We start from the raw sequence: 57,404 nt of genomic DNA, 5'->3' as shown, positions 1-57,404 counted from the left end.
CGCCAGGCGGGGCTCATTCTCTTCGCCACCACACTGATTCTGATTTTGCCCAACCTGACCAAGATCATTGGTTGAGCGGGCCGATCACACCTAGACATTGCAGCCTTTGGCAGCACCGCCCGGGAAACCGCGTAGAGCGTTCCCGTGACCGGGGCTGTCTTTTTTGCGTACGGTTTCGTCGTCGATGTCCGGTATCCTGAGCCCAGACCGCCACTGCCACATGGGACTCGCCTTGAAACACATTATCGTCCTGCTGATGCTGATCCTGGCCTACCCCGCCAGCGCCGCCTCGTTGACCATCGAGCTGGATCACAGCCGCACAACCTGGCAAACCGCCGAGTTGCTCAAGCACCCGGCAGCGCAAACCGTGCAGATCGTTGATGACGTTTCCTACAAGCGCAACATGACCTATCGCGCAGTACCGCTGGCCGTACTCTTGCCGGGCGTGTTGGCGCAGAACCATGTGCAGGCGGTAGCGCTCGATGGTTTCGCCGCCGAACTGGCTGCCGCGCCGCTGCTTTCGCAAAGCGGCGCCCAGGCGTGGTTGGCGGTGGAGGATCCGGCCCAGCCATGGCCCCCGCTGGCCAAGGGCAAGCCCAGCGCCGGGCCGTTTTACCTGGTGTGGACCCAACCCCAGGCGAGCGGGATCAGCCCGGAACAATGGCCCTTCCAGATCTCGACGATCAAACAGTTGAAAACCGTTGCCGAACGCTTCCCGGCGCTGCTGCCGGACCCTGCGCTGGCGGTGGACGATCCGGTCAACCAGGGGTTCGCCCTGTTCCAGAAGAACTGCCTGGCCTGCCATCGCCTAAACGGCGCAGGTGACGCGCAGGTAGGCCCGGACCTGAATCTGCCCTACAGCCCCACCGAATATTTCGGCGGCGACTTTCTCAAGCGTTACATCCGTGATCCCCAGAGCCTGAGGCATTGGCCGCAAGCCAAGATGCCGGCGTTTACCGCCAGCGTGTTGCCAGAGGCCGACCTGGAGTTGCTGGTGGGCTATTTGAAGCATATGGCCACTCGCAAAACCGACACCCCCTTGTAGGAGTCGGCTTGCGGACTCCTACAAGGGGGCGTGCTTCTAGGGATTACGCGCCAGATGCTCCGACGGCAATACGCGCTTGGCGCTCAGATAGGCATTCTGCCAGTAGGCCTTGGACAAGGTATCAAGCTTCACCGTACCGCCGGTTTGCGGTGCATGGACGAAACGCCCTTCACCCACATAGATGCCGGCATGGCTGACCTGCGAGCCGCCGCCCGTGGCGAAGAACAGCAAGTCGCCGGTCTGCAGCGCATCTTCACGCACGTCCTGGGCCCGCATCACGATCAACTCGCGAGTGGTGCGCGGCAGGGAAATACCAGCGGCATCGCGGTAGACAAAACCAATCAGGCCACTGCAATCAAACCCCGAATCCGGCGTATTGCCGCCCCAGCGATAAGGCGTGCCGACCAGGCCCAGGGCACGAAACAGCACATCTTCAGCCGCTGGCGAAAAGTTCTGGGTGGCGTAGTTGAAGACCGGCTTGGGCTTGACGGCCACAGGCGCAGGCGGAGGACGGCTGGCGCAGGCACTGAGCAGTGCGGCGCAAACAAGAAGAGTTAGGCGGGCCGAGGTCGACATGGGCAGAACAATCCTGATCTGGATGCGGCTTTCGCTGCCGAACACTGAAAACTAGACCGCGCCAGCAAGCTTGCGCGGTCAGGTTCGCAACAATATCTCAGGATTCTAGCGGTTACGCGTCAAACTTCAAGTATCACTTTAACTTTACTTGCGAGCGGTAACGGTAGTCGGGGCCATCGCCAATGCACGCTTGGCTTCGATGAAGGTTTTGCTCCAGTAGCTGTCGCCCAGCTTATCGACCCGCACCCCACCGCTGCGGCGGCTGCTGGAGTGGATGAACTGGTCATCGCCCAGGTAGATACCGGCGTGGCTGACACGACCACGGCCATTGGTACTGAAGAAAAGCAGATCGCCAGGCTTGAGGTTGTTCCGTGCGACCAACGGTGCATCCACGTTGATCATTTCGCGGGTGGAGCGCGGCAGGTTCATGCCGGCCTCTTCACGAAACAGATAGCCGATAAAGCCACTGCAGTCGAAACCGGCTTCAGAGGTACCGCCGAAACGGTAACGGGTACCGATCAGGGACATGCCGCGTTCGAGAATGCTATCGGCCAGCAGCGGCAACTGGTAAGGCTTGCTATCGGCGAACTGGGCCAGTTCTTTTTCGGTCGCCATCTCTTCTTCATAAACAGAAGAAGACTGTGCTGCGACGAATTTGGCTTGATGCTGTTGTTGCGGCTTTTGCTGCTCGACCACCTGCTGGGGGTGGGTGGCGCAACCAAACAACAGGGTAACGAGTGCGAGAGGCACGAGGGGTGCGAAGCGATTTAGCATGGGCACGACCGTGGCTGATATGTAAAGAAGTCGAGACTATGCCTTCTATGACATCGATTTGCAAATTCAATCGTGATCTATGTGACTTCTTGTTTGACCTATGTCATCTAAGCCCTTACACCCCATTTAAACCCTTTTGCGTGGCCATAGCGGCTCAAGCGCAGGTTTTCTGGCGCCTGGAATTTGCCAGGAGCACCGGTTTCAAAGGGCTGGCTACCAGCCGAGGGTTTCTTTGAGAAAGGGGATAGTGAGCTTGCGCTGGGCCTGCAAGGAGGCCTGGTCGAGCTGCTCGAGCAAGTCGAACAGCGCGCTCATGCTGCGGGTGCCGCGGGTGAGGATGAAATGCCCGACTTCATCGGTCAGGTGCAAGCCACGGCGCGAGGCACGCAGTTGCAGGGCCCGCAGCTTGTCTTCGTCGGACAGCGGGCGCATCTGGAAGATCAGCGCCAGGGTCAGGCGCGACTTGAGGTCTGCCAGCTTGACCGGCAATTCCCGCGGCGAAGTGGACGCGGCAATCAACAGGCGCCGGCCACTGTCGCGCAGGCGGTTGAACAGATGGAACAGTGCTTCTTCCCAGTCTGCCCGGCCGGCGACCGCCTGCAGGTCGTCCAGGCACACCAGTTCGTATTGCTCAAGGTTGTCGAGGATGCCGATGCCACGGTCCAGCAGCTCGGCCAACGGCAGGTACACCGCCGGCTCACCCAACTGCTCAAAACGCAGGCAGGCGGCCTGCAACAGGTGGGTCCGCCCCACGCCGTCCTTGCCCCAGAGGTAGATCAGGCTTTCCGTCCACCCGGCGTCGGCTTCGCAGAGCCGCTCGACATAGCCGAGTGCAGCGGCATTGGCGCCTGGGTAGTAATTGATGAAGGTAGCGTCGTCACGCAGACGCACACCTAGGGGCAGCTGAATCGGTTTCATGCTGACTGAACGGTTCCAATCGAACCGTTAGTGGCCTCTGTGAAAAGTTTGCAAAGTTTATACCCGTGACGCCGGGCGCACAATGCAACAGACCACAAGCAAAATCAAAGGTTTGCGTTAACTCATTGGATTTTTTGGAGATTGTTTGACGCGATGGCTAAATGCCAAGCCCTAGAGGCAACAAACCCGGCCTTGAGCCGGGTTTGTGATCAGCCTTACAACTGAGGGTCATCGGCGCCCGTATAGACGTCCGAATCCTTGTACACATCATGCACATGGCGCACCAGCACCATGATCACCGCCGCCACCGGCAGCGCCAGGAGGATGCCGGTAAAGCCAAACAGCTCGCCGCCCGCCAGGATCGCAAAGATCACGGCCACCGGATGCAGGCCAATGCGGTCGCCCACCAGCAACGGCGTCAGCACCATGCCTTCCAGGGCCTGGCCGACCATGAACACCGCGACAATCCCCAGCATCGGGTACAAGTCGCCGCCAAACTGGAACAGGCCGGCCACCAGCGCCGCGCCAATCCCGATGACAAAGCCCATGTACGGCACAATCGCCGCCAGGCCGGCGATCATGCCGATCAACAGGCCCAGTTCCAGGCCAATCGCCATTAGCCCGCCAGCGTAGATAATCCCCAGCGCGACCATCACCAACAACTGCCCGCGAACAAACGCACCCAGTACCTCATGGCACTCCCCGGCCAGGGACACGATGCGCTCCTCGCTATCACGGGGCAGCAGGCTGCGGATCTTGGCCATCATGATGTCCCAGTCACGCAGCAGGTAGAACGCCACCACCGGGATCAACACCAGGTTGGTCAGCCAACCGATCAGCGCCAGGCTGGAGGCCGTGGCTTGGCTGAGGATCACCCCGACGATATCGGTGGTCTGGCCCATATGCTCGCTGATCGCGGCCTTGACCTTGTCGAACTTCCAGAAGCCATCGGCCAGGCCGAGCTTGGACTGCGCCCACGGCATGGCCGTGTGTTGCAGCCAGTCGAGCATTTGCGGCGCCAATTCGTACAGGCGGATCATCTGCTTGGCCAGCATCGGCACCAGCACCAACAGCAGCGCCATGACGATCAGGGTAAACAGCGCAAATACCGCCACCACGCCCCAGGTGCGCGACAGGCCGAGTTTTTCCAGGCGATCGACCACCGGGTCGAACAGATAAGCCAGCAGCAAGGCGACCAGGAACGGCGTCAGGATCGAATGCAGCAAGAACACAAAGACGCACAGCAGGACAATCCCGCCAAGCCACACCCAACGACGCGTATCCGCCATAAACCACTCCATCTGTCAGTTGCTTCTATATAAGGAAGAACATTTACCAACGAAAACGCAGCTGCGGCTCGGGCTCGGCTTGCGGCACGGGTGCCGGTGAAGCGCCTTCGACCACTGGCGCCGGCACAGGTTGTGGCGCGAGCGCCTCGCCGGGCGGCACTTCCTGCAGCTTGGCCAGGCTCAACTGGCTGCGCAGTTGCTCGCTGCTGCCATTGACCCGATAGACGATCCGGTCGCCATCCACTCGCTGCAACTGCGCACCAAAGGGCTCCAGCAGGTGACCGAGGGCGGCGTAGCGTTCCAGGGTCATGCCCTGCACTTGCAGCAACTGCTCGCTCGACACCCCGGCTTTTACCGCAAACCGTGGGGCAAGCCGCTCACTGACCGCCAGCAAGACGGCATCGGCCAAGGCCGCAGTGTCGGCGCCCTGTACGGTGCCCTGCTCGGCTTTGTCACCCAGCCACAGGCGCCACTTGGCTTGCCATTGGCCCGCGTCTTCACGGGCATGCACCGCCAGCAGCGCATCGGCGCCATAACGCTCGGAGGCCGAACGCAGGGGCGCGGGATCTGCGCTCTCAAGATTAGGCGCGGTGGCAACGATCTGTTCATCGAGGTCACCCAGCGGCAGGCGCAACGGCAAGCCCCGATGCTGGGCCGCACGGCGCAGCGGCTCGGCAGCGGCCTGGCCATCACCCACCAGGCTGCTGCCTTCGGTGGAATCGCTGAGCCACCAGCCAAGGATCGATGGCCGATTGTTACCCCACAGCGCCAGGCCGGCATCGCGCAGGGCCCGGTCGGTGCTGACCGGATCGAAATCCACTTGCAGGCTTTCCGGCGGACCGGCGTCGTAGCCGTACTGGCTGATGATCTGTTGCGGATCCTTGCGAATTGCCGCCAGGCCAGGGCCCTGGGCGGCCTTGGTGTCGCCGGTGAGGCGGATCACCAGGGTTTCCAGGGCGCGCTGGGTAGCTTGTGCGCGCTCCTCGGGCGCCTGGCTGCTGACCGGCTCCAGCACTTGATAAAGACCATTAACGGTTTCGGCATGACTGGCCAGGCTGACCAACGACAAACAGCCCACAAAAAAATATCTACTCAGACCCATGAAAAAAGATTCCCGAACGACAAAAAAGCGGCTGGAACAGGCCGCGTGAAGAAGGTTAAGCAAGGCTGTGACCACAGCGACCGGCAAAACATTCACAAGGCCCCGGTAAGTTTTCGTACTGTCATAACGATAGCGGGTTAAAGGCTATACCTTAATACAGGCGATCGCGGCGCCGATTAAGGTTTTTTTAGCACCATATGCCCCTGCCCGTCGGCCCGAGGATGGCCGCTGCCCCTCAAGCCTGATAAAATCGCGCGCCTTCGCAGACCGTCAACGGCTGGGCGTCCTGAAGTGTTCGACTTCCGTACCCCCACCGCATCGGTCGTTACCCCTGAATCCCCCCCTAAAGGCCTGGATCATGAGCAAGCAACCCTCCCTGAGCTACAAGGACGCCGGTGTAGACATCGACGCCGGTGAAGCATTGGTCGAACGCATCAAGAGCGTCGCCAAGCGCACTGCGCGCCCCGAAGTCATGGGTGGCCTGGGCGGTTTCGGCGCCCTCTGCGAGATCCCGGCCGGCTACAAGCAGCCTGTGCTGGTCTCCGGCACCGACGGCGTGGGCACCAAGCTGCGCCTGGCGCTGAACCTGAACAAGCACGACACCATCGGCATCGACCTGGTCGCCATGTGCGTCAACGACCTGGTGGTATGCGGTGCCGAGCCGCTGTTCTTCCTCGACTACTACGCCACCGGCAAACTGAACGTGGAAACCGCTGCACAAGTGGTCACCGGTATCGGCGCTGGCTGCGAACTGTCGGGTTGCTCCCTGGTCGGCGGCGAAACCGCTGAAATGCCGGGCATGTACGAAGGCGAAGACTACGACCTGGCCGGCTTCTGCGTCGGCGTCGTGGAAAAAGCCGAGATCATCGACGGCTCCAAGGTGGCTGCCGGTGACGCCCTGCTGGCCCTGCCATCGTCCGGCCCGCACTCCAACGGCTACTCGCTGATCCGCAAGATCATCGAAGTGTCCGGCGCCGACATCGAGAACACCCAGCTCGACGGCAAGCCTTTGACCGACCTGCTGATGGCCCCGACCCGCATCTACGTCAAGCCGTTGCTCAAGCTGATCAAGGACACTGGCGCAGTCAAGGCCATGGCCCACATCACCGGTGGCGGCCTGCTGGACAACATCCCGCGCGTGCTGCCAAAAGGCGCCCAGGCCATCGTCGACGTGGCCAGTTGGCAGCGCCCGGCGGTCTTCGACTGGCTGCAAGAGAAAGGCAACGTCAACGAAACCGAAATGCACCGCGTGCTGAACTGCGGCGTGGGCATGGTCATCTGCGTGGCGCAAGAGCACGTGGAAAGCGCGCTGAACGTACTGCGTGAAGCCGGCGAGCAGCCATGGGTGATCGGCCAGATCGCCACCGCTGCCGAAGGCGCTGCCCAGGTTGAACTGAAGAACCTCAAGGCTCACTGATGCCAGCAACCTGTGATGTCGTGGTGCTGCTTTCCGGCACTGGCAGTAACTTGCAGGCCCTGATCGACAGCACGCGCGCCGGCGACAGCCCGGTGCGCATCGCTGCGGTGATTTCCAACCGCAGCGACGCCTACGGCCTGCAACGCGCCCAGGACGCGGGTATCGATACCCGCTCCCTGGATCACAAGGCGTTCGAAGGTCGCGAGGCCTTCGATGCAGCCTTGATCGAACTGATCGACGCCTTCAACCCCAAACTCGTGGTGCTCGCCGGCTTCATGCGCATTCTCAGCGCTGATTTCGTGCGCCATTACCAGGGGCGCCTGCTGAATATCCACCCTTCCCTGCTGCCCAAATACAAAGGGTTACACACTCACCAGCGGGCCCTTGAGGCCGGCGATACAGAGCACGGCTGCAGCGTGCACTTTGTCACCGAGGAACTCGATGGCGGGCCACTGGTCGTACAGGCAGTAGTTCCGGTAGAGTCTGCGGACTCAGCGCAGAGCCTTGCGCAACGGGTTCACACCCAGGAACACAGGATTTACCCGCTGGCGGTTCGCTGGTTTGCCGAAGGACGCTTGGTTCTCGGTGAACAGGGTGCATTGTTGGACGGCCAGTTACTTGCGGCCAGCGGCCACTTGATTCGTACCTAGGAGATTTTATGCGTCGCGCCCTGCTCTTCGCTTTTGCTCTGCTTGCCCTGCCTACCGTGCACGCGGCAGATCTTCAGCCTTTCTCCGCCAGCTATACCGCCGACTGGAAGCAGTTGCCCATGAGCGGTACTGCGGAACGCAGCCTGGAAAAAACCGCCGACGGTACCTGGAAGCTCAGCTTCAAGGCCTCGATGATGATCGCCAGCCTGACCGAAACAAGTACCTTGACCCTGGACAAGGATACTTTGCTGCCACAGTCCTACCACTTTGAACGGGGTGGGCTGGGTAAAGCCAAGAAAGCCGACCTGGACTTCGACTGGACCGCCAAGATGGTCACCGGTACCGATCGCGGCGATGCAGTGAAGATCCCGCTGAACCGTGGCATGGTCGACAAATCCACTTACCAGTTGGCCCTGCAGCATGACGTGGCCGCCGGCAAGAAAACCATGAGCTACCAGGTGGTGGATGATGGTGAAGTCGACACCTATGACTTCCGCGTGCTGGGTGCCGAGAAAGTCGACACCAAGGCCGGCAAGATCGACGCCATCAAGGTTGAACGCGTACGCGACCCGACGCAAAGCAAGCGCACCACCGTGATGTGGTTTGCCAAGGATTGGGACTACCTGCTGGTTCGCCTGCAGCAAGTCGAAACCGACGGCAAGGAATACAACATCATGCTGTTGGACGGCACGGTCAATGGCAAGGCTGTGAAAGGCATCTGATCGTTGATGGGTTGAAAGAGCCTCGCTAAATGCGGGGCTTTTTTTCGCCTGGAGTTTGTGGTGAAGCGACTGGCGCTATCTATCGCAGGCAAGCCAGCTCCCACAGGTGAGCGCATTCCAAGCTGGCTTGCCTGCGATAGCGGTGGGATGCCCGGCACACGGCCAAAGCCTCACTCAAACATGAAACTTTTGTCATAAAACCCCGCCCCCTGCGACGCAATGTCGCGGTTTACGTGGCCTGGAGCATTGTTGCGTTTGCTGCAATGAATTGTTGCGCGCAAAGTCAGTTTACTTAGCAAGCTAACAAAATATATAACAAAGGCCTGCGACGCCTTGCCGCAGATCAACCAGAGACTGGAGCAAGCAGATGACAGTAAAAGTAACGGAACGCGACGATGCCCATATGTCCCACGAGGCCCTGGCCCACGGAATTCATATCTGGGATGTACATCAACAAGACCTGCTGGTCGGTATGTTTCACAACGAGTGCGACGCCCATAACTATAAAAACGAGCTCGAAACCCTCGAAATGAGACGCCAGGCATCTAGCTCCTGAGTAACTGAAATCCCATAGCCACCCGGCCCACGCAGCCGCAGTGCCTATAAACACAAACCCCGCCTTTTGAGCGGGGTTTGTTGTTTTAACGCCTTACCACATCAGATCGTCAGGGATCTGGTAGGCGGCATACGGATCATCTTCATCCGGCACCTGGGCCTCGGTGAGGATGTTCATCTGCACGATACGCTCAGGGGCGCGCTCCTGGATTTTCAGCGCGGCCTCCCGCGGGATCACTTCGTAGCCGCCGCCGTGATGGACAATCGCCAACGAGCCGTTGCTCAGCTTGTTGCGCATCAAGGTGTTGACCGACAGGCGCTTGACCTTCTTGTCGTCCACGAAATTGTAGTAGTCCTCGGTGGTCAACTTGGGCAGGCGCGAGGTCTCGATCAATTGCTTGACCTGCGCGGCACGGGCCTTGGCCTCGACCTTTTCCTGCTGCTGGCGGTTGAGCTCCTGGTCGCGCTTGACCTTCTCGGCCTGCGCTTCCAGGGCCAGGCGCTGCTGGGTGTCATCGGCCTGGGCCTGGCCTTTGTGAACCAGGCGCTGCTGCTTCTGCTTGTCTTTGCCGACCTGCTTGGCCTGCTTCTGATTGACCAGGCCTGCTTTGAGCAACTGGTCGCGAAGGGAAATGCTCATGGTGCTTACTCACTTAGGCAACTGCTCAACCGCAGTTGGACACATTCTTTTCCTGGCGTTTGGCTTCGCCCCATAGGGCGTCCAACTCTTCGAGGGTGCAATCTTCCATGGGACGGTGGGTGTCGCGCAATGCCTGTTCGATAAATCGGAATCGCCTTTCGAATTTGGCATTGGCACCGCGCAGGGCGGTTTCCGGGTCCACCTTGAGGTGCCGCGCCAGGTTGACCGCCGCAAACAGCAGGTCACCGACTTCATCGGCAATCGCTGCCGGGTCGTTGTCGGCCATGGCTTGGAGCACTTCATCGAGCTCTTCACGTACGTTATCCACCACCGGCAACGCCGCCGGCCAGTCGAAGCCGACCTGGCTGGCGCGCTTTTGCAATTTGGCCGCGCGAGACAGGGATGGCAAGGCGGTAGGCACATCATCGAGCAGGGACAGTTGCTGCGGGGCGTCGGATTTTTCTGCGCGCTCCTCGGCCTTGATTTGCTCCCAGCGCGCCTTGACCTGCTCTTCGTTTAACTGAGGAATATCCAGCGGCGCATACAGGTCACCGGTGGGGAACACATGGGGATGGCGGCGAATCAGCTTGCGGGTGATGCTGTCGATCACGCCGGCAAACTCGAAGCGCCCTTCTTCCCGGGCCAACTGGCTGTAATACACCACCTGGAACAACAGGTCGCCCAGCTCGCCTTGCAGATGATCAAAATCCCCGCGCTCGATGGCGTCGGCGACTTCGTAGGCTTCTTCCAGGGTGTGGGGCACGATGCTGGCGTAGGTTTGCTTGATGTCCCACGGGCAACCGTATTGCGGGTCGCGCAGGCGGTTCATCAGGTGTAGCAGGTCTTCAAGTGAATACATCGTTCTCTATCCGATCAAGTGGGAAAACCACCGAGCAAATGTGGGAGCCGGGCTTGCCCGCGATGCAGGCACCTCGGTATCGGGTAGACCGAGGCGCCTGCATCGCAGGCAAGCCAGCTCCTACACAAGCCCGCTCCCACATTTCAGGCCGCACTCATCCAGCGACTCATGGCGTGCGGTTACGCCGGGTCTCGATGATGTTCGGCAACTGGGAAATACGCCCCAGCAGCCGCCCCAACGCGTCCAGCCCCGGAATCTCGATGGTCAGGGACATCAACGCAGTGTTGTCCTCCTTGTTCGAGCGGGTGTTGACCGCCAGTACGTTGATCCGCTCGTTGAGCAGCACTTGCGAGACGTCACGCAGCAACCCCGAACGGTCGTAGGCGCGGATGATGATGTCCACCGGGTAGGTGAGCACCGGCACCGGGCCCCAGCTGACCTGGATAATCCGCTCCGGCTCGCGCCCGCCCAGTTGCAACACCGAGGCACAATCCTGGCGGTGAATGCTCACCCCACGGCCCTGGGTGATGTAGCCGACGATCGCGTCGCCCGGCAACGGCTGGCAGCAGCCGGCCATCTGGGTCATCAGGTTGCCCACGCCCTGGATCTGGATATCGCCGCGCTTGCCCGGCTTGTAGCCCGTGGCCTTGCGCGGAATCAGCTCCAGTTGCTCGCTGCCGCGCTCCGGTTCCACCAACTGCTGGGCCAGGTTGACCAGTTGCGCCAGGCGCAAGTCGCCGGCGCCGAGGGCGGCGAACATATCCTCGGCAATCTTCATGTTGGCTTTTTCGGCCAACTTGTCGAAATCCACCTGGGGCAGGCCCAGGCGTCCCAGTTCGCGTTCGAGCAGGGTCTTGCCGGCGGCGACGTTCTGGTCCCGCGCCTGCAGCTTGAACCAGTGGACAATCTTCGCCCGCGCCCGCGATGTGGTGATGTAGCCCAGGTTCGGGTTCAGCCAGTCGCGGCTCGGCGTGCCGTGCTTGCTGGTGATGATCTCGACCTGTTCCCCGGTCTGCAGGCTGTAGTTGAGCGGCACGATGCGCCCATTGATCTTGGCGCCACGGCAGTTGTGGCCGATCTCGGTGTGCACGCGATAGGCGAAGTCCAGCGGCGTCGCGCCCTTGGGCAGGTCGATGGCGTGGCCGTCGGGGGTGAAGATGTAGACCCGGTCAGGCTCGATATCCACCCGCAACTGCTCGGCCAGGCCGCCGATATCGCCCAGTTCCTCGTGCCACTCCAGCACTTGGCGCAGCCAGGAGATTTTCTCTTCGTACTGGTTGGAGCCCGCCTTGACGTCGGTGCCCTTGTAGCGCCAGTGCGCGCAAACCCCCAGCTCGGCTTCCTCGTGCATGGCGTGGGTGCGGATCTGCACTTCCAGCACCTTGCCCTCGGGGCCGATCACCGCGGTGTGCAGCGAGCGGTAGCCGTTTTCCTTGGGGTTGGCGATGTAGTCGTCGAATTCCTTGGGAATATGCCGCCACAGGGTGTGGACGATGCCCAGCGCGGTGTAGCAATCGCGCATTTCCGGTACCAGCACACGCACGGCGCGCACGTCGTAGATCTGGCTGAAGGCCAGGCCCTTGCGCTGCATTTTGCGCCAGATCGAATAGATGTGCTTGGCGCGACCGCTGATATCGGCCTCGACACCGGTGGCCTGCAACTCCGAGCGCAACTGGCCCATCACATCGCTGATAAAGCGCTCACGGTCCAGCCGCCGCTCATGCAGCAGGGTGGCGATCTGTTTGTATTGATCGGGTTCGAGGTAGCGGAAGGACAAGTCCTCCAGCTCCCACTTGATATGGCCGATCCCCAGGCGGTGGGCCAGGGGCGCATAGATGTCGAAGACCTCGCGGGCGACACGGTTGCGCTTTTCGTCATCGGCGGTTTTCACCGCACGGATCGCGCAGGTGCGTTCGGCCAGCTTGATCAGGGCGACGCGCACGTCGTCGACCATCGCCACCAGCATCTTGCGCAGGTTTTCCACCTGGCCCTGGGTGCCCAGCACCATCGACTGGCGCGGGCTGAGGCTGGCGCTGATCGCGGCCATGCGCAGCACGCCATCGATCAGCTTGGCCACCACCGCGCCGAAACGCTGGCTGACCAAGGGCAACGCGATATGCCCTTCGCGCACGCCGCGATAGAGCACCGCGGCGATCAGCGAATCCTGATCCAGCTTGAGGTCGGCGAGGATCTCGGCGATTTCAAGCCCGGTACGAAAACTGGAGGTTCCTTCGGCCCAAAGATTCTTGGCCGCATTGTCTTGCTGTTCAGCCTCGCGAGCGAACTCGCAGGCGGCTTTCAAGGCTTCACGGTCCAGTGCCGGATCGACACTGATGGCATGATCCAGCCATGCCTCGAGATTGATACTGCCGTCGGTGTTGATCGGCTGGTGTGCTCTCACCTGTACCATCTTGCTTACCTTCCCTACGACGCGCCTGTAGCGCGTCAAAATCGCTGACCCTTGTACCGCGAACTCCCTGGCAGGTCACAGGCCCTGGAGAACGCAGGCCAGTCGGACTAAGCGAGCATCCTAGCTCGCTTCAAATAACGCCATCGCCTCGACATGCGCGGTTTGCGGAAACATATCGAGGATCCCGGCACGTTTTAGCCGGTAGCCTTGCTTGACCAACTCGACAGTGTCCCGCGCCAGCGTGGCTGGATTGCAGGACACATACACCAGGCGATCAGCCCCCAGAGTGGCGAGCTTGCGCACAACCTCCAGGGCACCATCGCGGGGTGGGTCCAAGAGTACCGCACAAAAGCCTGCTTTGGCCCATTGCGCATCACTCAAAGGCTGGGACAAATCGGCCTGAAAAAACTGCACATTATGCAAATTATTGCTGCCGGCGTTGAGGGCTGCGCGGTCCACCATGGCCTGCACGCCCTCTACCGCCACCACTTCACGCACTTGGCGAGCCAGGGGCAAGGCAAAGTTGCCAAGGCCGCAGAACAGGTCCAGCACCCGTTCGTCGGAACGCGGGGCCAACCAATCCAGCGCCTGGGCCACCATCGCCTCGTTGACCCCGGCATTGACCTGCACAAAATCCCCCGGCCGGTACGCCAGCTCCAGGTCCCACTGCTCCAGACGATAGCCCAGGGCCGCCCCGGCCGCGAACGGCTGCGGCTCGCCCTCGCCATGCAGCCACAACTGGGCGTCATGGAACCCGCAGAATTCTTGCAGCACCAGCAGGTCTGCCTCCGACAGGGGCGCCATATGCCGCAGCAACACGGCAATCGACGAGCCACTGAACAGTTCCACATGCCCCAGGGCCTGAGGTTTGCTCAGGCGCCGCAACATGTTGGGCAGGCGCTGCATGATCGGTTGCAAGGCCTGTACCAGCACCGGGCAATCATCGATGGCGACGATGTCCTGGCTGGCCACGGCGCGAAAACCCACGTCCAGGCGCTTGGCCTTGGCATCCCAACGCACGGCGACCCGCGCCCGGCGGCGATAGCCGAACTCGGGGCCGCTCAACGGCGCTGCCCACTCCTGGGGCTCGACCCCGGCAACACGGGACAATTGCTCGGCGAGCATGCGCTGTTTCAGGGCAAGCTGTTCGGCATGGGGCAGGTGTTGCAGGCTGCAACCGCCACAACGGCCAGCATGCACGCACGGCGCCGGGCGGCGCAGTTCGCTGGCCTGGAACACCCGCTCGGTGCGGGCCTCGACCACTTTGCCATGGGCTCCGAGCACCCGCGCCTCGACCTCTTCGCCGGCCAGGGCGCCCACCACAAACCAGGTGCGACCTTCGAAAAACACGATCCCCCGGCCGTCATTGGCCAGGCGCTCGATGGTCAGGCGTTGTTTCTTGCCGACCGGGATTTGGGGCGCCCGGCTGCCGCCCGTGGGCTGGAAGCGCAGGCCTCGCTCTTGCTTGGCCATCAGTTGGGCGCGTCGAAAATGCCGGTCGACAGGTAACGGTCGCCTCGGTCACAGATGATCGCGACGATCACCGCGTTTTCCAGTTCTGCAGACAGGCGCAACATGCCGGCCACGGCGCCACCGGAGGACACGCCACAGAAGATGCCTTCTTCACGGGCGAGGCGACGGGTGGTGTCTTCGGCTTCGCGCTGGGCCATGTCGATGATGCGATCGACGCGGGCAGCGTTGTAGATCTTGGGCAGATACTCTTCGGGCCAACGACGGATCCCCGGGATCGCCGCGCCTTCCATCGGTTGCAGGCCAACGATCTGGATCGCCGGGTTCTGCTCCTTGAGGTAGCGCGAGTTGCCCATGATGGTGCCGGTGGTGCCCATGGAGCTGACGAAATGGGTGATGGTGCCCTGGGTCTGGCGCCAGATCTCCGGGCCGGTGCTGGTGTAGTGCGCCTCGGGGTTGTCACCGTTGGCGAACTGGTCCAACACCTGGCCACGGCCTTTGGCGGCCATGCGCTCGGCAAGATCGCGTGCGCCTTCCATGCCCTCTTCCGGGGTCACCAGTACCAGCTCGGCGCCATAGGCGGTCATTGCGGCCTTGCGCTCGGCGCTGCCGTTGTCGGGCATGATCAGGATCATTTTGTAGCCTTTGATCGCCGCGGCCATGGCCAGGGCGATCCCGGTATTACCGGAAGTGGCTTCGATCAGGGTGTCGCCGGGCTTGATCTGCCCGCGCTGCTCGGCACGGGCGATCATCGACAGCGCCGGGCGGTCCTTGACCGAGCCCGCCGGGTTATTCCCCTCGAGCTTGAGCAGCAAGGTATTGCTGGTGTTACCCGCCATGCGCTGCAAGCGGACCAAAGGTGTGTTGCCGACGCAATCGGCGATGGTTGGGTATTGCAGGGTCATGGCGTATTCGCAATCCAGACTGCGGGGGCGCCTATCATACCGGCAAACGCTGGCGGGCCATATCACGCAAAGTATGGTGCTTATAACTCAATGCGCTAACAGCGCCAAAAACGCCTGTCGGCGATGGCGACCTATTGATCGCCATCGTCGGCAAGCCGGCTGCTGCACAGTGTTTTGCGTTGCAAGGATCCGCTCAGACCGTATCCACCTTCAACGAATGGTCATTCAACATCCCGTTGATGATCGTCGCGGTATCCGCGCCACCCGCAATCAGCCCGCCCGCACCCGGTGTCACACCGTATTGGGTCGCCAGGTTGACCCCGGCCAGGTCGATGGTCTGGGTCGGCGTGGCACCGGCCACGGCGCTGATGTCGATGGTGGTCAACAACGTGGCCCCACTGCCCGTGACCTTGAAGTGCAGGTAGTCATCCAGGGACGCCGCCGTCGCATTCTCCCCTTGCAACAATTGCGAGAGGTCCAGCTTGTCGGTGCCCACGCCAAAGTCGGTGATGACATCGTGCCCGCTGTTGCCCGTCAGGTACTGGAACGTATCGGCACCAGGGCCACCGGTCAGGGTGTTGTTGCCCGGGCCGCCGATCAGGATGTCATCGCCACCCTCGCCCTTGAGGGTGTCATTGCCCAGCCCGCCGGAGATCAGGTTGTTGTTGCCGTTGCCAGTGAGGAAGTCATTGAAGTTGGAACCCACCAGGTTTTCCAGGGCCATCAATGTATCGGTCCCGGCCCCGCCGGTGATTTGCGCGCTCGCCAGGCCAAGGTTGACGGTCACGCCTGCCGTGGCGTGGGCATAGCTGACCGTATCGATGCCCGCCCCGCCATCGAGCAGGTCGTTGCCGATGCCACTGAACAGCAGGTCATTGCCATTGCCGCCGTGCATCTCGTTGTTGCCGTTACCAGCGCTCAGCACATCGTTGCCGTCGCCGCCATTGAGGATATTGTTGCCCGCTCCGGCCAGGATGATGTCATCGCCGCTGGTCCCGTTGAGGGTGGTGCCGGCCTGGTAGCTGATGTCCACGGCAGCGCTGTCACTGCCGCCGTGGTTATCGCTGACCGAGTAGTTACCGTGGTAGTCCGGCGTGTAGTCCTGGGCGCCGGAGTAGTTGATCTTCATGCTCAACTGGTAGTTTTCGGCGCTATTGACCCCGCTGCCTGTCGGGTTGGTGACGTTGGTGATATGGATCTGATAGGTGCTGTCCATCGCTGCAGCAGGCAAGGTCGTGCCATCGGGAATGACGGTCTCGGGGCCGCCATTGATCGAGTACGCCATGATGACGTTACCGCTCGCCAGGTTGTGATCCAGGTTGAGGGTTTCACCCGCCTTGAGGCTGACCGTAATGCGGTCTTCGGCATTACTGTTGCCGACCGCGCCGAGGTTACCGCTGACCACGAGTAAAGCGGTCATGGCCGCCGAGTCGCGGGCAAAGGAGGTACGCACATCCGCCAGGGTTGTGCTGCTGGGGTTGATGAACGATCGGCTCCCCGACCCGGTAAAGCTGACGCCCTTGGTGGCCACCCAGCCGGTTGGAAAACTGGTAGGAATAGCCGTCAGGTTGTCATGGTTGGCATCACTGTCATTGGCCAGCAGCAACTCGGCAGGCACCACGATATTGCCCGACAGGATATTGGTGATCACATGGTCGTCACCGGCCACCGGCGCCACGTTGGGGTTGACCTTGACCACCAGGCTGGAACTCGCCAGGTCGCCGTCGTTGTCGCTGACGATCACCCCAAAGGTTTCGGTGACCAGCGAGCCGGTCAGCTTGGGCGGTGTGTAGCGGAACTCGCCGTTGTCCATGTCCACTATCAGCGTGCCGCCCTGGTTGGTGGTGATGGTGACGCTGTTGCTGACGGTGTCGAACGTGCCATGCCCGCCCGGCAGGTTGGCGCTCATCGAGCCCCCCGCCGCGGGGTTGTAGGTGTAGGTGATGCCGTCCACCGTGAGGGATTTGACGAAGCCACCATCGGCACCGAACGAGCCGTCCGTCAGCAGGCTGCCGGTGACCGGCGCGCCCTGTACCGTACCGGCCAGCACCGCATCCAGGCCCGCCAGGTTGGCCACTACCACCGCGTTGGTGTTGGTGTGGGTGCTGCCGTCGTAGGCCACCGGGTCCAGGTAAATACTGTTGACCCCCGCCCCCAGGCCAATGGCATAGGCCTTGATGCCGTTGGCATCGAGGAAGGCGCGCCATACACCTTCTTCAGTGGCGTCGATCCCATCACCGTATTCCGGGTTGACCACGTTGCCGGGGTTGTTCGGGTTATTGGTGTTGGACGTGGTGGGGTTACCGTCCGAGAAGAAATACGCCACGTTCTGCGCACCTTCCAGCTTGCCGGCAGTGCCGTAGGCGGTCTGCGCGGTGCCGAGGGCCGAATCGTAGTTAGTGCCGTTGAACGCGGTGAGGCCGTTGACCAAGGACTTGGCCGTGGCGACGCTGACCCACTGGCTGCTCAATTGCTGGGAGCTGTCATTGAAGGTCACGATCTGCACCTTCACATCACCCATCTCGTCATAGCGGTTGAGCAACTCGACGATGGAGGCCTTGGCCAGGTCGAGCCGCGAACCACCGGCCCCGGACGGGTCGTTCATGCTGCCGGAAATATCGATGATCAGCAGCAGGTTGGAATCTACCTCCGTGGCCGTGACCTCACGTGCGCTGGACACCACTTTGGGCACGTCATCGACGATGCTCACCACGATGCTGCTGGTGGTGGAGTTGCCCAGTTGGTCGGTGGCCTTGTAGGTGAAAGTCTCGGTCAGCACATTCGGCCCATCGTTGCTGTTGGGCAAAGTCTTGGGAGCCGACGTCAGGGTGTAGGTGTAGGTGCCGTTGGGGTTGAGCAGGATCTGCCCATAGCTGCCCGTTGCGCTGCCCACCAGGCTGAAACTCAACGGGCCACTGCCACCCGTGGCCGACCCCACCAGGGTGCCGCTGGCGGTTTCGCTGGTGGCGGTCGGGTCGCTGCCGACCACGGTGCCGGGCGCCAGGTCCTGGCCGTCGAGGTTCAAGTCCAGGGCTTTCTCGTAGACCGTGACGTCGCCGTCGACTGTCGCCACCAGGCCGCTGTCGGCCACCGTAATGGTCAGGGTCGTGGTGCTCAAGTCACCGTCGCCATCGCGCACGGTATACACGAAGGTATCCACGGCTCCCGGCGGGCTCACCGAGTTGGGGTTGCTGTGGTACACGGCATTGCCGTTCGCATCCAGGGTCAGGTAACCGAAGTTGCCGTTGATATTCACGCCCAGGCCACCACTGGCCGGGGTGCCGGTATTGCTCCCCGCCCGCACCCCGACCACCGCGCCGGCCAACGTGGGGCTATCGGCGCCGCCGACGTCATTGCCCAGCACATTGGCGCTGACCACACCGCCTTCTGCCACCGAGCGCACGTCAGGGTTGGCGGTGGGCAGGTCGTCGATGATGTTGATATCGATCGTGCCCGTGGCCGTATTGGTGTCGTAATCGCTGGCCGTGACCGTGATGTGCTCGGGCAGGCTGTTGTCACCGCTGGCATTGGGGTGCATTTCATTGTCGAGCAGGGTGTAGCGGTAGCTGACCACCCCGGTGTTGGGGTCGTAGCCGACCACCGTAAAGTTGTTGCCCAGCAGGGTGCCTTCCGACAGCGGGAAGGTGGCTACGACGCCGTTGGTCACCACGTTCAGGCCGCCGACCGTGAGGTTCTTCAAACCGTCCAGGGCCGTCACGGTGAAGGTACCGGTCTGGGTCAGCAAGGGGGTGTTGGGGCTGGAACCATCGATCAGGTTTTTTTCAAAGACGGTCAACTCACCGCCGGTGAGGTCCAGACCGGTCAGCACCACCGGATCGTTGTTGTTATGCACCTGTAGCACCAGTTTGGCGGTGCTGGTATCGCCATCGCTGTCGTTCAACTGATAAGTGAAGGTCTCGGTGCCGTTCCCCCCACCGTGAAGGGCGACGAATTGTGGGTCGGTCTTGTCGAGGGTGTAGGTGTAGCTGCCATCGGCAAACAGTTGCAGGGTGCCGTAGGTGCCGACGATGGTGTTTGGCGTAACCGGGCCGGTGGCGATGCGGTCGGCGCCTTGTACGTCGTTACCGAGAACACTGCCGCTGAGGATGAGCTGGCTTTCGGAGGCGATACCCGCCGGATTGTCGTCGACGGCTTTTGGCACATCGTCGACCACATTCACGTCCAGGGAGCCATTGGCACTGCTGTTGTTGCTGTCGGTCGCAACCACCGCAAACGACTCACTGATGCTATTGATACCCGCGCCGGTTGGGTGGCTGTCAGTGCCGTTGAGGGTGTAGCTGTAGCTGATCACCCCAGTGCTGGCGTTGTAACCGGTGATGGTCAGGGTGTTGCCGAAGCCGGTGGGTTCCGACTGCGGGAACGTCGCGGCGACGCCGTTGGTGACGACGCTAATCCCGCCCACAGTAAGGTTTTTCAAGCCGTCCAATGCCGTCACCGTGAAGGTGCCGGATTGGGTCAGCGCAGGCCCGTCAATAGCACTGCCCAGCGGCAGGTTTTTCTCGTAGACCGTGACTTCGCCGCCGGTGACGTCTAAGCCGGTCAACACCACCGGGTCGTCGTTGTTATGCACTTGCAGCACCAGGTTCGCGGTGCTGGTATCGCCGTCGCTGTCGTTCAGTTGGTAGGTGAAGGTTTCAGTGCCGCTGCCACCGCCATTTAGGGCCATGAACTGCGGGTCAGTCTTGTCCAGGGTGTAGATGTAGCTGCCGTCGGCGAACAGTTGCAGGGTGCCGTAGGTACCGACGATGGTGTTTGGCGTAACCGGGCCGGTGGCGATGCGGTCGGCGCCTTGTACGTCATTGCCCAGCACGCTACCGCTCAGGGTCAGCAGGCTTTCGGAGGCGATGCCTGCGGGATTGTCGTCAACAGCTTTTGGCACATCGTCGACCACATTCACGTCCAGTGAACCGTTGGCGCTGCTGTTGTTACTGTCGGTCGCAACCACCGCAAACGACTCACTGATGCTGTTAGTTCCAGCGCCGGTTGGGTGGCTATCGGTGCCGTTGAGGGTGTAGCTGTAGCTGATCACCCCAGTGCTGGCGTTGTAACCGGTGATGGTCAGGGTGTTGCCGAAGCCGGTGGGTTCCGACTGCGGGAACGTCGCGGCGACGCCGTTGGTGACGACGCTAATCCCGCCCACAGTAAGGTTTTTCAAGCCGTCCAATGCCGTCACCGTGAAGGTGCCGGATTGGGTCAGCGCAGGCCCGTCAATAGCACTGCCCAGCGGCAGGTTTTTCTCGTAGACCGTGACTTCGCCGCCGGTGACGTCTAAGCCGGTCAACACCACCGGGTCGTCGTTGTTATGCACTTGCAGCACCAGGTTCGCGGTGCTGGTATCGCCGTCGCTGTCGTTCAGTTGGTAGGTGAAGGTTTCAGTGCCGCTGCCACCGCCATTTAGGGCCATGAACTGCGGGTCAGTCTTGTCCAGGGTGTAGATGTAGCTGCCGTCGGCGAACAGTTGCAGGGTGCCGTAGGTACCGACGATGGTGTTTGGCGTAACCGGGCCGGTGGCGATGCGGTCGGCGCCTTGTACGTCATTGCCCAGCACGCTACCGCTCAGGGTCAGCAGGCTTTCGGAGGCGATGCCTGCGGGATTGTCGTCAACAGCTTTTGGCACATCGTCGACCACATTCACGTCCAGTGAACCGTTGGCGCTGCTGTTGTTACTGTCGGTCGCAACCACCGCAAACGACTCACTGATGCTGTTAGTTCCAGCGCCGGTTGGGTGGCTATCGGTGCCGTTGAGGGTGTAGCTGTAGCTGATCACCCCAGTGCTGGCGTTGTAACCGGTGATGGTCAGGGTGTTGCCGAAGCCGGTGGGTTCCGACTGCGGGAACGTCGCGGCGACGCCGTTGGTGACGACGCTAATGCCGCCCACAGTCAGGTTGTTCAGGCCATCCAACGCCGTCACGGTGAAGGTGCCGGATTGGGTCAACGCAGGCCCGTCGATAGCACTGCCCAGCGGCAGGTTTTTCTCGTAGACCGTGACCTCCCCGCCATTCACCTCGAGTCCCGTCAACACCACCGGGTCGTCGTTGTTATGCACCTGCAACACCAGGTTCGCGGTGCTGGTATCACCGTCGCTGTCGTTCAGTTGGTAGGTGAAGGTTTCAGTGCCACTGCCACCGCCATTCAGCGCCATGAACTGCGGATCAGTCTTGTCCAGGGTGTAGATGTAGCTGCCATCGGCGAACAGTTGCAGGGTGCCGTAGGTGCCGACGATGGTATTTGGCGTGACGGGGCCGGTAGCGATGCGGTCGGCGCCTTGCACGTCATTGCCCAGCACGCTGCCGCTCAGGGTCAGCAGGCTTTCGGAGGCGACACCCGCTGGATTGTCATCGACGGCTTTGGGCACGTCGTCGACCACATTCACGTCCAGTGAACCGTTGGCGCTGCTGTTGTTGCTGTCGGTCGCAACCACCGCAAACGACTCACTGATGCTATTGGTGCCCGCTCCGGTTGGGTGGCTATCGGTGCCGTTGAGGGTGTAGCTGTAGCTGATCACCCCAGTGCTGGCGTTGTAGCCAGTGATGGTCAGGGTGTTGCCGAAGCCGGTGGGTTCCGACTGCGGGAACGTCGCGGCGACGCCGTTGGTGACGACGCTAATGCCGCCCACAGTGAGGTTTTTCAGGCCGTCCAATGCCGTCACGGTGAAAGTGCCGGATTGGGTCAACGCAGGCCCGTCGATAGCACTGCCCAGCGGCAGGTTTTTCTCGTAGACCGTGACCTCCCCGCCATTCACCTCAAGTCCCGTCAGCACCACCGGGTCGTCGTTGTTATGCACCTGCAACACCAGGTTCGCGGTGCTGGTATCACCGTCGGCATCCGTCAAGGTGTAGGTAAACGTCTCCGTCCCATTGCCGCCACCGTGCAACCCCAGGAAGTCGCTGTCGGCCGGGTTCAGCGTGTACACATAAGTGCCATTCGCCGCCAACTCCAGCGTGCCGTAGAGCCCCGTGAAGGAGCCCGGCGTCACCGGCCCGGACGCGACCCGATCAGCGCCTTGCACGTCATTGGTCAATACCGTGCCGCTCAGGGTCAGCAGGCTTTCGGAGGCCACTTGTGCATTGCTGTCATCGGCAGCTGTCGGTACATCGTCCACCACACTCACGTGCAGGGTGCCGGTGGCGGTGCTGTTGTTGGTGTCATTGGCGATAACGCTGAAGCTCTCGGTCAGCTCATTCACCCCTCCCGCCGACGGGTGCGCCTCGGTGCCGGTCAGGGTGTAGCTGTAGCTGATCACCCCGGTGGCCGGGTCAAACCCGGTGATGGTCAGGGTATTGCCCAGGCCGGTGGCGATCGATTGCGGGAAGCCGGCGGCGACACCACCGGACACCACGTTGATACCGCCCACGGACAGGTTCTGCAAACCGTCCACGGCCGATACGGTCAGGCTGCCGGTGCGGGTCAGCGCGCCAGCGTCGGGGCTGCTGCCATCCACCAGGTTTTTTTCGTAAAGGGTCAGGTCAGCGCCATTCACGCTGATGCCGCCGATCACCACCGGGTCGTCGTTGTTGTGCACTTGCAGCACCAGGTTGGCGGTGCTGCTGTCGCCATCGGCGTCGGTCAGGGTGTAGGTGAAGGTTTCCGTGCCATTACCGCCGCCCTGCAGCGCGACAAAATCAGGGTCGGCGCTGTTCAACGTGTAGGTGTAGCTGCCATCGGCCGCCAGCACCAAAGTGCCATATTGACCCGTGAACGTACCGCCCGTGATCGGGCCACTGGCGACTCGGTCGGCGCCCTGGGTGTCGTTGTCCAGGACGTTGCCGCTGAGGGTCAACAGGCTTTCCGAAGCGCTGCCCTCATGGCTGTCATCCAGCGCCTTGGGCACGTCATCGACAATGGTGATATCCAGCGAGCCGGTGGCGGTGTCGTTATCGCTGTCGGTGGCCACTACCGCAAATTGCTCGCCCAGGCTGTTGGTGCCGCCACCTGACGGATGGGCCTCGTTGCCGGTCAAGGTGTAGCTGTAGCTGATCACCCCGGTGGCCGCGTTATAACCGGTGATGCTCAGGGTATTGCCCAGCCCGGTGGTGATAGTTTGCGGGAAGCTGCTGGCCACCCCGCCGCTGACCACACTGATGCCGCCCACCGTCAGGCTTTGCAGACCATCGGGCGCTGTGACGCTGAAGGTGCCGCTTTGCACCAGCGCCGCCGGGTTGCTGGCCGAGCCTTGGGCAAGATTGGCCTCGTTGAGCGTCAACTCGCCGCCCTCGACCTCCAGCCCACCCAGGCTCACCGGGTTGTCGGGAGGCACCACCACAGGCTGGCCGTTGCCGGTGTCCGGCTGGCCGGCGACCTGGAACAACGGGAACTCGGGAATCCCACCAAACCCTGCCGTAGGAAAGCCGATGACCGGCTCCACGCGCCCGGCGACTTCGGTCAACAGCACAAAGGAGTGCCCGCCGCCCAACTCACCCGCCGCCGTGCTGCCGGTTTGCCCGGCAGCCGTGGCTTCAGCGGTCTGGGTCGGGTCGTCACCGGCGGCGATGGCTTTTTGCAACTGCTGCACATCGGTCAACTGCGCCTGGCTCGGCGCAAGGTCTTCGGAGGCGTGAATCTGCGGCGCCTGGCCAGCCAGCAATTGCGGGGAAAGGCCCAGGCTGCTGTCGCGCCCCAGGGTCAGCTCATGGCCGTTGGTCAGTTGCACCGCCACCGCACCGGCCGCGCCGGTCTGCAGTTGCTCGCCGGCAAACAGTCGGTCGCCTTCGACCAGGCTTCGGCGGCTGCCATCTCCCGCCACCGCGAAGACTTCCCCAACCACCTTGCTGACAACACCGATTAACTTGGCCATGTGCTTATCTCCCTGTCCGACCCCAGTAGTCGGCACCTCGGTTACGTGCACAAGCGCAGTGGATCGGGTGGCCCGCAGGTGGCACAAAACTGATTCAAATCAGCCGCCAACCAGCGTTTTGACCTACCTGCAGAGAGCCTTCCAAGGGAACAAGTGACAAAAAACCGTCACCCTGAAATTCCCTTTTTTCCGCTACCCCATCATCCGCTTGCACTTGCGATTGAACTTTCCAAGAGCCTCAAAACGCGCCGAAGCGCACATAACTCAAGGCTTGTGCTTTGAACAATGTCTTGCTTCGCGCAGAACGCATAAGTTTTTTTGGACATAACCATTATGAGAAATCCTTCTTAGGTCCTCCCGCAAATGTTCTTAGCTCTGTTGTTACAAGCCTGAGACGGTTTGACCCCTTAAATTCGTCAAATAAATGGCGACAGACCAGCAACATTGATACACAGGAGAGGTACCCATGCGCGTCTTTACCCCCCTCTGCAGCGCGATTCTGATCGCCATGGCCTGCACCAACACCCAAGCGATGTCGCTGACCCAAGCGATCCAAAGCACGCTGGACACTCACCCGGAACTCAATGCCAGCCGTAATAGCCGGCTGTCGGCTGATGAAGATGTGAAAGTCGCCAAGGGCGGTTTCTACCCCAGCCTCGACCTCAACGCCGCCTACGGCCGCGGTTACAGCGACAACAGCACCACCCGCGCCCGTGGCGGCAACCACCACACCGAGACCGACAACTACACCCAGTCGGAACTGCGCCTGCGTCAGATGCTGTTCGACGGTTTCAACACCTCCAACGAAGTGCAGCGCACCGGGGCGGTGGTCAACTCCCGCGCCTATTACACCCGGGGCACCGCCGAAAGCCTGGCCCTGCGCACCGTCGAGGTGTACCTGGAAGTGCTCAAGCGCCGCGACCTGCTGACACTGGCCAAGAACAACCTGCAGGCGCACCTGCGGGTCACCGACCAGATTGGCCTGCGCACCGAGCGCGGCATCGGCAGTACCGCTGACCGCGATCAGTCCACCGCCCGCCGGGCCCTGGCAGACAACAACTACCAAACCGCCCTGGTCGACCTGCAAGACGCCGAATCGAACTTCTACAGCGTGGTCGGGCGCATGCCGGACGAACTGGAAAGCCCGGCCTCGATCAAGGGCGAACTGCCCAGCGACCAACTCGGCGCCCGGCGCAGCATGCTGGAGAACAACCCCTATCTGAAATCGGCCCAGTCCGACGTGATGGCCGCCGAGAGCCAGTACGAAGTGGCCAAGTCGCCGTTCTACCCACGCTTCGATGCCGAGGCGGCGGTGGGTGCCAATAACAATGTGCAGGGCGACCTGGGCCACGACAACGAATGGCGGGTGGGCGTGGTGATGAACTACAACCTGTTCCGTGGCGGCAGCGACAAGGCCCGCCTGGCGTCGGACTCGCACAAGATCAACCAGGCCATGGACATCCGCAACAACGCCCTGCGCATGCTCAACGAGAACCTCAACCTGGCCTGGCATGCCATGGACAACGCGCGCATCCAGACCCCCACCGCCCGCGAATACGCCGAAACCACCCAGCGCGTACGCGCGGCCTACCAGGACCAGTTCGGCTTGGGCCAACGCACCCTGCTGGACCTGTTGGACAGTGAAAACGAGCTGTACAACGCCAATCGGCGCTACACCGAAGTGCGCTACACCGAAGAGTTCTCCATGTACCGCGTGCTGGCCAACATGGGCGAGTTGCTGAACAAGGAGCGCGTGGTGGTGCCGGCCGAAGCCATTGCCCAGTCGGAAGTCAGAAGCGAAGCCCACCTGCCTGACCTGAAGTAGCCAACACGTGGAGCAGATCGCCGTGAGCCAGATGGAACCGCTGAACCCGGGTGTCGACCCGCGCCAGAGCTTTGATGACCCGTTGCTCGACGGCCTGCTGATCCTGTGCAAGCTGCACGGCTGTACCGTCAGCCGCTCCAGCCTGAGCGCCGGCCTGCCCTTGGCAGAGCAACGCCTGAGCCTGGACTTGCTGCCACGGGCGGCGGCCCGGGCCAGCTTGCAGGCGCGGGTATTGCGCCGGGACTTGAAGGCCATCTCGGCGTTGAACCTGCCAGTGCTGTTGCTGCTCAAAGAAGGCCGCTGCGCGGTGCTGCGGCGCTGGGGCGAGGATGGCCAGGCGCTGATCCTGCCCAGCGAAGCCGAGGGCGGCGAACAGTGGGTCAGCCGCGAGGAGCTCGAGGCGGCCTACAGCGGCCAGGCCCTGTTCGCCCGGCCCCGGCACGAGATCGAAGACCTGCGCGCGCCGCTGGTGCCACGGGTCGAGGCGTGGTTTCGCGACACCCTGAAGCTGTCGCGCTGGCTGTACAGCGATGCGATCCTCGCCAGTTTGCTGATCAACCTGCTGGGCCTGATGGTGCCGCTGTTCGTCATGCAGACCTACGACCGCGTGGTGCCGAACCAGGCCACCTCGACCTTGTGGGTGCTGGTGATCGGCCTGCTGATCGGCACGGGCTTCGAGCTGGTGCTGCGAGTGGTACGCGCCCATCTGCTGGACACCGCCGGCAAAAAGACCGATGTGATTCTTTCCGCCACCCTGTTCGAGCGCATCACCGGCATGTCGATGAAAGCGCGCCCCGCGACCATCGGCGGTTTTGCCCAGAGCATCCATGACTTCCAGGGCCTGCGCGAATTCCTCACCGCCGTGACCCTCACCAGCCTGATCGACCTGCCTTTCGCCGTGCTGATGCTGGTGGTGATCGGCCTGCTCGGCGGCTGGCTGGTGATCATCCCGTTGTGTGCGTTCCCGCTGACCATCGGCTTTGCGATGCTGATCCAGGCGCGCCTGCGCGACACCGTGCAAAAAAGCCTGAGCCTGGGCGCCGAACGCCAGGCGCTGTTGATCGAAACCCTCAGCGGCCTGGAAACCCTCAAGGCCTGCAGCGCCGAAAGCGAGCGCCAGCACCAGTGGGAAAGCACCCACGGCGCCCTCACCCGCCTCGACAGCCACGCGCGCAACCTCTCGGCGCTGGCCACCAATGGCACGCTGTTCATCCAGCAGTTTTCCGGGATGGCCACGATTGTCGCCGGGGTCTACAGCATCATCGCCGGCAGCCTCAGCGTCGGCGCGCTGGTGGCCACCTACATGCTCGGCAGCCGGGTACTGGCGCCGCTGGGGCAGATCGCCGGGTTGATCACCCGCTACCAGCAGGCGCAGTTGACCATGCGCAGCACCGACGCGCTGATGGCCCTGCCCCAGGAGCGCGACCCGCAGCAGCGCCCACTGGAACGCACGCAACTGAGCGGCGCCCTGGAAGTCAGCCAGGTCACCTTCCGCTACGCCGGGCAAAATGCCCCGGCCCTGAGCCAGGTCAGTTTCCAGCTCAAGGCCGGCGAACGCGTGGGGATTATCGGCCGCAGCGGCTCGGGCAAAAGCACCCTGGGCCGCCTGGTGATGGGTTTTTACGCGCCAGAAGAAGGCCAGTTGCTGCTCGATGGCCTCGACCTGCGCCAATTGGATGTGGCCGACCTGCGCCAGCAAGTCGGCTATGTGGCCCATGACCTGCCGCTGTTGGCCGGCAGCCTGCGCGACAACCTGACCCTGGGCGCGCGCTACATCAGCGATGCGCGGATGCTCGAAGTGGCCGAATTGACCGGTGTCAGCGAACTGGCCCGCCAGCACCCTCAAGGCTTCGACCGGCCGGTGGGCGAGCGCGGGCAGTTGCTGTCCGGCGGCCAGCGCCAGGCGGTGTTGCTGGCCCGCGCGCTGCTGCTCGACCCGCCGATCCTGCTGCTGGACGAACCCACCAGCGCCATGGACAACAGCAGCGAAGAAACTCTGCGCCAGCGCCTGGAACTGTGGGTCAAGGGCAAGACGTTGCTCTTGGTCACACACCGCACCTCGATGCTCAGCCTGGTCGACCGCCTGATCGTGCTGGACAACGGCCGCATCGTTGCCGATGGTCCCAAAGAAAGTGTGATCGATGCTCTGCGCAAGGGCCGTGTCGGCTCGGCCGCCGTCTAGGAGCCCCACCATGTCAGCCACTCCCACGTCACCGGGCTATTTCAAGAGTTTTGGCAAAACCGCCGACAGCGAATTCATGCCCGAACTGGCGGGCGCTGCGCTGCAGGACTCGCCGCGCCGCTCACGGATTATCGTGTGGCTGACCGCCGGCCTGATCATCTGCGCCCTGCTATGGGCCAACTTTGCCGTACTCGATGAAGTAACCATGGGCGAAGGCAAGGCCATCCCGTCGAGCAAGGTGCAAGTGATCCAGAACCTGGAGGGTGGCATCGTCACCCAGATTTATGTGCGTGAAGGGCAGATGGTGGACAAGGGCGACAAACTGCTGCAACTGGACGACACGCGGTTCCGCTCGAACAAGGGCGAAAGCGAAGTCGACCGGTATGCCCTCACCGCCCAGGTCGAGCGCCTGTCGGCCGAGGCCGAGGGGCGGCCGTTCAAATTGTCCGATGAAGTGATCGCCAAGGCCCCGCAAGTGGCCGAAGACGAACGTTCACTGTTCGAACAACGCCAGCGCCGCTTGAGCAGCGAGCAACGGACCTTGAGTGAACAACTGCGGCAGAAAACCCAGGAACTGGCGGAGTTTCGCTCCAAGCAGGGCCAATTCAGCTCCAGCCTGGCGCTGTTGCAACAAGAGATGAACATGTCGGCGCCCCTGGTGGGCACCGGTGCGGTATCGCCGGTGGAAATCCTGCGCCTCAAACGTAGCGCCGTGGAGATCCGCGGTTCGCTGAACGCCACCACCCTGGCGATCCCCCGGGCGGAATCGGCGATCAATGAGATCAAGAGCAAAATCGACGAATCGGTACAGACCTTCCGCTCGGAAGCCGCCAAGGAACTCAACGAAAAACGCACCGACCTGTCAAAAATCACCGCCACCAGCATCGCCATCGATGACCGCGTCAGCCGCACCACCGTGGTCTCGCCGGTGCATGGGGTGATCAAGCAATTGAAGGTCAACACCATCGGCGGCGTCGTCCAGCCAGGCAGCGACATGGTGGAAATCGTCCCGCTGGAAGACAACCTGCTGATCGAGGCCAAGGTGCGGCCCCAGGACGTGGCGTTCTTGCATCCGGGGCAGAAGGCGATGGTCAAGTTCAGTGCCTATGACTACACCATCTACGGCGGGCTGGCGGCGAAACTGGAACTGATCGGCGCCGATACAATTACCGACGACAAGGGCAACAGCTTCTACCTGATCCAGGTGCGCACCGATAAGAACCATCTGGGTGGGGAGAAAAAACCGCTGCTGATCATCCCGGGGATGGTGGCGACGGTAGACATCATTACCGGGGAGAAAAGCGTGTTGGATTACTTGCTCAAGCCGGTGTTGAAGGCACGCACGGAGGCGATGCGCGAGCGTTAGCGGTGTTTGGGTGGGCGCCATCGCCGGCAAGCCGGCTCCTACACTGACCGCGCATGTCTTGAGCAACGCGGTCAATGTGGGAGCTGGCTTGCCAGCGATGGCCCCACCTCGGTGCCCCTGCTAGTCACCCCCATGATTGCGCTGGAAAACCTCTTCCCCCATCGCCGCAATCTGCCCCTCGATCAGCGCCTCGAACGGCCGCAACAAGGGCTCGAATGACTGCGGCGCCTCCAGCACCTGCAACGCCTGCACGATCGCCTCCACCGTCGACAGCGCCCCCGGCCCCGGTGCCTTGCGCAGCCGGTAGCGGGACACGGCCCCTTCAGCCAGCGTCACCCGTGGCAACGCCGCCAGCAGCGGGTTGAGGTGCAGCAACTTGCGCGCCTTGCGCCAGGTGCCGTCGGGCACCACCAGCAGCAACGGCTGACTGGATGGGCTGTAGGCCTGCAAAGGCGGCGCATCCTCGGCGGGAAACAGCAGCCGCGCCTGATAACCCGGCGGGTTGAGCAAGGTCTGCAAGTCTTCGAATATTTCACCTACCACCAGTTGCGCATTCACCAGGCCCAACGCGGCCAGGCGTGCGGTGTTGAGCGCATGGTTGACCTCGCTGGGATGCTGCAACAGCAACACCCGGGTGCGGCTGTCGAGGCGCGGGATCAGTGCGCACAGGCAGTGGGTGGTTGGCCGCAGGCAGCGGGGGCATTGGGGTCTGGACATGTTCAGGCCTGATTGAGCTGTGCTTTGAGTAAATCGCGGAAGGTCTGGATCAACGGCTCGCGGCTGCGCCCACGGCGCATGATCAGCGAAAACGGCGCCTGGTAGCCAAAGGTCGCCGGCAGCAGCACCCGCAAGTCGCCCTTGTCGGCCCAGGCCTGGGCGTAGTGTTCGGGCAAATAGCCGATGTAGGCGCCGGACAGCACCAGGATCAACTGCGCCTCCATACTTTCTACGGTGGCGGCGCTGTGCTTGAAGCCGTGGCGCGCCAGTTCCGCCTGGCTCCAGTAACCGCGCCCGACCATGCGTTGCTGGGTGATCACCTGCTCCGGAATGCGCCTTTCGCTGAACAGCGGATGCCGCGAGCTGCAATAGAGCCAGTGCTGTTCGCGGTACAGCGGCATGTAGACCAAGCCGCTCATGCGGTTGGAGAAGGCGCCGATGGCGAGGTCCAGGCGATTGTCCTGCACCCCCAGTTGCAGTTCGTAGGGGCTCATGACCGATAAGTGCAGATGCACCGCCGGGTGCTCAAGGCTGTAGGCGCCGATGACTTCGGCGAATGGCAGGGCCTTGTCGCTGACCGTGGAGTCGAGCACACCCAGCTTGAGCGTGCCGCGCAGTTCGCCCTTGAGCGCCGCCGCGTATTGCTCGAAGCCCTCCAGTTCGCCCAGTAGGCGCAGGGTCTCCTGGTGAAACAACTCACCCTTGCTGGTCAGGCTGAAGCCGCCACGCCCGCGATGGCACAACACCAGGCCCAAGGCGCCTTCCAGCTGGCTCATGTAAGTACTGATGGCCGAGGTCGACAGGTTGAGCTCGTGCTGGGCACTGGCAAACCCTTGGTGGCGCACCACGCTTGCGAAGATGCGCAACAGTTTCAGGTCGGGCAAGGCGCTGGCCATGGAACCTCCAGGCAAAAAATCGGCTGACAGGCCCATTCCCTGTAGGAGCGAGCTTGCTCGCGAAAAACCTGAGAGCGCCGCGTACATTCTGAATGCCCGCGTAATCGTTAACGTTTTTCGCGAGCACGCTCGCTCCTACAGGGAACAGGGTTTGCAACCCGGTGGAGTCTACCCCAGGCATTAGTTCAGAAAAATCTGAACTAAGTATTTCCCCACAGCGATTCTTCCCTTGTCTGACATTTCGCAGAATCGACCCCTGATAACCACAACAACGATGAGGCCCTGCCGTGGACAAGATCTTTCACCAACCACTGGGCGGCAACGAAATGCCGCGCTTTGCCGGCATCGCCACCATGATGCGCCTGCCCCACCTGCAAACCGCCGCCGGCCTGGATGCGGCCTTTATCGGTGTGCCCCTGGACATCGGCACTTCACTGCGCGCCGGCACCCGCTTCGGGCCGCGTGAAATCCGCGCCGAATCGGTGATGATCCGCCCCTACAACATGGCCACCGGCGCTGCGCCGTTCGACTCGCTGTCGGTGGCCGATATCGGCGATGTGGCGATCAACACCTTCAACCTGCTGGACGCCGTGCGCATCATCGAAGAGTCCTACGATGAGATCCTCAAGCACGATGTGATCCCGCTGACCCTGGGCGGCGACCATACCATCACCCTGCCGATCCTGCGGGCGATCCACAAGAAGCACGGCAAGGTCGGGCTGGTGCATATCGATGCCCACGCCGACGTCAACGACCATATGTTCGGCGAGAAAATCGCCCACGGCACCACCTTCCGCCGGGCCGTCGAAGAAGGCCTGCTCGATTGCGACCGCGTGGTGCAAATCGGCCTGCGCGCCCAGGGCTATACCGCCGAAGACTTCAACTGGAGCCGCAAACAGGGGTTTCGCGTGGTCCAGGCCGAAGAGTGCTGGCACCACTCCCTCGCGCCGTTGATGGCCGAAGTCCGGGAGAAGGTCGGCGGTGGCCCGGTGTACCTGAGCTTCGACATCGACGGCATCGACCCGGCCTGGGCGCCGGGCACCGGCACCCCGGAAATCGGCGGGCTGACCACCATCCAGGCGATCGAGATCATCCGTGGCTGCCAGGGCTTGGACCTGATTGGTTGTGACCTGGTGGAGGTTTCGCCGCCCTACGACACCACCGGCAACACCTCGTTGCTGGGCGCCAACCTGCTGTACGAAATGCTCTGCGTACTGCCGGGCGTCACGCACCGTTGATGTAGCGCTACCTGATCAGTCAATAAAAACAATAACTGGAGAAGCGCCACCATGGCCCTGGATCTGTTCGTCGTACTTATCTACGCCGCCGGCATGCTTGTGCTCGGCTATTTCGGCATGCGCCGGGCCAAGACCCATGAAGACTACCTGGTCGCCGGGCGCAACCTGGGGCCGACGCTGTACATGGGCACCATGGCCGCGACGGTGCTGGGCGGCGCGTCCACGGTGGGCAGCGTGCGCCTGGGCTATGTGCATGGCATTTCCGGTTTCTGGCTGTGCGCGGCGCTGGGCACAGGGATCATTGCGCTGAACCTGTTTCTGGCCAAACCCTTGCTCAAGTTGAAAATCTTCACCGTGACCCAGGTCCTGGAGCAGCGCTACAACCCCACGGCCCGCCAGGCCAGCGGCCTGATCATGCTGGCCTACGCGCTGATGCTGGCGGTGACCTCGATCCTGGGGATTGGCACCGTATTGCAAGTGATGTTCGACCTGCCGTTCTGGGCTGCCATCCTGCTGGGCGGTGGCGTGGTGCTGGTGTATTCGACCATCGGCGGCATGTGGTCGCTGACCCTGACCGATATCGTGCAGTTCGTGATCAAGACCATCGGCCTGATGTTTATCCTGCTGCCGATCTGCCTGTACCGCGTAGGCGGCTGGGATGAGCTGGTGGCCAAGCTGCCGGCGGCCAGTTTCAGCTTCACCAGCATCGGCTGGGACACCATCATCACCTACTTCATGATCTACTTCTTCGGCATCCTGATCGGCCAGGACATCTGGCAACGGGTATTTACCGCCCGCGACGCAAAGGTCGCCCAGTATGCGGGGACCTTCGCCGGTTTCTACTGCATCCTCTACGGCCTGGCCTGCGCCCTGATCGGCATGGCGGCCCACGTGCTGATCCCGGACCTGGACAACGTCAACAACGCCTTCGCCGCCATCGTCAAACTGTCGTTGCCCGATGGCCTGCGCGGCCTGGTGATTGCGGCGGCCCTGGCGGCGATGATGTCCACCGCCAGCGCCGGCCTGCTCGCCGCATCCACCGTGCTTACCGAGGACCTGCTGCCGCGCCTGCGCGGCGGCAAGCAGTCTAGCCTGAACATCAACCGCCTGTTCACCCTGCTGACCGGCTGCGCCGTGCTGGCTATCGCCCTGGTGGTCAGCGATGTGATCAGCGCACTGACCCTGGCCTATAACCTGCTGGTTGGCGGCATGCTGATCCCATTGATCGGGGCGATCTACTGGAAACGTGCCACTACGGCGGGCGCGATCAGCGCCATGGCATTGGGGTTTGTCACATCCCTGGGGTTCATGATCAAGGATGGTTTGGAGGCAAACACACCGATCTACTACAGCCTGGGCGTGAGTGTGGTGAGTTTTGTGCTGGTGAGTGTGCTGTCGCGTCGGCCAGAGGTGGCCGCGGCCGACGCAGCCTGAGTGAAGCTGGCTTGAGCGGGTGCGATAAACACCAAACAAAAAATGGGAGCGGGCTTGCCCGCGATTACGGTAGGTCAGTCAAACTTTCAGTGACTGATTTAGCGTAATCGCGAGCAAGCCCACTCCCACATCGAATCTGCGGTGTTGCGTGCTCCTACAACCGCGCTCAAACCCTGTGTCTGAGCGCTTTTGCGGACTTACCTGCGACGCGGGCGGCGCTGTTCGTCATCGGTGCGGATTGGCACCGGTTGCAGCGGTGGCTCGATCAAGCCGAGTGCGACGCCGAGGTCGTGCAGCCAGTTTTGCAGTTTTTCTTTCATGGTGCCCCCTTTGAGGGTAGTGCCGAGCAGCTGGAATTCTGTGGCTGCTTCCTACAGATAGTAGTACTAAGTCCTACGCAATGCTTGCCTGAAACCGCAACGAACCATTACTGAATTGATACAAATCCTGACGGGGTGGTCAGGCAATCGCGTGCGCCTGCTGTTCTGGACGCGTCTTGCCCGCTTGCTGCAGGTCAATCCACGCGTTGAGATTAGCGCCGAGCATGCCCTTGCGCCACATCAGCCAGGTGGTGGCATGGGCAAATGGCTCGGCCAGGGGGTGGATCGATACACTGTCCTTGCCCGGCAGACTGTCGAGCATCGACTCGGACATCAACGCGACCCCGGAACCGGCGATCACGCACGCAAGCATGCCTTGATAGGACTCGATCTCGATGGCCCGGCCCATGGCCACGCGATCGTGGGAAAACCACGCCTCCAGGCGCGCCCGATAGGAACAACTGCGTCGGAAGGTGAACACCGCGCGCCCGGCCACATCCTGCGGGCCGCGTACCGGTGGGTGGTCCGCCTCGCAAATCAGCAGCAAACGTTCCTCGCACAATGGCACACCATCCAGGGTCGCCAACGCCAGCGGGCCATCCACCAATGCCGCATCCAGGCGCCCGGTGATCAGGCCCTCGAGCAGCTCGCCACTGGGCGCCGACTGCACTTGCAGGTTCACCATCGGGTAAGCCTTGTGATAGCGCGCCAGCAGTTTTGGCAAATGGATCGCGGCGGTGCTGTACATGCTGCCCAGCACAAAGTCCCCGGCCGGCTGCCCGCCCTGCACGGCGCCGTGCGCTTCATCATGCAGGGCCAACAGCCGCGTGCTGTAGTCGAGCAGCACCTTGCCCGCGGGCGACAGTTGCAGGCGCTGGCGCTCGCGCACGAACAACTCGACACCCAATTGCTCTTCCATTTGCTTGAGCCGGGTCGAAAGGTTCGACGGCACCCGGTGCAGACGCTCTGCAGCACGGGTGATGGAGCCCTCCTCGGCCACGGCCTGGAAAATACGCAATTGGCTGAACTCCACGACCATTCTCCTTAACTGAACAAGTTACTCAGCATTATTCATTTTTACTGAACAACAATCCACCTTAACCTGGGGTCATCGCTTCTGCAGGAAGGTGCCCCATGTCTCCCCTGATCCGTTTACTCGCCAGTTTTATCGCCCTGATGATGGCCATGGGCATTGGCCGCTTCGCCCTTACCCCACAGATGCCGCACTTGCTCAGCGAAGGGCAAATCGACCTGACCGAGGCCGGGCTGATCGCCGCAGCCAACTACCTGGGCTACTTCGTGGGGGCCGTGGACTCGATGTTCGCGCGCAGTCATCACCACATACGCGGGCGGTTGCTCGGCGGGTTGTGGTTGTGTGTGCTGCTGACCCTGGCGTCGTTCTGGGCCAACGGCTTCTGGTCGCACCTGCTGCTGCGCTTTGGCACGGGCGTGGCCAGCGCCTGGGTGCTGGTGATGATTACCGGCCTGAGCCAACCCCTGGCGATTGCCGCCGGGCGCCCGCGGCTGGGCGCATTGGTGTTTGCCGGGCCGGGGCTGGGGATCCTGCTGACGGGATTGCTGGCACTGGCCTCCAACCTGCTGGGCAAGGATTCGGCGACGCTGTGGCTGGTGTATGGCGTGGTCGCTCTGGGCATGTTGCTGGTGATCCTGCCATTGCTGCCCAAACCGCACAGGGAGGCGCTACAAAGCAGCGCCGCTGCCGGGCGCAACGCCAGCATCGCGCATCTGGGCTGGGTTTACCTGCTGTATGGCCTGGGCTACATCATTCCCGCCACCTTCCTGTCGCAAATGGCCAGCGCGCAGTTCCAGGGCGCCTGGCAGGCAGACCTGTTCTGGCCATGCTTTGGCTTGGCGGCGGCCCTGGGCGTGTTGCTGGTCAGCCTGCGCAAGCCCAACCCCGACACCACGCGCTACTGGTTGATGGCCACACTATGGCTGCAAGCGGCTGGCGTCTTCGCGTGTTTGTTGGGCAATGGCGTGGGTTTGGCCCTGGGCGTCGTGCTCTGCGGGCTGCCGTTCCTGGCGTGCATGCAACTGGTGATGCAACGCCTGCGAGAAATCGCGCCCCACGCGGCGCAACGCGGCACGGGGTTGCTGACGGCGTGCTTTGCCCTGGGCCAGTTGAGTGGGCCGTTGCTGGCCTCGTTAAGCAGTCACCTGAGCGGCGGCTTGCAACCGGCACTGATGGTGGCGGGCAGCGGCCTGATACTGGCCGGCGCATTGCTGCTTCGACCTGCCCGGGCACTGATTGATTGCCGGGCGCGGGTCAGCCGCTGACGCGGCGCGCCGCCCCGTACCCCAACAAGCAACAGGCCGCCGTGAGGCAGGTGCCCCACGCCATGTCCATCAATGCGAGGCCCGCAGACCAGCCTTGCAAGGTCGCCCAGTTGCTCAGGTCATAGGTGCCATAGGCGACCAACCCGAGCAACGCGCCCAGGCGGGCGGCCCGTTGCCAGCCTCCACTGGCCAGCGCCGGCACCACCACAAAGGCTACACAGCCCAATACATAAAGGAAGTAGAACAGCGCCGCCGGCAGCCATCGCGGTTGTTCCAGCATCAGCGGCCCCAGCAAGGCCTTGTAGGTCGGCCCCATCAACACGCCAAGCCAGAGGCCATCGAGCACCAAAAAAGCCAATAACGTGCCGAAGTAAGCAAACACGACTTTTTTGCCCATGGCGACATCCTACTGTAGGAGCCGGCTTGCCGGCGATAGCGACTCCTACCCAAGAGCAGCTTGCAGTCAGCTTAGTTCAATGCGATCGGCATGAATCACGATCTGACCCTGCTTGTACAGCGCACCAATGGCCTTCTTGAAGTTGCCCTTGCTCACGCCAAACAAGTTGCTGATCACGGTCGGATCGCTCTTGTCGCTGACCGGCAGGCTGCCGTTGTTTTCACGCAACTTGGCGAGGATCTTCGAGTTCAGGCTGGACGCCGCTTGCTCGCCGACCGGCTGCAGGCTCAGGCTGATATTGCCATCGGCGCGGATTTCCTTGATGAAGCCCTTCTCTTCCTTGCCCGGACGCAGGAACTTGAACACTTCGTTCTTGTGGATCAGGCCCCAGTGCTTGTTGTTGATAATTGCCTTGAAGCCCATATCAGTGGCTTCGGCAACCAGCAAGTCGACTTCCTGACCCACGGTGTAGTTGGCCGGCGTCTTGTCCAGGTAACGGTCCAGGCGCGCGGTGGCGGTGATGCGCTTGGTGTGTTTGTCGAGGTAGACGTGCACCACGCAGTATTCACCGGCGGTCAGTTGGCGCTTTTCCTCGGAGTAAGGCAGCAGCAGGTCCTTGGGCAGGCCCCAGTCGAGGAACACCCCGATACTGTTGACTTCGACCACTTTCAGGCTGGCAAACTCACCCACCTGCACTTTTGGTTTTTCAGTGGTGGCGATAAGTTTGTCATCGCTGTCCAGATAAATAAAAACGTTAAGCCAGTCTTCATCTTCACTGGGAATATCTTTGGGAATATAACGATTGGGCAAGAGGATTTCGCCATCTTGCGCACCGTCCAGATACAAACCAAAGTTAGTGTGTTTAACCACTTGCAAACTGTTGTAGCGCCCGACTAAAGCCATTTCCAATACCCTCATTGCGTGGGCGGCATTCTACCCGAGTTGAAGGCGGCGGTCCCGTGTCCGGGCGCGCAACCCTGAAAAATCGCGGGTTTGCCGGGCAGTTGTGGGCAATTGCCCCGCTCGTCAGGTCAAGCCCGAGCTGTGCAGCAATGGCCAGGTGCTGTTTTTACCCATGGTTTCTATTTAAAACAGCGAGTTAGGGCCTTCGATCAAAGACCAACTTCGGGCTTTTATAATAGCGCAGCTTATTCCTGGGAGATATTTACCAAGCAATTGTCAAGCTTTTCATGTACGATGCCTGGCCAAGTTAATTTTCTACAGGTTAGTGGCCGCCATGCGCGTAAAAGCATCCAACAGCAAAGCAAAGCCAGCTCCCGCCGTTGAAACCAGCGAATCGATCAACAACCAAATCGCCGCGTTCCTCAAGTCCGGTGGCGAAATCCAGCAGATCGCCAAGGGCGTGAGCGGCCAGACTTTCGGCCCGTCCAAGCAGATCACCCTGGGTAAAAAGTAAGCGCGCAGCCGCCTACGCACCCCACCTGGTCCCTAAGCGCCTTGCCATCAAGGCGCTAGGACTAGAGCAAGCAACCTCCCCCTGACACACATTCAACTGCGCCAATCGACGAACGGGCCTCAACCCCGGACTTTCGCCGGTATGCTTGCACACCTCTAGAACGGGCGTTTGCCCGATTCCTTCGGTTACTGCTCCTCGCTTTTCATGGAGTGACGCATGCTCAAGCCCTGCATATTCCTGGTCAGCGCCCTGCTCGCCAGCCCCCTCGCCCAAGCGCAGGTTTTCCAGCGTGAACTGGGCGACTTCGACTTGAAACTGGGAACCACCCCCAGCCGCAGCATGGCCCAGGGCCTGGTCAAACCCACCGCTCCGGGCAGCAACTCGTTCCACGGCGGCCTCGACCTCACCCACGCCAGCGGCCTGTATTTCGGCCAGTTTTCACCGAGCATGGGCCTGTCGCCCGCCAGCAACCTCGAAGTCGATTCCTACATGGGCTTCAAGCGCCCGTTCGACCAGACCCTGGGCTATGAGCTGGGGATGATTCACTACAGCTACCCCAAGCTCAGCCCCCTCGACAGCCAGGAGTTCTACGGCGGCCTGAACCTGCTGGGCAATCGGTTTGGCGTGTCACTGGGCAACGACCCCGACCGGCGCGACAGCACCCTGTTTGCCGACCTGGGCGGGACCCAACCCTTCGGCATTGGCGTGAGCATGAAGTACACCACTCATCAGTTGGGCGCCCCAGCCTCGGTGGAGGGCGGCTCAATCCGCAGCTTCAGCGACTGGTCGGTGAAATTCTCGCGGCCATGGATGGGCATGGACCTGGACCTGATCTACAGCGACTCCAGCCTCAACGGCAGCGACTGCTCGGCCTACTCCGGACACAATTCGCAATGTGATGGCCTGTTGACCCTAAAGGCCGAGCGGTCGTTTTATTGATGGGCTGAACTGTCACGCCCCCGGCGGGTTCAGATAAACATCCCTGGTCTGTGCAAGGACTCGCCCATGCTGCGTCGGTTAAGAATCCTGGTGGCCTTGCTGGCCCTGAGCGTCCTGCTGGCCGGCTGCAATCGCGTGGGCCTGGCCTATCGCAATCTCGATGTGATCATCCCCTGGACACTCAACGACTACCTGGACATGAACGCCGGGCAGAAAAGCTGGTTCAACGACACCCTCAAGGAACACCTGGCCTGGCACTGCACCACCCAATTGCCCGGCTACCTGGACTGGCTCGACCGCCTGCAACAGATGGTCGACAACCATCAAGTCAGCGATGCCGCCCTGCAAACCCGCACCCTCGAAGCCAAGCTGGCAATCGCCGACGTCGCCCGGCAGATCACCCCGTCAGCCATCGAGTTGCTGCGCGGGCTGGATGAGCAGCAGGTGCGCGAGATGGATCGAGCGCTGGCCAAGGACCTGCGCAAACGCCAGGACGAATACCTCAAGCCGCCCTTGGAACAGCAGATCAAGGACCGCAGCGAGCGCATGAGCGAACGCCTGAATGCCTGGCTTGGCCCGTTGAGCATCAGCCAGCAGGAGCGTGTGCGGGCCTGGTCCACCGCCCTCGGTGCGCAGAACCAGCAATGGATCGGCAACCGCGCCCATTGGCAGGCGCAGTTCATCGCGGCAGTCAATCAACGGGCCAATAGCGATTTCCCGCGCAAGATGGAGCAACTGCTGGTGGACCGTGAAAGCCTGTGGACGGCGGACTATCGCCAGGCCTACGCCCAGACCGAAGCGGCGGCCCGCAGCCTGCTGGTGGACTTGATGGCCGAAAGCACCGTGCAGCAACGCCAGAAGCTGGTGCAGCGGATCGATAAGGTGCGCAGCGACTTCCAGTCACTCAAGTGCCTCAAGGGCAGCGCGGCCTAGGCGACTGCAGCGCCCTCAGAACCACAGGCGCACGCCCAGGACCCAGCGCACTTCACTGCGGTCCTCGCCCTCATCCCTGGCGTATTCGGCCGTCTGGCCATAGGCGCGATTCCAGGTCACGCCGACATAAGGGGCAAACTCGCGGCGGATTTCGTAACGCAGCCGCACCCCGACCTCGGTGTTCGCAAGGCCGGAACCAATCCTCCTCTGAGGGTCGTTTTTCCCGTAGACGTTGGCCTCGGCGGTGGGCTGCAGCACCAGGCGATTGCTCAGCAAAATGTCGTAGTCGCCCTCCAGGCGCGCGGCAGTCTGGCCACCTTCACCGACAAACAGCGTGGCCTCGGCCTCGAAGTTGTACAGGGCCATGCCTTGCAGGCCCAGCGCCGCCCAGCTCTGGCTGTCGCCCGGCTTGAAATCCTGGCGCATACCGGCCACTACATCCCACCAGGGGCTAATGGCGTGGCCCCATAACGCCTGGACCTCGGCCTTTTCGGTATTGCCCTTGGGGCGCTCGCCCTCGCTGCGCAGCCATAGGCGGTCGATGTCCCCGCCGACCCAACCCTTGGCATCCCAGCTCACGGCATGGCCATCGCCGGCCCCCTGCCATTCCAGCTGGTTGATCACAAACAGTGAGTTGATAGCGCTGTCATGCACCACATGCCCACCCGGCGCGTCGTACACCGCTGCGCGGTCGGCATCGGTCAGCAGCGGGATCGGCGTGCGGCTCTGGCTGGGCGGCGTCATGCCGTGCATCTGGCTGTGGGCCAGCGCTACGGGGGCGAATGTCGTAATCAGCAGCGCAACGCGGCGAAATAGAGGGTTCATGTTCGGCTCCTCACTCTTGCACCCGGACTTCACGGAACATGCCCATTTCCATGTGGTACAGCAGATGACAGTGGAAGGCCCAGCGCCCCAGGGCATCGGCCGTCACCCGGTAGCTGCGGCGGGAACCTGGCGGCATATCGATGGTGTGTTTGCGCACCATGAACTGGCCGTTTTCGTCTTCCAGGTCGCTCCACATGCCATGCAGATGGATGGGGTGGGTCATCATGGTGTCGTTGACCAGCACCAGCCGCACGCGCTCGCCATAGGTCAGCCGCAGCGGCTCGGCATCGGAGAACTTCACCCCGTCGAAGGACCAGGCGAACTTCTCCATATGCCCGGTCAGGTGCAACTCGATGGTACGGCCGGGTTCGCGGCCATCGGGGTCGGCAAAGCTGCTGCGCAAGTCGGCATAGGTCAGGACCCTGCGCCCGTTGTTGCGCAGGCCCATACCCGGATCATCGAGCTTGGGTGAGGTGCTCATGGCCTGCATGTCCACCAGCGGGTTATTGGTTTCGCTGGCCGGGTGGCCTTGCATCGGCATCGCCATCCCTGCCATTGCGCCGTGGCCCATACCGGGCATCGCACTGTGGTCCATGCCAGGCATAGCCCCCGTGGCACCGTGATCCATGCCGCCCATGCCCATGTCGTCCATGGTCAACCAGGGGCGCGGGTCCAGCGCGGGAACCGGCGCCCGCAAGCCCGGCTGGCGGCTGAGAGTGCCGCTGGCGTAGCCGGTGCGGTCCATGGATTGGGCGAACAGGGTGTAGGCGGCGGCGCTCGGTTCGACGAGCACGTCGTAGGTCTCGGCCACGGCGATGCGCAACTCGTCCACGCGGATCGGTTTTACCGGCTGGCCATCGGCAGCCACCACCGTCATCTTCAGGCCCGGAATACGCACATCGAAGTAGGTCATGGCCGAACCGTTGATCAACCGCAGACGGATCTTCTCACCGGCGCGAAACAGCCCGGTCCAGTTTTGCGCAGGTGGCTGGCCGTTCATCAAGAAGGTGTAGGTCGCGCCGCTGACATCCGCCAAGTCCGTGGGATTCATCTTCATTTGCGCCCACATCAGACGGTCGGCAGCGGTGGCCGACCAGCCCTTGTCGGCCACATCCTTGATGAAGTCGCCCACCGTGGGTTTATGGAAGTTGTAGTAATCGGACTGTTTCTTCAGGGTCTTCATCAGGCTGGCGGGATCTTCATCGGTCCAGTCCGTGAGCATCACCACATAGTCGCGCTGGTAGGTGAAGGGTTCCGGCTCCCGCGGATCGATCACCAGCGGGCCATAGACCCCTTGTTGCTCCTGGAACCCGGAGTGGCTGTGATACCAGTAGGTGCCGTGCTGGTTGACCTTGAACTGGTAGACATACACCCCGCCCGGCTCGATCCCCTTGAAACTCAGGCCCGGCACGCCATCCATATTGGCCGGCAGGATAATCCCATGCCAGTGGATCGACGTCGGCTGCGCCAGGCGATTGCGCACGCGCAGGGTCACGGTATCGCCTTCACGCCAGCGCAGCAGCGGGCCCGGCAGGCTGCCGTTGATCGTCAGCGCGGTGCGCACGTGGCCGGTGATATTGACCGCAGTCTGGCCGATAGACAGCTCGAACTCGCGGCCCGCCAGCACACCTGGCTCCCCGGGGCTGGCCAGGGCCCAGACCGGTGGCCGCCACAGGCCTGCGCCACCCAGCAGGCCGGCCGCAGCCAAGCCTTTGACGAAGGTTCGTCGAGAAGTGTTGGAGTGCATGCCGATTCCATTCCCGTCAATTGAATGACCGCAGAGTAGGGACCGGCGCCTGTCAGTTGGCTTAGCGCCAGATTACCTATTTGACAGTTTGCGCGTGCTCAGGCGATCTGCGCCTTGGAGGCCACCACCTCGAACGTCGCCGGGTCCAGCGCGTCAGCCTGCTCGTCCAGCACCTGGCGCGGATGATTGTTACCCGGGATGGAGCTGTCGATCAGCGCCAGCAACCGCGCACCCAGCGGCGTCAAAATGAAGTTCTCACCGTTGCCGCCCTCATCCTCGGGCCGGGACTCGATAAAGCCGCGCTTGAACAACAATGCCTCGTAGTCGGCGGCAGTCTTCTTCAGCGCATCAAGGTCACCGTTGAACTCACCCGCCGTGGCCTTCTCGGCGGCTTCCTGTTCGGCATATTTGCGCGGGGCAAAGCTGCCCTCGCCGTTTTGCACTTCATGCAACAGACGTTCGATCAGATCCCAATTGTAAGTGCTCATCCTCAATCCTCCTGCAGGCACACCGGCTGGCTGCCTTCAAAGGTTGTGACCTGTGGGTGCGGGCGCCGTTCAGCCGGGTCGACGGGCGTGATTGCACTGAACTTTTCGCCGGCCGGTGCCCTCAACCGGGTATCACCGCCAAGGAGGTCTACCCCATGAAAACCCTGATGCAACTGGCTGTCGCCGCCACCCTGTTGAGCGCCTTGCCCGCCTGGGCCTGTACCCCGGAAGAAGCCACGCAAAAACGCGAACAACTGGCCAAGGAGGTCAGCACCCTCACCCAGCAGAACCCGACCAAGGCCAAGGAAATCAACGACGAACTGCAGCAGATGGACCTGGACACCGAAAGCGCGAAGTTTCCGGACAAGTGCCAGTTGATCGAGGCGCGGCTCAAGGAGTTGAAGGAAGCGGCGGCCAAGGCGAAAAACTGAGGGCATAAAAAAACCGGACATTGTCCGGTTTTTTAGTGCGCTGGCGTATTACTCGGCAGCCGGCGCTTCTGGCTTGCGGCGCTTGAGCGGCGCCATGCCGTCCTTGCTGACCAACGACAGGTTGTCGGTCTTCGGCCGGTTGGCGATCTTGCGCTTGGTCGGCGACTTGGCGCCGGTTTTCTTCTTGTCGCCCTTGGCGTCGACCTTTTTCTTCTTCACGCCCACGGCCTTGCCCGAAGCCTTGACCTTCTTCGGCCCGGTGTAGGTGCCTTTGACTTCCTTGATGGTGCGGCGCTCGAACGACTGCTTGAGGTAGCGCTCGATGCTCGACATCAGGTTCCAGTCGCCATGGCAGATCAGCGAGATGGCCAGGCCATCGTTGCCGGCACGCCCGGTACGGCCGATACGGTGCACATACTCGTCGCCGCTGCGTGGCATATCGAAGTTGATCACCATGTCCAGGCCTTCGACGTCCAGGCCGCGCGCGGCGACGTCGGTGGCCACCAGGATCTTCACGCCGCCCTGCTTGAGGCGGTCGATGGCGAGCTTGCGGTCCTTCTGGTCCTTCTCACCGTGCAACACAAACGCCTTGTACTCCTGAGCCACCAGGCGCCCGTAGATACGGTCAGCCATGGCCCGGGTGTTGGTGAACACGATGGCCTTCTGATAGGTCTCGTTGGCCAGCAGCCAGTTGAGGATCTGCTCTTTGTGCACATTGTGGTCAGCGGTGATGATCTGCTGACGGGTAGTCGAGTTGAGGTCGCTGACGTTATTGACCTGCAGGTGCTCGGGGTTGTTCAGGACCTTGGCGACCATCTCGCGCAGGGTCGAACCGCCGGTGGTGGCGGAGAACAGCATGGTCTGCTGGCGGTTGACGCATTCTTCGACCAGGCGCTGAACATCGTCGGCAAAGCCCATGTCGAGCATGCGGTCGGCTTCGTCGAGCACCAGCACTTCGACTTCCTTGAGGTCCAGGTTGCCGGCGTTCAATTGCTCGATCATCCGCCCTGGGGTGCCGATCAGGATATCCGGGACCTTGCGCAGCATGGCGGCCTGCACCTTGAAGTCTTCGCCACCGGTGATCAGGCCGGACTTGATGAAAGTGAACTGCGAGAAGCGCTCCACTTCCTTCAAGGTCTGCTGGGCCAGTTCGCGGGTAGGCAGCAGGATCAGGGTCTTGATGCTGACGCGGACCTTGGCCGGGCCGATCAGGCGATTGAGGATCGGCAGGACGAAAGCGGCGGTCTTGCCACTCCCGGTTTGAGCCGTCACCCGCAGGTCACGCCCTTGGAGCGCGAGCGGGATGGCCGCTGCTTGCACAGGCGTAGGCTCGACAAATTTAAGCTCGGCCACGGCTTTGAGCAGGCGTTCGTGCAGGGCGAATTGGGAAAACACGGGTGCTACCTCGAAGAAATACAAAAAATCAGCTGCATAGGGTAACGGTTTCGGGCGCTCAGGCCGAGTTTCTTTACGCGAAGTGGGCCAATCAGGTGGTTTTTTGTCAGGTGATTTGTCTGCCTGCACAACTTTGCAGGACTTAAATGCTCTAATCGCCCCGTCATGTCTTACAGAAGAATCGCGTTAAACCATGGATATCAAACAGCTCTGGCTCAACGTCCAAGACCTCTGGGGTGCCTTGGACCAACACCCGCTGCTGCATTCAAGCCTGGCTTTGCTGGTGCTGTTGGTGGTGGCCCTGCTGGTCGGACGGGTGGCACGCTACCTGATCCTGCATGCCGTCAAGTTGCTCGGCCGCCAACCTGCCCTGCATTGGCTCAATGACCTGCGCCACAACAAAGTCTTCCACCGCCTGGCACAGATGACGCCGTCGCTGGTGATCCAGTTCGGCCTGCACCTGGTGCCGGAATTGAGCAAGACCAGCGCGCTGTTCATCGGCAACGTGGCGCTGGCGTTCACCATCCTGTTCCAGGTATTGGCCATGAGCGCCCTGCTCAACGCCCTGCTGGATATCTACGCCCGCACCGAACATGCCCGCACGCGCTCGATCAAGGGCTATGTGCAACTGGCGAAAATGGTGTTGTTCGTGTTTGGCGCAATCATCATCGTCGCAACCTTGATCGACCGCTCGCCGCTGTTGCTGCTGTCGGGGTTGGGTGCGATGTCGGCGGTGATCCTGTTGGTGTACAAGGACACCTTGTTGTCGTTTGTCGCCAGCGTGCAATTGACCAGCAACGACATGCTGCGAGTCGGCGACTGGATCGAAATGCCCCAGGTCGGCGCCGATGGCGACGTGGTGGACATCACCTTGCATACGGTCAAGGTGCAGAACTTCGACAAGACCATCGTCTCGATCCCCACCTGGCGCTTGATGTCCGAGTCTTTCAAGAACTGGCGCGGCATGCAGGCCTCGGGCGGGCGGCGGATCAAGCGCAGCCTGTTTATCGACGCGGCCGGCGTGCGTTTCCTGCGTGACGATGAAGAAGTGCGGATGACCCAGGTCCACCTGCTGACCGACTACATCAGCCGCAAACAGGCAGAATTGAAAGCCTGGAACGAAGCCCAGGGCCACAGCGCGCAACTGTCGGCCAACCGCCGGCGCATGACCAACCTGGGCACCTTCCGTGCCTATGCCCTGGCGTATCTGAAGAGCCATCCGGATATCCAGCCGAACATGACCTGCATGGTGCGCCAGATGCAGACCACCTCCCAGGGCGTGCCGCTGGAAATCTACTGCTTCACCCGCACCACGGCGTGGGCGGATTACGAGCGGATCCAGGGAGATATTTTCGACTACCTGCTGGCGGTGCTGCCGGAGTTTGGCTTGAGTTTGTATCAGCAACCAAGTGGTAATGACCTGCGGGCCGGAGTACTGCCGGCGGTGTTGGGTGCCAGCCATTTGCCGGCGCCGGAGAAGGCTACGCTCTAACCAGGCGCGAAGCTGCCCCCTGTGGGAGCGGGCTTGCCCGCGATAGCGGTGTGTCAGTCAACACAGCTGTTACTGATCGTCCGCTATCGCGGGCAAGCCCGCTCCCACCTTTGGGAACGATCATTGCCGGCAGAGTGGCGCCGGGCGAATCCCCAACCGGCTGATCCACACTGCCGCCACAATCACCGCCCCGCCCAGGAACAACCGCCCCAGCGGCTCATGCTGATTCCAGATCAGCAGATTCAGCAGCAACCCCACCGGCACATGCAGGTTGTTCATCACCGCCAGGGTGCCGCCATTGACCAGGCACGCGCCCTTGTTCCACCAGTACAAACCCAAGGCGGTGCTGACCAGGCCAAGAAACAGCAGCACCCCCCATTGCAACGGCGCTTCGGGCAGGAAGTTGGCCTTGCCGAACAGCAGGAACGCCGGCAATACCACCGCCAACGCTCCCAAATAGAAGTAGCCAAAGCGCCGGTAGTGCGGCAGGTCGCTCGGGTGCCGCGCCACCAGGCGCCGATACAGCACTTGCCCAGCGGCGTAGGTGAAGTTGGCCAGTTGCAGCAGCAAAAAGCCCATGAAGAAGTCCGGGTTGATCTGGTCAAAACGGATCACCGCCGCCCCCGCTACCGCCACCAGCGCGGCGATCAGCGCCCAGGGGTTGAAGCGCCGGTTCAGCGCGTCTTCGATCAGGGTCACATGCAACGGCGTGAGGATGGTGAACAGCAGCACCTCCGGCACCGTCAACACGCGAAAGCTCAAATACAGGCACACGTAGGTCACGCCGAACTGCAACGCGCCGATCAGCAGCATGCCGCGCATGAACGCAGGCTCCACCGAGCGCCAGCGGGTCAGGGGGATAAACACCAACCCAGCCAGCAGCACACGCACCAGCACGGCGAAGTAGCTGTCGACATGACCGGCCAGGTATTCGCCGATCAAGCTGAAGGAAAACGCCTGGATCAGGGTGACAATCAGTAAGTAGCCCATGTGCGCCTCATATTTGAATGGGCGCGACATTAGCGTCTTTCACGGCGGGGCGAAACTCGGGGCAAAAAAAACCCGACCTCGCTAAAGCGCCAGTCGGGCAGGAGCACTCAGGAGCAACGAGCGCAAAGGGAGGTTCGATACGCGTACTTGAAGGGTTGCGTGGAGCTATAAAAACATCGCGCGATTATCTGGCGATTAACGCTTCAGGCAACTTGTGCCAGCAGGGCCTTGGCATGGTTCACGCCCTTTTCCTGGAAATCGCCACCCAGGTTCACCCCTTCGGCATGAATGAAGGTCACGTCATGGATGCCGATAAACCCCATGACCTGGCGCAGATACGGTTCCTGGTGATCGCTGCTCGCGCCGGTGTGGATGCCACCACGGGCGGTCAGCACAAAGGCGCGCTTGCCGGTCAACAGGCCCTGGGGGCCGGTGGCGGTGTACTTGAAGGTCACGCCGGCACGCAGCACATGGTCAAGCCAGGCCTTGAGGGTGCTGGGGATGGCGAAGTTGTACATCGGCGCGGCCATCACCAGCACATCGGCGGCCAGCAACTCGTCGGTCAGGTGGTTGGAACGGTCCAGGGAAGCCTGCTCGTCGCTATTGCGCTGCTCGACCGGCTTCATCCAGCCACCCAGCAGGTTTGCGTCCAAGTGCGGCACCGGGTTGACAGCCAGGTCGCGCACGGTGATCTGATCGGCCGGGTGGGCCGCCTGCCATTGGCTGATGAACTGTTGGGTCAACTGGCGGGAGATAGAGTCCTGCTGGCGAGCGCTGCTTTCGATGATCAGAACGTTGGACATGGCTTTGTAAGCTCCATCGGTAATTGCTGTAAGTCGATGGAGTGAAGGTTAAACAGAGCCCGTTCGATAAAAAAGCGCAAAAAACTGCTATAACCCATCTATAAAGTTGTTTATAAGCGGAGCATCGTCAGTGCTCCGCAGCACCTTACTTGGGTTCGCAGGTCAGCTTGATCCGCATCTTGATAATCGCGCGGCTGAACTTGACCGTGGTGTTGGTGCTTTTGCCGGCGGGGACCGTGACCTTGCGCACCCGCGCTGGCTCCGGGCCATTGGTAAACGCGACCGTACACGCAGCGTCATTGCTGCCGAAGTTACTGAGCTGGATGGAGCTGATATCGCCGTCCACATCGGAGGCGTTGTAATCGATGCTGACCCCTTTGATCGACTTTGACACGTCGATCGGATAGGCAAACGCGCTCAACGGCAACAATGCCAGCACTACACAACAGAATTTTCTCATTCGGCAGTCTCCAATAAGGACCGCCAGCTTAGGACAAGAGGAGCTCATCTTGAAAGCGCCCCGCGTGACCCTTGATCAATGGCGCACGTTGCAAGCCGTGGTCGACCATGGCGGCTTCGCCCAGGCGGCCGAAGTGCTGCACCGCTCGCAATCCTCGGTGAGCTACACCGTGGCCCGCATGCAAGACCAACTGGGCGTGCCCCTGTTGCGCATCGATGGGCGCAAGGCCGTACTCACCGACGCCGGCGAAGTGCTGTTGCGCCGCTCCCGGCAACTGGTGAAAAACGCCAGCCAACTGGAAGACCTGGCCCACCATATGGAACAAGGCTGGGAAGCCGAAGTACGCCTGGTAGTCGATGCCGCCTACCCCAACGCCCGCCTGGTACGCGCCCTCACCGCCTTTATGCCGCAAAGCCGGGGCTGCCGTGTGCGCCTGCGCGAAGAAGTGCTGTCGGGCGTCGAGGAACTGCTGATCGAAGGCGTGGCCGACCTGGCGATCAGCGGCTTCAGCATCCCCGGCTACCTGGGCACGGAAATGAGCGACGTGGAATTTGTCGCCGTGGCCCACCCCGAACATCCGTTGCACCGGCTCAACCGGGAATTGAGCTTCCAGGACCTGGAAAGCCAGATGCAAGTGGTGATCCGCGACTCCGGTCGCCAGCAACCGCGGGACGTCGGCTGGCTCGGCGCCGAACAGCGCTGGACCGTGGGCAGCCTGGCCACCGCCGCCACCTTCGTCGGCAGCGGCCTGGGGTTTGCCTGGCTGCCCCGGCACATGATCGAGCGCGAACTCAAGGAGGGTGTGCTCAAGCAACTGCCCCTGGAGCAAGGCGCCAGCCGCCACCCGACATTCTACCTGTACTCGAACAAGGACAAGCCCCTGGGCCCGGCCACGCAGATTCTCGTCGAACTGCTGCGCACCTTCGACACCGCACCGCTGGACGCACCCTTTGCCGCTCCCCGGCAAGCCTGACACGGAGTTCACCGATGGCCTATTTCGAACATGAAGGCTGCACCCTGCATTACGAGGAATACGGCCACGGCGAGCCACTGATCCTGATCCACGGCCTGGGCTCCAGTTGCCAGGATTGGGAGCTGCAAATACCGGTATTGTCCCGGCATTACCGCCTGGTGGTGCTGGATGTGCGCGGTCACGGGCGCTCCGACAAGCCCCGGGAGCGCTACAGCATCGCCGGTTTTACCGCCGACCTGGTGGCGCTGATCGAACACCTGCAACTGCCCGCCGCCCACGTGGTAGGCCTGTCGATGGGCGGGATGATCGCCTTCCAACTGGCGGTCGACCAACCGCAGTTGCTCAAAAGCCTGTGCATCGTCAACAGCACACCCGAGGTCAAGGTGCGCAGCGCCGATGATTATTGGCAATGGGCCAAGCGCTGGAGCCTGGCGCGCGTGCTGAGCTTGAATACCATCGGCAAGGCGCTTGGCGACCGGTTGTTCCCCAAGCCCTCACAGGCCGACCTGCGGCGCAAGATGACCGAACGCTGGGCAAAAAACGACAAACGTGCTTACCTCGCCAGCTTCGATGCGATTGTGGGCTGGGGGGTGCAGGAACGACTTTCGCGGATTACCTGTCCAACCCTGGTCATCAGCGCCGACCACGACTACACCCCGGTGGCGCAAAAACAAATCTATGTAAAACTGCTGCCTGATGCGCGGTTGGTGGTGATTGCGGACTCACGTCACGCGACACCGCTGGACCAACCCGAGACCTTCAATACAACCCTGCTCGATTTTCTCAAGACCGTCCAAACCACTTCCCAGGATCACTGACCCATGCTGAAAAAAATCGCCGTTTTTGCCGGTTCTGTTCTGTTTGCTGCCAACCTGATGGCGGCCACGCCGACCAAGGCACCACACGTATTGATCTCCACTACCAATGGCGACATCGAAATCGAACTGGATCCGGTCAAGGCGCCGATCAGTACCGAGAACTTCCTGTCCTACGTCGACAAGGGCTTCTACACCAACACCATTTTTCATCGGGTGATCCCGGGTTTTATGGTGCAAGGTGGCGGGTTCACCCAGCAAATGTCGCAAAAGCCTACTGAAGCGCCGATCAAGAACGAAGCCAGCAACGGCTTGCATAACGTGCGCGGCACCTTGTCCATGGCCCGCACCAGCAATCCGAACTCGGCCACCAGCCAGTTCTTTATCAACGTGGCCGACAACGCCTTCCTCGACCCAGGCCGCGATGCGGGCTACGCGGTGTTCGCCAAAGTGGTCAAGGGCATGGACGTGGTCGATATCATCGTCAACTCGCAAACCACTACCAAACAAGGCATGCAAAACGTGCCTATCGACCCTGTCCTGATCAAGTCGGCCAAGCGCATCGACTAAGGTTCACAGGGAGTTCCGCGCGCCGCCCACAAGGCCGCGCGCGTATTCAACAAGGAGAGCCCGCCCGGCGGGCGTCAGACCTAATGCTCTATCGTCGTTTTGAACAACTGATCGATATCTTCCGCGACGCTCCCAGCGCGGCACCTCCCGATAAAGTCCTGCCCTTCTACCTCTATTACCTGCGCCAGGTCTGGCCGTGCTTTGCCGCGCTGCTGGTGGTGGGCCTGATCGGCGCGCTGATCGAGGTGGCACTGTTCAGCTACCTGAGCCGCATCATCGACCTGGCCCAGGGCACGCCGCCGGCCAATTTCTTCCAGATCCACGCCACCGAGTTGATCTGGATGGCCGTGGTCGCCCTGCTGCTGCGCCCGATCTTCGGCGCCCTGCACGACCTGCTGGTGCACCAGACCATCAGCCCCGGCATGACCAGCCTGATCCGCTGGCAGAACCACAGCTATGTGCTCAAGCAGAGCCTAAACTTCTTCCAGAATGATTTTGCCGGGCGCATTGCCCAGCGCATCATGCAAACCGGCAATTCGCTGCGTGATTCGGCCGTGGCTGCCGTCGATGCCATCTGGCACGTGGCGATCTATGCCATCAGTTCCCTGGTGCTGTTCGCCGAGGCCGACTGGCGCCTGATGATCCCGCTGGTCACCTGGATCATTGCCTACAGCCTGGCGCTGCGCTACTTCGTGCCACGGGTCAAGGAACGCTCGGTGATTTCCTCCGAGGCGCGCTCCAAATTGATGGGGCGCATCGTCGATGGCTACACCAATATCACCACCTTGAAGCTGTTCGCCCACACCCAGTCCGAGCAGGAGTACGCCAAGGAAGCGATCATCGAGCAGACCGAAAAAACCCAGCTGGCCAGCCGCGTGGTCACCAGCATGGACGTGGTCATCACGACCATGAACGGCCTGCTGATCGTCACTACCACCGGCCTGGCCCTGTGGCTGTGGACGCAATCGCTGATCTCGGTCGGCGCCATCGCCCTAGCGACCGGCCTGGTGATCCGCATCGTCAACATGTCAGGCTGGATCATGTGGGTGGTCAATGGCATTTTCGAGAACATCGGCATGGTCCAGGACGGCCTGAAAACCATCGCCCAGCCGCTGGCGGTAATCGACCGCGAGAACGCCCCGCGCCTGCGCGTGCCCCACGGCGAAGTGCGCTTCGAACAGGTGGATTTCCACTACGGCAAGAGCAGCGGCATCATCAGTGGCCTGAACCTGGTGATCAAGCCAGGGGAAAAGATCGGCCTGATCGGCCCGTCCGGTGCCGGCAAGTCGACCCTGGTCAACCTGCTGCTGCGCCTCTACGACCTGCAAGGCGGACGCATCCTGATCGACGGCCAGGACATCGCCGAAGTGGCCCAGGAAAGCCTGCGCGAACGCATCGGCATGATCACCCAGGACACCTCGCTGCTGCACCGCTCGATCCGCGACAACTTGCTGTACGGCAAACCCGATGCCACTGACCAAGAGCTCTGGGAAGCGATCCGCAAGGCGCGTGCCGATGAATTTATCCCGCTGCTGTCGGACGCCGAGGGCCGCATTGGCCTGGATGCCCATGTGGGTGAGCGCGGGGTGAAACTCTCCGGCGGGCAACGCCAGCGCATCGCAATCGCCCGGGTCCTGCTCAAGGACGCACCGATCCTGATCATGGACGAAGCCACTTCGGCCCTGGACTCGGAAGTGGAAGCGGCCATACAGGAAAGCCTGGAAACCCTGATGCAGGGCAAGACGGTAATCGCCATCGCTCACCGCCTGTCCACGATTGCTCGAATGGACAGGTTGGTGGTCCTGGAAAAAGGCCAGATCGCCGAAAGTGGCAGCCATGCGCAATTGCTGGCACATGGCGGCCTGTACTCGCGATTGTGGCAGCACCAGACTGGAGGATTCGTGGGTATCGACTGATTCTGGACTACTAACCGCGCGATCAATTCCGAACAATTCTGACAGTTTTTTCTAACTCGCTGGCCGTGTATCACAATCCTGCTGTACTGCAATCAGGGCCCAGGGAGGGCCCTGACATCAGACTGCAGGGAAGCCTCACCGACCAGTTGATTTAGAAGGACGCGTTCATGTCTCTGTTCAAACGTTCCGTTACAGAAGGGTTAGGTACGTTTTGGCTGGTGTTGGGTGGTTGCGGGAGTGCGGTTCTGGCCGCAGCGTTCCCCGATGTCGGAATCGGCCTGCTGGGTGTCTCGCTGGCATTCGGGCTTACCGTACTGACCATGGCATTTGCCATTGGCCATATCAGCGGCTGCCACCTCAACCCGGCAGTCACCGTGGGCCTGGTGGTCGGCGGCAGGTTTTCGGCCAGGGAAATGCCAGCGTATATCGTCGCGCAAGTCATTGGCGGCGTAGTGGCAGCGGCCCTGCTGTACTTCATTGCCAGCGGCAAGCCGGGTTTTGAACTGGCTTCGGGCCTGGCATCCAATGGCTACGGTGAACACTCGCCGGGCGGGTATTCGATGGCGGCTGGGTTTGTCACCGAACTGGTGATGACCGCGATGTTCGTGCTGATCATCCTCGGCGCCACTGACCGTCGCGCACCGGCTGGCCTGGCACCCATCGCCATTGGCCTGGGGCTGACACTGATCCACCTGATCTCCATCCCGGTCACCAACACCTCGGTCAACCCGGCCCGCAGCACCGGCCCTGCGCTGATTGTCGGCGGTTGGGCGATCCAGCAACTGTGGCTGTTCTGGCTGGCGCCGATCCTTGGCGCAGTGATCGGTGGCATCACCTACCGTTGGTTGGGCAAAGAAGAAACCGCCTGATCCAACAGTATTGACCCACCCTGTGGGAGCGAGCTTGCTCGCGAAAAACTGAGGGCGCCGCGTTTATCCAGAATGAACGCGGTGTACTTGAGTTCTTCGCGAGCAAGCTCGCTCCTACAGGGGAACAGGTTGAGTTCCCTGAGCGTTATTCCTGTCGATACGGCAACGCCGACCGCGCCTCCTCGGCATACGCCAGAATCCCCACCCGCTCGCGCTCCAGGAAATCCGCCACGGCGCTTTTCAAGCCTGGATGGCGCAAGTAGTGCCAGGAGTGGGTAATCACCGGCTCAAATCCACGGATCAACTTGTGCTCGCCCTGGGCCCCGGCGTCGAAACGTTGCAGGCCATTGGCAATCGCGTGGTCCATGCCTTGATAGAAGCAGGTCTCGAAATGCAGCCGGTCGAATTCGCCCAGGCAGCCCCAATAGCGGCCATATAGGCTGTCGCCGCCGACCAGGCTGAACGCCATGGCTACCGGGCGCGGCCCTTGCTTGGCCAGCACCACCCGTATTGCCTGCGGCATGCGTTCGGCCAGCAGGCTGAAAAACGCTCGCGTCAGGTACGGTGACTGCCGGCGCACCGCATAGGTGTTGGCGTAGCAGGCGTAGACAAAATCCCACTGGGCCTCGCTCAGCTCATGGCCGTGCAGCCACTCGAACTCGATGCCCTGCCCCGCCACTTGTTCGCGCTCCTTGCGCATCTGCTTGCGCTTGCGCGAGCTCAAGGCGTCGAGGAAGTCCTGGAAGTCGCGATAACCACGGTTCTGCCAGTGGAACTGGCAACCCAGGCGCGCAAGCCAACCGGGTTGCTGGCCCAGCGCGGCATCGGCCATGGCATCGGTGAAGTTGATGTGGGCACTGGAAAGCCCTTCGATCTCCAGGTAGCCAGGCAGGCTCTGGAGCAGCTCCAGGCCATCCGCGCCACTGGCCGTCAACAGGCGCGGCCCGCTGACCGGGCTGAAAGGCACCGCTGTCAGCAGCTTAGGGTAATAGTCGATACCCGCGCGCGCGCAGGCGTCAGCCCAGCCATGGTCGAATACGTATTCGCCATAGGAGTGCCATTTGCGATAGCTGGGCAGCGCCGCCGCCAGCCGCTCGCCCTCGTAATGCAGCAAGTGCTCCGGCTGCCAGCCAGAATGCCGGCCAAGGCTGGCACTGTCTTCCAGCGCACTGAGGAAAGCATGGCGCAGAAACGGCTGATCCTCGGGAACCAATGCGTTCCATTCATCAGGCGACACTTCGGACAGGCTATTCAAACGTTTCAACGGCATGCCATTCCCCGACGGTAAACGCTCGCTCACAATATTCAGGCCATTCTGACAGAACCTGCCACCCGCGCGGTCAGCAAAAAAAAACCCCGCCAGTTGGCGGGGTGAAAAAGAGGATCGCGCTTTAACGGATGAAGAAAGAGCGCGTTGGAGCGGTATTACAGTTGCTTAGAACACGTACTGCACACGACCGACGATGGAGTCACCGCTGTCATCGCCATTGGCGTTGGTGATTTTGTCGGTGCTGACCTTGCTGTAGTTCACGGACAGCTTGACCGCTTCGTTGGCGTACCAGTTCACACCCAGGGTGTTCACGTTGGCCTTGGCGTCGCCGGTTTCGCGGGTAGCGCTGCTGACGACGATGTTCTTGTCGTCAACCTTGATGCTGTCGTAGCGGTAGAACACTTCCCAGGCGCCGTACTGCTTGTTCTCAGGCTTGATGGCGTCGAACTTGCCGCCGTCGAGCTTGTAGGCACGGGATTCGCCGGTCAGGGTGTAGGCCAGTTGGCCGTAGAAACCGCTGGTTTTCACGTCCTGGTAGGCATTGCTGTCAGCCTTCATCTTGCGGCTCAGGGCTTCAGCCTGTACCGAGAATGGGCCAGTGGCGAAGGCAAACTCACCACCAAACACGGTGTCGGTGTCATAGGCGCCGACTGCGGTCAGGTTGCTGGCGTTCAGGCCCACACCGCCGCCGAAGGTAGCGCGGTTGCCGTTGGAGCCAGCATCGTTGCCACCGGTCGTCGCCACGCCACGGGCGCCAAGACGCGGACGGATCCGCGAGTCGAAGGCCGCGTCGTTGAGGTCACGTGCCGCCACGTTCAAGCCGAAGTGCAGGACGTCGCCGCCTTTGTTCATCGGCGCCAACACGATACGGCCGTTGAATTGCTTCACGCCCTTACCGTCTTCGTCGTTGATGTCTTTGGAAGCCAGGCTGGCGGAGCCGTAGAACATCTCAGCCGCAGTGCCGCTGACCTGGATGCCCATGCCGTTTTCGTGGGTGTTGACCCAGTCTGCAACCTCGTAGGCCGAGTTACGCTCCATGGCGGTGATCCACTTGGAGCTGGTAGCTTTTTCCAGGCCGAAATCCGGGTCAAAACGACCAACGCGGATAGTCACCGGCTTGAAGCCCACATAGGACATGGACGCTTCGTCGAAGTAACCGTCGTCGGAGTTACCCGAGTTGTGGGAGAAGTCGTAGTTGAGCTGGTATTTGAAATCCTTGTAGACGGTGCCACCCAGCTCCAGGAAGGCGCGACGGAAGTAAGCGGCGTCGCCCGAATCACCGTTCTTGGTGTAGAAGCCGTCAAATGTGCCGTAATCGGCTTGCAAGCGACCACCCAGCTTGAAGCTGAAGTTCTGGTCGGTAGTAGCAACCTCAAGGCCGCCCTTGGTTTTGACAACGATATCGGCGCCGTCAGTAGTGACAGTACCAGCGAAAGCCTGGGCGGTAACGGCCAGGGCCAGGGCGCTGGCCGCGAAACCGGCGAAGTGCTTACGGATCATCGAAGAATTCCCCTAATTGGTGGTCTTTTGCGTTGGAAAACACACGGGTTCTGCCCCGCTGGTGTTGGGAGGGGATCTTGGCGAGGGGATATTTCAGCCAAGTTGCTGCAAGATAAATATTTTATTACAGGGGAACTTTCTTACAACCACTTGGAATAAGCGCAACGCTACGGCCGGCGTGGGCTTGAGCGAAAAAAGTACGAGAAATGCCAAGTGAAAAAAAGGTGAAAAAAAATGACAAACCTGCAAGGTTTTTCAGCGCATAGCTTTTCGCCGACACAAAAAAGCCCGCGACGGGGACGTCGCAGGCCTTGGCAACCGCAGACAGCGTTGGGTCAGGAGTTGCGCTTGAGCTCCGAGGCCAGGCGCTCGGCCAACCCTTGCGCATCGGCCACTTCGGGTTCGGGCAGGATGCGCAACGTGGCTTGCATCAGGCGCATCTGGCGAATGAAGCGCCGGCAATTGGCGCAGAACATCAGGTGATGGCGCATACGCAGGCGATCACCAAAGCTCAGTTGCCCATCGAGAAAATCGCTGGAACGCGCCACTTGTTCTTTGCAGGTCAACATTCGCCAGTCTCCTCGAAATGCTCCACCGTAGCGAAGACTTTAAGCCGCGCCCGGTGCAGCAGCACTCGCACATTGGAGAGCGAGATCTCCAGAAGATTACAAATCTCTTCCAGTTCCAGCCCCTGGCGCTCGCGCAGCAGCAGCACACTGCTTTGCAGCTCGGACAGACTTAGCAACGTGTG

At 61.7% G+C, this 57,404-nt stretch carries 49 protein-coding genes (1 of these 49 cut by a window edge); 21 read left to right on the top strand and 28 right to left on the bottom strand.

Going from position 1 to position 57,404, the window contains the following annotated elements; translation table 11 throughout:
• The first annotated feature begins 232 nt into the window (after window positions 1-232).
• Window positions 233-1,045 (top strand): cytochrome c, encoded by an 813-nt coding sequence (locus HBO19_RS14055; protein WP_170057707.1) that lies wholly within the window; start codon window positions 233-235, stop codon window positions 1,043-1,045.
• 36 nt (window positions 1,046-1,081) lie between these two features.
• Here HBO19_RS14055 and HBO19_RS14050 read toward each other — a convergent pair whose 3' ends face one another.
• The 5 genes from HBO19_RS14050 to HBO19_RS14030 all read right to left on the bottom strand — a co-directional run bounded on the left by HBO19_RS14050 (window position 1,082) and on the right by HBO19_RS14030 (window position 5,704).
• On the bottom strand, window positions 1,082-1,621 hold the full coding sequence (locus tag HBO19_RS14050; protein ID WP_170057706.1) for a C40 family peptidase: 540 nt from the start codon (window positions 1,619-1,621) through the stop codon (window positions 1,082-1,084).
• A 144-nt stretch (window positions 1,622-1,765) separates the two neighbouring features.
• Window positions 1,766-2,395: an NlpC/P60 family protein gene (locus HBO19_RS14045; protein WP_170043287.1), complete on the bottom strand. Its 630-nt coding sequence runs from the start codon at window positions 2,393-2,395 to the stop codon at window positions 1,766-1,768.
• Window positions 2,396-2,608: 213 nt separating this feature from the next.
• The gene (gene hda, locus HBO19_RS14040; RefSeq protein ID WP_029292403.1) at window positions 2,609-3,313 is read right to left on the bottom strand and encodes a DnaA regulatory inactivator Hda; all 705 of its coding nucleotides are present in this window, start codon (window positions 3,311-3,313) and stop codon (window positions 2,609-2,611) included.
• A 215-nt stretch (window positions 3,314-3,528) separates the two neighbouring features.
• Window positions 3,529-4,602: an AI-2E family transporter gene (locus tag HBO19_RS14035; protein ID WP_169956987.1), complete on the bottom strand. Its 1,074-nt coding sequence runs from the start codon at window positions 4,600-4,602 to the stop codon at window positions 3,529-3,531.
• Window positions 4,603-4,645: 43 nt separating this feature from the next.
• Window positions 4,646-5,704 carry a DUF2066 domain-containing protein gene (locus HBO19_RS14030; RefSeq protein WP_169956986.1) on the bottom strand — a complete coding sequence of 353 codons (1,059 nt, stop codon included), beginning with the start codon at window positions 5,702-5,704 and terminating at the stop codon, window positions 4,646-4,648.
• 358 nt (window positions 5,705-6,062) lie between these two features.
• Here HBO19_RS14030 and purM point away from each other — a divergent pair, with 358 nt between their 5' ends.
• The 4 genes from purM to HBO19_RS14010 all read left to right on the top strand — a co-directional run bounded on the left by purM (window position 6,063) and on the right by HBO19_RS14010 (window position 9,049).
• Window positions 6,063-7,121, top strand: coding sequence for a phosphoribosylformylglycinamidine cyclo-ligase (purM, locus tag HBO19_RS14025; RefSeq protein ID WP_169956985.1), 1,059 nt, complete (start codon window positions 6,063-6,065; stop codon window positions 7,119-7,121).
• On the top strand, window positions 7,121-7,771 hold the full coding sequence (gene purN, locus HBO19_RS14020) for a phosphoribosylglycinamide formyltransferase (RefSeq protein ID WP_169956984.1): 651 nt from the start codon (window positions 7,121-7,123) through the stop codon (window positions 7,769-7,771). The genes purM and purN overlap by 1 nt, the downstream gene beginning before the upstream one ends.
• Before the next feature lie 8 nt (window positions 7,772-7,779).
• Window positions 7,780-8,493 carry a DUF3108 domain-containing protein gene (locus tag HBO19_RS14015; RefSeq protein WP_169956983.1) on the top strand — a complete coding sequence of 238 codons (714 nt, stop codon included), beginning with the start codon at window positions 7,780-7,782 and terminating at the stop codon, window positions 8,491-8,493.
• A gap of 367 nt (window positions 8,494-8,860) precedes the next feature.
• Complete coding sequence (locus tag HBO19_RS14010) at window positions 8,861-9,049, top strand: hypothetical protein (protein ID WP_032857031.1); 189 nt, start codon at window positions 8,861-8,863, stop codon at window positions 9,047-9,049.
• A 93-nt stretch (window positions 9,050-9,142) separates the two neighbouring features.
• Here HBO19_RS14010 and HBO19_RS14005 read toward each other — a convergent pair whose 3' ends face one another.
• From HBO19_RS14005 to HBO19_RS13980, 6 genes are all read right to left on the bottom strand, one after another.
• Window positions 9,143-9,688 (bottom strand): DUF2058 domain-containing protein, encoded by a 546-nt coding sequence (locus HBO19_RS14005; RefSeq protein WP_076963006.1) that lies wholly within the window; start codon window positions 9,686-9,688, stop codon window positions 9,143-9,145.
• A gap of 25 nt (window positions 9,689-9,713) precedes the next feature.
• Window positions 9,714-10,547, bottom strand: coding sequence for a nucleoside triphosphate pyrophosphohydrolase (gene mazG, locus HBO19_RS14000; RefSeq protein WP_170043284.1), 834 nt, complete (start codon window positions 10,545-10,547; stop codon window positions 9,714-9,716).
• Window positions 10,548-10,713: 166 nt separating this feature from the next.
• Window positions 10,714-12,957, bottom strand: coding sequence for a GTP diphosphokinase (gene relA, locus HBO19_RS13995; RefSeq protein WP_169956980.1), 2,244 nt, complete (start codon window positions 12,955-12,957; stop codon window positions 10,714-10,716).
• 120 nt (window positions 12,958-13,077) lie between these two features.
• A complete protein-coding gene (gene rlmD / locus HBO19_RS13990) occupies window positions 13,078-14,430 on the bottom strand; it encodes a 23S rRNA (uracil(1939)-C(5))-methyltransferase RlmD (protein WP_170057705.1) in 1,353 nt (450 codons plus the stop codon).
• On the bottom strand, window positions 14,430-15,332 hold the full coding sequence (gene cysM, locus HBO19_RS13985) for a cysteine synthase CysM (RefSeq protein ID WP_170057704.1): 903 nt from the start codon (window positions 15,330-15,332) through the stop codon (window positions 14,430-14,432). Before cysM ends, rlmD begins: the two co-directional genes overlap by 1 nt.
• A gap of 193 nt (window positions 15,333-15,525) precedes the next feature.
• A complete protein-coding gene (locus HBO19_RS13980; RefSeq protein WP_170057703.1) occupies window positions 15,526-24,147 on the bottom strand; it encodes a retention module-containing protein in 8,622 nt (2,873 codons plus the stop codon).
• A 466-nt stretch (window positions 24,148-24,613) separates the two neighbouring features.
• Between HBO19_RS13980 and HBO19_RS13975 the strand changes: the two genes are divergently transcribed.
• From HBO19_RS13975 to HBO19_RS13965, 3 genes are read left to right on the top strand one after another with little or no spacing between them, the layout of a single operon-like run.
• Window positions 24,614-25,972: a TolC family outer membrane protein gene (locus HBO19_RS13975; RefSeq protein WP_169955621.1), complete on the top strand. Its 1,359-nt coding sequence runs from the start codon at window positions 24,614-24,616 to the stop codon at window positions 25,970-25,972.
• Window positions 25,973-25,994: 22 nt separating this feature from the next.
• Entirely contained in the window at window positions 25,995-28,154 is a 2,160-nt protein-coding gene (locus HBO19_RS13970; protein ID WP_169955620.1) for a type I secretion system permease/ATPase, read from the top strand.
• 10 nt (window positions 28,155-28,164) lie between these two features.
• Complete coding sequence (locus HBO19_RS13965) at window positions 28,165-29,520, top strand: HlyD family type I secretion periplasmic adaptor subunit (protein WP_169955619.1); 1,356 nt, start codon at window positions 28,165-28,167, stop codon at window positions 29,518-29,520.
• A 120-nt stretch (window positions 29,521-29,640) separates the two neighbouring features.
• On the opposite strand, the gene HBO19_RS13960 is transcribed toward HBO19_RS13965, so the two are convergent.
• Window positions 29,641-30,237 (bottom strand): DTW domain-containing protein, encoded by a 597-nt coding sequence (locus tag HBO19_RS13960; protein WP_170057702.1) that lies wholly within the window; start codon window positions 30,235-30,237, stop codon window positions 29,641-29,643.
• A gap of 2 nt (window positions 30,238-30,239) precedes the next feature.
• A complete protein-coding gene (locus HBO19_RS13955; protein WP_169955617.1) occupies window positions 30,240-31,133 on the bottom strand; it encodes a LysR family transcriptional regulator in 894 nt (297 codons plus the stop codon).
• Between the two features lie 287 nt (window positions 31,134-31,420).
• On the opposite strand from HBO19_RS13955, the gene speB reads away from it, so the two are divergent.
• A complete protein-coding gene (speB, locus tag HBO19_RS13950) occupies window positions 31,421-32,371 on the top strand; it encodes an agmatinase (protein ID WP_170043278.1) in 951 nt (316 codons plus the stop codon).
• Between the two features lie 51 nt (window positions 32,372-32,422).
• Window positions 32,423-33,805: a sodium:solute symporter gene (locus tag HBO19_RS13945; RefSeq protein WP_170043277.1), complete on the top strand. Its 1,383-nt coding sequence runs from the start codon at window positions 32,423-32,425 to the stop codon at window positions 33,803-33,805.
• A 197-nt stretch (window positions 33,806-34,002) separates the two neighbouring features.
• Here HBO19_RS13945 and HBO19_RS28490 read toward each other — a convergent pair whose 3' ends face one another.
• Both HBO19_RS28490 and HBO19_RS13940 read right to left on the bottom strand, forming a co-directional pair.
• Window positions 34,003-34,125, bottom strand: a complete 123-nt coding sequence (locus HBO19_RS28490) for a PA1414 family protein (RefSeq protein WP_003210728.1) — start codon at window positions 34,123-34,125, stop codon at window positions 34,003-34,005.
• A gap of 139 nt (window positions 34,126-34,264) precedes the next feature.
• A complete protein-coding gene (locus tag HBO19_RS13940) occupies window positions 34,265-35,158 on the bottom strand; it encodes a LysR family transcriptional regulator (protein ID WP_170043276.1) in 894 nt (297 codons plus the stop codon).
• Window positions 35,159-35,259: 101 nt separating this feature from the next.
• On the opposite strand from HBO19_RS13940, the gene HBO19_RS13935 reads away from it, so the two are divergent.
• Window positions 35,260-36,423 (top strand): YbfB/YjiJ family MFS transporter, encoded by a 1,164-nt coding sequence (locus HBO19_RS13935; protein ID WP_170057701.1) that lies wholly within the window; start codon window positions 35,260-35,262, stop codon window positions 36,421-36,423.
• Here HBO19_RS13935 and HBO19_RS13930 read toward each other — a convergent pair.
• Window positions 36,413-36,820: a DUF2177 family protein gene (locus HBO19_RS13930; RefSeq protein ID WP_170057700.1), complete on the bottom strand. Its 408-nt coding sequence runs from the start codon at window positions 36,818-36,820 to the stop codon at window positions 36,413-36,415. The genes HBO19_RS13935 and HBO19_RS13930 overlap by 11 nt on opposite strands.
• A gap of 66 nt (window positions 36,821-36,886) precedes the next feature.
• Window positions 36,887-37,723, bottom strand: coding sequence for a S1-like domain-containing RNA-binding protein (locus HBO19_RS13925; protein WP_038446825.1), 837 nt, complete (start codon window positions 37,721-37,723; stop codon window positions 36,887-36,889).
• Window positions 37,724-38,057: 334 nt separating this feature from the next.
• On the opposite strand from HBO19_RS13925, the gene HBO19_RS13920 reads away from it, so the two are divergent.
• The 3 genes from HBO19_RS13920 (at window position 38,058) to HBO19_RS13910 (ending at window position 40,109) form a co-directional block, all read left to right on the top strand.
• Complete coding sequence (locus HBO19_RS13920; RefSeq protein ID WP_007946007.1) at window positions 38,058-38,237, top strand: hypothetical protein; 180 nt, start codon at window positions 38,058-38,060, stop codon at window positions 38,235-38,237.
• Between the two features lie 216 nt (window positions 38,238-38,453).
• On the top strand, window positions 38,454-39,176 hold the full coding sequence (locus HBO19_RS13915; RefSeq protein WP_169955611.1) for a TorF family putative porin: 723 nt from the start codon (window positions 38,454-38,456) through the stop codon (window positions 39,174-39,176).
• A gap of 66 nt (window positions 39,177-39,242) precedes the next feature.
• Window positions 39,243-40,109 (top strand): DUF6279 family lipoprotein, encoded by an 867-nt coding sequence (locus HBO19_RS13910; protein WP_170057699.1) that lies wholly within the window; start codon window positions 39,243-39,245, stop codon window positions 40,107-40,109.
• Between the two features lie 15 nt (window positions 40,110-40,124).
• Here HBO19_RS13910 and HBO19_RS13905 read toward each other — a convergent pair whose 3' ends face one another.
• From HBO19_RS13905 to HBO19_RS13895, 3 genes are all read right to left on the bottom strand, one after another.
• On the bottom strand, window positions 40,125-40,934 hold the full coding sequence (locus HBO19_RS13905) for a copper resistance protein B (protein ID WP_170057698.1): 810 nt from the start codon (window positions 40,932-40,934) through the stop codon (window positions 40,125-40,127).
• A 10-nt stretch (window positions 40,935-40,944) separates the two neighbouring features.
• The gene (locus HBO19_RS13900; RefSeq protein WP_170057697.1) at window positions 40,945-42,681 is read right to left on the bottom strand and encodes a copper resistance system multicopper oxidase; all 1,737 of its coding nucleotides are present in this window, start codon (window positions 42,679-42,681) and stop codon (window positions 40,945-40,947) included.
• A gap of 98 nt (window positions 42,682-42,779) precedes the next feature.
• A complete protein-coding gene (locus tag HBO19_RS13895) occupies window positions 42,780-43,169 on the bottom strand; it encodes a transcriptional regulator (RefSeq protein WP_169955607.1) in 390 nt (129 codons plus the stop codon).
• 155 nt (window positions 43,170-43,324) lie between these two features.
• Between HBO19_RS13895 and HBO19_RS13890 the strand changes: the two genes are divergently transcribed.
• Window positions 43,325-43,600, top strand: coding sequence for a hypothetical protein (locus HBO19_RS13890; protein WP_170043270.1), 276 nt, complete (start codon window positions 43,325-43,327; stop codon window positions 43,598-43,600).
• 48 nt (window positions 43,601-43,648) lie between these two features.
• Here the strand turns inward: HBO19_RS13890 and HBO19_RS13885 are convergent, their stop codons facing one another.
• Entirely contained in the window at window positions 43,649-44,995 is a 1,347-nt protein-coding gene (locus tag HBO19_RS13885) for a DEAD/DEAH box helicase (RefSeq protein ID WP_169955605.1), read from the bottom strand.
• A gap of 193 nt (window positions 44,996-45,188) precedes the next feature.
• Here HBO19_RS13885 and HBO19_RS13880 point away from each other — a divergent pair, with 193 nt between their 5' ends.
• Window positions 45,189-46,487, top strand: a complete 1,299-nt coding sequence (locus HBO19_RS13880) for a mechanosensitive ion channel family protein (protein WP_169955604.1) — start codon at window positions 45,189-45,191, stop codon at window positions 46,485-46,487.
• A gap of 120 nt (window positions 46,488-46,607) precedes the next feature.
• On the opposite strand, the gene HBO19_RS13875 is transcribed toward HBO19_RS13880, so the two are convergent.
• The 3 genes from HBO19_RS13875 to HBO19_RS13865 form a co-directional block, all read right to left on the bottom strand.
• Window positions 46,608-47,477: a carboxylate/amino acid/amine transporter gene (locus tag HBO19_RS13875; protein ID WP_128593759.1), complete on the bottom strand. Its 870-nt coding sequence runs from the start codon at window positions 47,475-47,477 to the stop codon at window positions 46,608-46,610.
• 203 nt (window positions 47,478-47,680) lie between these two features.
• Entirely contained in the window at window positions 47,681-48,280 is a 600-nt protein-coding gene (locus HBO19_RS13870; RefSeq protein ID WP_170057696.1) for an FMN-dependent NADH-azoreductase, read from the bottom strand.
• Between the two features lie 145 nt (window positions 48,281-48,425).
• Complete coding sequence (locus HBO19_RS13865; protein ID WP_169955602.1) at window positions 48,426-48,740, bottom strand: 3-phosphoglycerate kinase; 315 nt, start codon at window positions 48,738-48,740, stop codon at window positions 48,426-48,428.
• A 49-nt stretch (window positions 48,741-48,789) separates the two neighbouring features.
• On the opposite strand from HBO19_RS13865, the gene HBO19_RS13860 reads away from it, so the two are divergent.
• From HBO19_RS13860 to aqpZ, 5 genes are all read left to right on the top strand, one after another.
• A complete protein-coding gene (locus HBO19_RS13860; protein WP_169955601.1) occupies window positions 48,790-49,713 on the top strand; it encodes a LysR family transcriptional regulator in 924 nt (307 codons plus the stop codon).
• A 14-nt stretch (window positions 49,714-49,727) separates the two neighbouring features.
• On the top strand, window positions 49,728-50,531 hold the full coding sequence (locus HBO19_RS13855; RefSeq protein ID WP_170043269.1) for an alpha/beta hydrolase: 804 nt from the start codon (window positions 49,728-49,730) through the stop codon (window positions 50,529-50,531).
• 3 nt (window positions 50,532-50,534) lie between these two features.
• Entirely contained in the window at window positions 50,535-51,098 is a 564-nt protein-coding gene (locus tag HBO19_RS13850; RefSeq protein WP_170057695.1) for a peptidylprolyl isomerase, read from the top strand.
• An 83-nt stretch (window positions 51,099-51,181) separates the two neighbouring features.
• Window positions 51,182-53,014: an ABC transporter ATP-binding protein gene (locus tag HBO19_RS13845; RefSeq protein WP_169955598.1), complete on the top strand. Its 1,833-nt coding sequence runs from the start codon at window positions 51,182-51,184 to the stop codon at window positions 53,012-53,014.
• 167 nt (window positions 53,015-53,181) lie between these two features.
• Window positions 53,182-53,883, top strand: a complete 702-nt coding sequence (aqpZ, locus tag HBO19_RS13840) for an aquaporin Z (protein ID WP_169955597.1) — start codon at window positions 53,182-53,184, stop codon at window positions 53,881-53,883.
• A 145-nt stretch (window positions 53,884-54,028) separates the two neighbouring features.
• On the opposite strand, the gene HBO19_RS13835 is transcribed toward aqpZ, so the two are convergent.
• The 4 genes from HBO19_RS13835 to HBO19_RS13820 all read right to left on the bottom strand — a co-directional run.
• Window positions 54,029-55,153: a GNAT family N-acetyltransferase gene (locus HBO19_RS13835; protein ID WP_170057694.1), complete on the bottom strand. Its 1,125-nt coding sequence runs from the start codon at window positions 55,151-55,153 to the stop codon at window positions 54,029-54,031.
• Between the two features lie 165 nt (window positions 55,154-55,318).
• Window positions 55,319-56,653 (bottom strand): OprO/OprP family phosphate-selective porin, encoded by a 1,335-nt coding sequence (locus HBO19_RS13830; RefSeq protein ID WP_169955595.1) that lies wholly within the window; start codon window positions 56,651-56,653, stop codon window positions 55,319-55,321.
• Between the two features lie 335 nt (window positions 56,654-56,988).
• Window positions 56,989-57,222, bottom strand: coding sequence for a zf-HC2 domain-containing protein (locus HBO19_RS13825; protein ID WP_170057693.1), 234 nt, complete (start codon window positions 57,220-57,222; stop codon window positions 56,989-56,991).
• Window positions 57,216-57,404, bottom strand: partial view of an RNA polymerase sigma factor gene (locus HBO19_RS13820; protein ID WP_170043263.1) — the end only. 426 nt of this gene lie beyond the right edge of the window; the window shows 189 of its 615 coding nt (coding positions 427-615); its start codon lies beyond the right edge, outside the window — the gene reads right to left on this strand; it ends in the stop codon at window positions 57,216-57,218. Before HBO19_RS13820 ends, HBO19_RS13825 begins: the two co-directional genes overlap by 7 nt.

Source organism: Pseudomonas sp. WS 5021 (assembly GCF_012985535.1).
GTDB lineage: Bacteria > Pseudomonadota > Gammaproteobacteria > Pseudomonadales > Pseudomonadaceae > Aquipseudomonas.
The sequence above is the reverse complement of the archived record's forward strand: the minus strand, read 5'-3'. Positions and strand labels throughout refer to the sequence as shown.

What these genes read in the sequence shown, in the direction of transcription:
- HBO19_RS13945 (WP_170043277.1), top strand. Translation starts at nt 32,423, where the DNA reads ATGGCCCTGGATCTGTTCGTCGTACTTATCTACGCCGCCGGCATGCTT.
- HBO19_RS13965 (WP_169955619.1), top strand. Translation starts at nt 28,165, where the DNA reads ATGTCAGCCACTCCCACGTCACCGGGCTATTTCAAGAGTTTTGGCAAA.
- HBO19_RS13865 (WP_169955602.1), bottom strand. Translation starts at nt 48,740, where the DNA reads ATGAGAAAATTCTGTTGTGTAGTGCTGGCATTGTTGCCGTTGAGCGCG.
- purM (WP_169956985.1), top strand. Translation starts at nt 6,063, where the DNA reads ATGAGCAAGCAACCCTCCCTGAGCTACAAGGACGCCGGTGTAGACATC.
- relA (WP_169956980.1), bottom strand. Translation starts at nt 12,957, where the DNA reads ATGGTACAGGTGAGAGCACACCAGCCGATCAACACCGACGGCAGTATC.
- HBO19_RS13910 (WP_170057699.1), top strand. Translation starts at nt 39,243, where the DNA reads ATGCTGCGTCGGTTAAGAATCCTGGTGGCCTTGCTGGCCCTGAGCGTC.
- HBO19_RS13890 (WP_170043270.1), top strand. Translation starts at nt 43,325, where the DNA reads ATGAAAACCCTGATGCAACTGGCTGTCGCCGCCACCCTGTTGAGCGCC.
- purN (WP_169956984.1), top strand. Translation starts at nt 7,121, where the DNA reads ATGCCAGCAACCTGTGATGTCGTGGTGCTGCTTTCCGGCACTGGCAGT.
- HBO19_RS13905 (WP_170057698.1), bottom strand. Translation starts at nt 40,934, where the DNA reads ATGAACCCTCTATTTCGCCGCGTTGCGCTGCTGATTACGACATTCGCC.
- HBO19_RS28490 (WP_003210728.1), bottom strand. Translation starts at nt 34,125, where the DNA reads ATGAAAGAAAAACTGCAAAACTGGCTGCACGACCTCGGCGTCGCACTC.
- HBO19_RS13830 (WP_169955595.1), bottom strand. Translation starts at nt 56,653, where the DNA reads ATGATCCGTAAGCACTTCGCCGGTTTCGCGGCCAGCGCCCTGGCCCTG.
- hda (WP_029292403.1), bottom strand. Translation starts at nt 3,313, where the DNA reads ATGAAACCGATTCAGCTGCCCCTAGGTGTGCGTCTGCGTGACGACGCT.
- HBO19_RS14030 (WP_169956986.1), bottom strand. Translation starts at nt 5,704, where the DNA reads ATGGGTCTGAGTAGATATTTTTTTGTGGGCTGTTTGTCGTTGGTCAGC.
- HBO19_RS13980 (WP_170057703.1), bottom strand. Translation starts at nt 24,147, where the DNA reads ATGGCCAAGTTAATCGGTGTTGTCAGCAAGGTGGTTGGGGAAGTCTTC.
- HBO19_RS13955 (WP_169955617.1), bottom strand. Translation starts at nt 31,133, where the DNA reads ATGGCCAGCGCCTTGCCCGACCTGAAACTGTTGCGCATCTTCGCAAGC.
- HBO19_RS14015 (WP_169956983.1), top strand. Translation starts at nt 7,780, where the DNA reads ATGCGTCGCGCCCTGCTCTTCGCTTTTGCTCTGCTTGCCCTGCCTACC.
- HBO19_RS13875 (WP_128593759.1), bottom strand. Translation starts at nt 47,477, where the DNA reads ATGGGCTACTTACTGATTGTCACCCTGATCCAGGCGTTTTCCTTCAGC.
- HBO19_RS13855 (WP_170043269.1), top strand. Translation starts at nt 49,728, where the DNA reads ATGGCCTATTTCGAACATGAAGGCTGCACCCTGCATTACGAGGAATAC.
- HBO19_RS13895 (WP_169955607.1), bottom strand. Translation starts at nt 43,169, where the DNA reads ATGAGCACTTACAATTGGGATCTGATCGAACGTCTGTTGCATGAAGTG.
- HBO19_RS13845 (WP_169955598.1), top strand. Translation starts at nt 51,182, where the DNA reads ATGCTCTATCGTCGTTTTGAACAACTGATCGATATCTTCCGCGACGCT.
- HBO19_RS14010 (WP_032857031.1), top strand. Translation starts at nt 8,861, where the DNA reads ATGACAGTAAAAGTAACGGAACGCGACGATGCCCATATGTCCCACGAG.
- HBO19_RS13925 (WP_038446825.1), bottom strand. Translation starts at nt 37,723, where the DNA reads ATGGCTTTAGTCGGGCGCTACAACAGTTTGCAAGTGGTTAAACACACT.
- rlmD (WP_170057705.1), bottom strand. Translation starts at nt 14,430, where the DNA reads ATGGCCAAGCAAGAGCGAGGCCTGCGCTTCCAGCCCACGGGCGGCAGC.
- HBO19_RS14045 (WP_170043287.1), bottom strand. Translation starts at nt 2,395, where the DNA reads ATGCTAAATCGCTTCGCACCCCTCGTGCCTCTCGCACTCGTTACCCTG.
- HBO19_RS13850 (WP_170057695.1), top strand. Translation starts at nt 50,535, where the DNA reads ATGCTGAAAAAAATCGCCGTTTTTGCCGGTTCTGTTCTGTTTGCTGCC.
- HBO19_RS13870 (WP_170057696.1), bottom strand. Translation starts at nt 48,280, where the DNA reads ATGTCCAACGTTCTGATCATCGAAAGCAGCGCTCGCCAGCAGGACTCT.
- HBO19_RS13930 (WP_170057700.1), bottom strand. Translation starts at nt 36,820, where the DNA reads ATGGGCAAAAAAGTCGTGTTTGCTTACTTCGGCACGTTATTGGCTTTT.
- HBO19_RS14005 (WP_076963006.1), bottom strand. Translation starts at nt 9,688, where the DNA reads ATGAGCATTTCCCTTCGCGACCAGTTGCTCAAAGCAGGCCTGGTCAAT.
- HBO19_RS13825 (WP_170057693.1), bottom strand. Translation starts at nt 57,222, where the DNA reads ATGTTGACCTGCAAAGAACAAGTGGCGCGTTCCAGCGATTTTCTCGAT.
- HBO19_RS13835 (WP_170057694.1), bottom strand. Translation starts at nt 55,153, where the DNA reads ATGCCGTTGAAACGTTTGAATAGCCTGTCCGAAGTGTCGCCTGATGAA.
- HBO19_RS13935 (WP_170057701.1), top strand. Translation starts at nt 35,260, where the DNA reads ATGTCTCCCCTGATCCGTTTACTCGCCAGTTTTATCGCCCTGATGATG.
- HBO19_RS13975 (WP_169955621.1), top strand. Translation starts at nt 24,614, where the DNA reads ATGCGCGTCTTTACCCCCCTCTGCAGCGCGATTCTGATCGCCATGGCC.
- HBO19_RS13915 (WP_169955611.1), top strand. Translation starts at nt 38,454, where the DNA reads ATGCTCAAGCCCTGCATATTCCTGGTCAGCGCCCTGCTCGCCAGCCCC.
- HBO19_RS13880 (WP_169955604.1), top strand. Translation starts at nt 45,189, where the DNA reads ATGGATATCAAACAGCTCTGGCTCAACGTCCAAGACCTCTGGGGTGCC.
- aqpZ (WP_169955597.1), top strand. Translation starts at nt 53,182, where the DNA reads ATGTCTCTGTTCAAACGTTCCGTTACAGAAGGGTTAGGTACGTTTTGG.
- HBO19_RS13960 (WP_170057702.1), bottom strand. Translation starts at nt 30,237, where the DNA reads ATGTCCAGACCCCAATGCCCCCGCTGCCTGCGGCCAACCACCCACTGC.
- HBO19_RS13900 (WP_170057697.1), bottom strand. Translation starts at nt 42,681, where the DNA reads ATGCACTCCAACACTTCTCGACGAACCTTCGTCAAAGGCTTGGCTGCG.
- cysM (WP_170057704.1), bottom strand. Translation starts at nt 15,332, where the DNA reads ATGACCCTGCAATACCCAACCATCGCCGATTGCGTCGGCAACACACCT.
- HBO19_RS14035 (WP_169956987.1), bottom strand. Translation starts at nt 4,602, where the DNA reads ATGGCGGATACGCGTCGTTGGGTGTGGCTTGGCGGGATTGTCCTGCTG.
- HBO19_RS13920 (WP_007946007.1), top strand. Translation starts at nt 38,058, where the DNA reads ATGCGCGTAAAAGCATCCAACAGCAAAGCAAAGCCAGCTCCCGCCGTT.
- mazG (WP_170043284.1), bottom strand. Translation starts at nt 10,547, where the DNA reads ATGTATTCACTTGAAGACCTGCTACACCTGATGAACCGCCTGCGCGAC.
- HBO19_RS14050 (WP_170057706.1), bottom strand. Translation starts at nt 1,621, where the DNA reads ATGTCGACCTCGGCCCGCCTAACTCTTCTTGTTTGCGCCGCACTGCTC.